General features: G+C 73.6%; 50 protein-coding genes (1 of these 50 only partly in view). 30 read left to right on the plus strand and 20 right to left on the minus strand.

Translation table 11 applies throughout. From position 1 onward, the window contains the following. Positions 1-50: 50 nt before the first annotated feature. Complete coding sequence (locus ACWDBB_RS23165; RefSeq protein ID WP_449791425.1) at positions 51-935, minus strand: MHYT domain-containing protein; 885 nt, start codon at positions 933-935, stop codon at positions 51-53. Between the two features lie 285 nt (positions 936-1,220). Then, the gene (locus tag ACWDBB_RS23170; protein WP_449791426.1) at positions 1,221-1,688 is read right to left on the minus strand and encodes a VOC family protein; all 468 of its coding nucleotides are present in this window, start codon (positions 1,686-1,688) and stop codon (positions 1,221-1,223) included. Between the two features lie 120 nt (positions 1,689-1,808). Between ACWDBB_RS23170 and ACWDBB_RS23175 the strand changes: the two genes are divergently transcribed. Then, positions 1,809-2,243 carry a MarR family winged helix-turn-helix transcriptional regulator gene (locus ACWDBB_RS23175; protein ID WP_030235202.1) on the plus strand — a complete coding sequence of 145 codons (435 nt, stop codon included), beginning with the start codon at positions 1,809-1,811 and terminating at the stop codon, positions 2,241-2,243. 92 nt (positions 2,244-2,335) lie between these two features. Continuing rightward, entirely contained in the window at positions 2,336-3,886 is a 1,551-nt protein-coding gene (locus tag ACWDBB_RS23180) for an MFS transporter (protein WP_449791427.1), read from the plus strand. A gap of 45 nt (positions 3,887-3,931) precedes the next feature. Here the strand turns inward: ACWDBB_RS23180 and ACWDBB_RS23185 are convergent, their stop codons facing one another. Beyond that, positions 3,932-4,450: a GNAT family N-acetyltransferase gene (locus tag ACWDBB_RS23185; RefSeq protein ID WP_449791428.1), complete on the minus strand. Its 519-nt coding sequence runs from the start codon at positions 4,448-4,450 to the stop codon at positions 3,932-3,934. 46 nt (positions 4,451-4,496) lie between these two features. On the opposite strand from ACWDBB_RS23185, the gene thpR reads away from it, so the two are divergent. Continuing rightward, positions 4,497-5,084, plus strand: coding sequence for an RNA 2',3'-cyclic phosphodiesterase (thpR, locus tag ACWDBB_RS23190; RefSeq protein ID WP_449791429.1), 588 nt, complete (start codon positions 4,497-4,499; stop codon positions 5,082-5,084). A 245-nt stretch (positions 5,085-5,329) separates the two neighbouring features. Here the strand turns inward: thpR and serC are convergent, their stop codons facing one another. Both serC and ACWDBB_RS23200 read right to left on the minus strand, forming a co-directional pair. Further along, a complete protein-coding gene (gene serC / locus ACWDBB_RS23195; protein WP_449791430.1) occupies positions 5,330-6,448 on the minus strand; it encodes a phosphoserine transaminase in 1,119 nt (372 codons plus the stop codon). 174 nt (positions 6,449-6,622) lie between these two features. Then, positions 6,623-7,723 carry a citrate synthase 2 gene (locus tag ACWDBB_RS23200; RefSeq protein ID WP_360348291.1) on the minus strand — a complete coding sequence of 367 codons (1,101 nt, stop codon included), beginning with the start codon at positions 7,721-7,723 and terminating at the stop codon, positions 6,623-6,625. A gap of 417 nt (positions 7,724-8,140) precedes the next feature. On the opposite strand from ACWDBB_RS23200, the gene pdxH reads away from it, so the two are divergent. The 9 genes from pdxH to ACWDBB_RS23245 all read left to right on the plus strand — a co-directional run bounded on the left by pdxH (position 8,141) and on the right by ACWDBB_RS23245 (position 21,389). Next, positions 8,141-8,773 (plus strand): pyridoxamine 5'-phosphate oxidase, encoded by a 633-nt coding sequence (pdxH, locus tag ACWDBB_RS23205; protein ID WP_449791486.1) that lies wholly within the window; start codon positions 8,141-8,143, stop codon positions 8,771-8,773. Positions 8,774-8,917: 144 nt separating this feature from the next. Beyond that, positions 8,918-9,109, plus strand: a complete 192-nt coding sequence (gene fxsA / locus ACWDBB_RS23210) for an FxSxx-COOH cyclophane-containing RiPP peptide (RefSeq protein ID WP_392882446.1) — start codon at positions 8,918-8,920, stop codon at positions 9,107-9,109. A 297-nt stretch (positions 9,110-9,406) separates the two neighbouring features. After that, positions 9,407-10,837: a TIR-like protein FxsC gene (locus tag ACWDBB_RS23215; RefSeq protein WP_449791431.1), complete on the plus strand. Its 1,431-nt coding sequence runs from the start codon at positions 9,407-9,409 to the stop codon at positions 10,835-10,837. Beyond that, on the plus strand, positions 10,827-14,840 hold the full coding sequence (gene fxsT / locus ACWDBB_RS23220; RefSeq protein WP_449791432.1) for an FxSxx-COOH system tetratricopeptide repeat protein: 4,014 nt from the start codon (positions 10,827-10,829) through the stop codon (positions 14,838-14,840). The genes ACWDBB_RS23215 and fxsT (ACWDBB_RS23220) overlap by 11 nt, the downstream gene beginning before the upstream one ends. A gap of 110 nt (positions 14,841-14,950) precedes the next feature. Beyond that, positions 14,951-16,174: an FxsB family cyclophane-forming radical SAM/SPASM peptide maturase gene (locus tag ACWDBB_RS23225; protein WP_449791433.1), complete on the plus strand. Its 1,224-nt coding sequence runs from the start codon at positions 14,951-14,953 to the stop codon at positions 16,172-16,174. 155 nt (positions 16,175-16,329) lie between these two features. Then, positions 16,330-17,487, plus strand: coding sequence for an aKG-HExxH-type peptide beta-hydroxylase (locus tag ACWDBB_RS23230; RefSeq protein WP_449791434.1), 1,158 nt, complete (start codon positions 16,330-16,332; stop codon positions 17,485-17,487). A 363-nt stretch (positions 17,488-17,850) separates the two neighbouring features. Then, positions 17,851-18,036, plus strand: a complete 186-nt coding sequence (locus ACWDBB_RS23235; protein WP_359913873.1) for a hypothetical protein — start codon at positions 17,851-17,853, stop codon at positions 18,034-18,036. Between the two features lie 58 nt (positions 18,037-18,094). Continuing rightward, positions 18,095-20,515 carry an FxsB family cyclophane-forming radical SAM/SPASM peptide maturase gene (locus ACWDBB_RS23240; RefSeq protein WP_449791435.1) on the plus strand — a complete coding sequence of 807 codons (2,421 nt, stop codon included), beginning with the start codon at positions 18,095-18,097 and terminating at the stop codon, positions 20,513-20,515. Between the two features lie 160 nt (positions 20,516-20,675). After that, a complete protein-coding gene (locus tag ACWDBB_RS23245; RefSeq protein WP_449791436.1) occupies positions 20,676-21,389 on the plus strand; it encodes an aminoglycoside N(3)-acetyltransferase in 714 nt (237 codons plus the stop codon). 175 nt (positions 21,390-21,564) lie between these two features. Here ACWDBB_RS23245 and ACWDBB_RS23250 read toward each other — a convergent pair whose 3' ends face one another. From ACWDBB_RS23250 to ACWDBB_RS23260, 3 genes are all read right to left on the minus strand, one after another. Further along, entirely contained in the window at positions 21,565-21,765 is a 201-nt protein-coding gene (locus ACWDBB_RS23250; protein ID WP_449791437.1) for a hypothetical protein, read from the minus strand. A gap of 202 nt (positions 21,766-21,967) precedes the next feature. Continuing rightward, positions 21,968-22,168, minus strand: coding sequence for a DUF397 domain-containing protein (locus ACWDBB_RS23255; RefSeq protein ID WP_449791438.1), 201 nt, complete (start codon positions 22,166-22,168; stop codon positions 21,968-21,970). A 2-nt stretch (positions 22,169-22,170) separates the two neighbouring features. Then, entirely contained in the window at positions 22,171-23,040 is an 870-nt protein-coding gene (locus tag ACWDBB_RS23260; RefSeq protein WP_449791439.1) for a helix-turn-helix domain-containing protein, read from the minus strand. A gap of 165 nt (positions 23,041-23,205) precedes the next feature. Here ACWDBB_RS23260 and ACWDBB_RS23265 point away from each other — a divergent pair, with 165 nt between their 5' ends. Continuing rightward, positions 23,206-23,574 (plus strand): ATP-binding protein, encoded by a 369-nt coding sequence (locus tag ACWDBB_RS23265; RefSeq protein WP_449791440.1) that lies wholly within the window; start codon positions 23,206-23,208, stop codon positions 23,572-23,574. After that, positions 23,571-23,816 carry a hypothetical protein gene (locus tag ACWDBB_RS23270; protein ID WP_392882391.1) on the plus strand — a complete coding sequence of 82 codons (246 nt, stop codon included), beginning with the start codon at positions 23,571-23,573 and terminating at the stop codon, positions 23,814-23,816. Before ACWDBB_RS23265 ends, ACWDBB_RS23270 begins: the two co-directional genes overlap by 4 nt. Positions 23,817-23,864: 48 nt before the next feature. Here the strand turns inward: ACWDBB_RS23270 and ACWDBB_RS23275 are convergent, their stop codons facing one another. Continuing rightward, positions 23,865-24,437 carry a TetR/AcrR family transcriptional regulator gene (locus ACWDBB_RS23275; RefSeq protein WP_449791441.1) on the minus strand — a complete coding sequence of 191 codons (573 nt, stop codon included), beginning with the start codon at positions 24,435-24,437 and terminating at the stop codon, positions 23,865-23,867. Positions 24,438-24,515: 78 nt separating this feature from the next. Here ACWDBB_RS23275 and ACWDBB_RS23280 point away from each other — a divergent pair, with 78 nt between their 5' ends. Next, the gene (locus ACWDBB_RS23280) at positions 24,516-26,006 is read left to right on the plus strand and encodes an MBL fold metallo-hydrolase (RefSeq protein WP_449791442.1); all 1,491 of its coding nucleotides are present in this window, start codon (positions 24,516-24,518) and stop codon (positions 26,004-26,006) included. Between the two features lie 79 nt (positions 26,007-26,085). Here ACWDBB_RS23280 and ACWDBB_RS23285 read toward each other — a convergent pair whose 3' ends face one another. Next, positions 26,086-26,637: an NIPSNAP family protein gene (locus tag ACWDBB_RS23285; RefSeq protein ID WP_449791443.1), complete on the minus strand. Its 552-nt coding sequence runs from the start codon at positions 26,635-26,637 to the stop codon at positions 26,086-26,088. Next, complete coding sequence (locus tag ACWDBB_RS23290; RefSeq protein ID WP_449791444.1) at positions 26,634-27,110, minus strand: hypothetical protein; 477 nt, start codon at positions 27,108-27,110, stop codon at positions 26,634-26,636. Before ACWDBB_RS23290 ends, ACWDBB_RS23285 begins: the two co-directional genes overlap by 4 nt. Before the next feature lie 72 nt (positions 27,111-27,182). On the opposite strand from ACWDBB_RS23290, the gene ACWDBB_RS23295 reads away from it, so the two are divergent. Then, entirely contained in the window at positions 27,183-28,112 is a 930-nt protein-coding gene (locus ACWDBB_RS23295) for a helix-turn-helix transcriptional regulator (RefSeq protein ID WP_449791445.1), read from the plus strand. A 3-nt stretch (positions 28,113-28,115) separates the two neighbouring features. Here ACWDBB_RS23295 and ACWDBB_RS23300 read toward each other — a convergent pair whose 3' ends face one another. Further along, the gene (locus ACWDBB_RS23300) at positions 28,116-28,310 is read right to left on the minus strand and encodes a DUF397 domain-containing protein (RefSeq protein ID WP_449791446.1); all 195 of its coding nucleotides are present in this window, start codon (positions 28,308-28,310) and stop codon (positions 28,116-28,118) included. 201 nt (positions 28,311-28,511) lie between these two features. On the opposite strand from ACWDBB_RS23300, the gene ACWDBB_RS23305 reads away from it, so the two are divergent. Genes ACWDBB_RS23305 through ACWDBB_RS23315 form a run of 3 tightly spaced genes read left to right on the plus strand, consistent with a single transcriptional unit; the run spans position 28,512 to position 35,005 of the window. After that, positions 28,512-29,996, plus strand: a complete 1,485-nt coding sequence (locus ACWDBB_RS23305; protein WP_449791447.1) for a TIR-like protein FxsC — start codon at positions 28,512-28,514, stop codon at positions 29,994-29,996. After that, entirely contained in the window at positions 29,993-34,003 is a 4,011-nt protein-coding gene (gene fxsT / locus ACWDBB_RS23310; RefSeq protein ID WP_449791448.1) for an FxSxx-COOH system tetratricopeptide repeat protein, read from the plus strand. Before ACWDBB_RS23305 ends, fxsT (ACWDBB_RS23310) begins: the two co-directional genes overlap by 4 nt. Before the next feature lie 39 nt (positions 34,004-34,042). Then, a complete protein-coding gene (locus ACWDBB_RS23315; protein ID WP_449791449.1) occupies positions 34,043-35,005 on the plus strand; it encodes a 2-hydroxyacid dehydrogenase in 963 nt (320 codons plus the stop codon). A 95-nt stretch (positions 35,006-35,100) separates the two neighbouring features. Here the strand turns inward: ACWDBB_RS23315 and ACWDBB_RS23320 are convergent, their stop codons facing one another. The 3 genes from ACWDBB_RS23320 to ACWDBB_RS23330 form a co-directional block, all read right to left on the minus strand. Then, positions 35,101-35,967, minus strand: coding sequence for an alpha/beta fold hydrolase (locus tag ACWDBB_RS23320; protein ID WP_402406367.1), 867 nt, complete (start codon positions 35,965-35,967; stop codon positions 35,101-35,103). Positions 35,968-35,978: 11 nt separating this feature from the next. After that, positions 35,979-36,896, minus strand: coding sequence for a DUF4231 domain-containing protein (locus ACWDBB_RS23325; RefSeq protein ID WP_449791450.1), 918 nt, complete (start codon positions 36,894-36,896; stop codon positions 35,979-35,981). 273 nt (positions 36,897-37,169) lie between these two features. After that, positions 37,170-37,934 carry a sugar isomerase domain-containing protein gene (locus ACWDBB_RS23330; RefSeq protein ID WP_392882367.1) on the minus strand — a complete coding sequence of 255 codons (765 nt, stop codon included), beginning with the start codon at positions 37,932-37,934 and terminating at the stop codon, positions 37,170-37,172. A 221-nt stretch (positions 37,935-38,155) separates the two neighbouring features. On the opposite strand from ACWDBB_RS23330, the gene ACWDBB_RS23335 reads away from it, so the two are divergent. Then, positions 38,156-38,848, plus strand: coding sequence for a metal-dependent transcriptional regulator (locus ACWDBB_RS23335; RefSeq protein ID WP_049649967.1), 693 nt, complete (start codon positions 38,156-38,158; stop codon positions 38,846-38,848). Positions 38,849-39,250: 402 nt separating this feature from the next. Here ACWDBB_RS23335 and ACWDBB_RS23340 read toward each other — a convergent pair whose 3' ends face one another. After that, complete coding sequence (locus ACWDBB_RS23340) at positions 39,251-39,967, minus strand: bifunctional DNA primase/polymerase (RefSeq protein WP_449791451.1); 717 nt, start codon at positions 39,965-39,967, stop codon at positions 39,251-39,253. Positions 39,968-40,273: 306 nt separating this feature from the next. On the opposite strand from ACWDBB_RS23340, the gene ACWDBB_RS23345 reads away from it, so the two are divergent. Together ACWDBB_RS23345 and ACWDBB_RS23350 are read left to right on the plus strand one after the other, a co-directional pair. Continuing rightward, positions 40,274-41,650 (plus strand): transcriptional regulator, encoded by a 1,377-nt coding sequence (locus ACWDBB_RS23345; protein ID WP_449791452.1) that lies wholly within the window; start codon positions 40,274-40,276, stop codon positions 41,648-41,650. Positions 41,651-41,879: 229 nt separating this feature from the next. Further along, positions 41,880-43,046, plus strand: a complete 1,167-nt coding sequence (locus ACWDBB_RS23350) for a hypothetical protein (RefSeq protein WP_449791453.1) — start codon at positions 41,880-41,882, stop codon at positions 43,044-43,046. Positions 43,047-43,139: 93 nt separating this feature from the next. Here ACWDBB_RS23350 and ACWDBB_RS23355 read toward each other — a convergent pair whose 3' ends face one another. After that, positions 43,140-44,441: an ABC transporter substrate-binding protein gene (locus tag ACWDBB_RS23355; RefSeq protein ID WP_449791454.1), complete on the minus strand. Its 1,302-nt coding sequence runs from the start codon at positions 44,439-44,441 to the stop codon at positions 43,140-43,142. Between the two features lie 254 nt (positions 44,442-44,695). Here ACWDBB_RS23355 and ACWDBB_RS23360 point away from each other — a divergent pair, with 254 nt between their 5' ends. Next, positions 44,696-45,130 carry an SCO4402 family protein gene (locus ACWDBB_RS23360; RefSeq protein WP_449791455.1) on the plus strand — a complete coding sequence of 145 codons (435 nt, stop codon included), beginning with the start codon at positions 44,696-44,698 and terminating at the stop codon, positions 45,128-45,130. A gap of 109 nt (positions 45,131-45,239) precedes the next feature. After that, a complete protein-coding gene (purU, locus tag ACWDBB_RS23365; RefSeq protein ID WP_449791456.1) occupies positions 45,240-46,106 on the plus strand; it encodes a formyltetrahydrofolate deformylase in 867 nt (288 codons plus the stop codon). Between the two features lie 10 nt (positions 46,107-46,116). Here purU and ACWDBB_RS23370 read toward each other — a convergent pair whose 3' ends face one another. Continuing rightward, a complete protein-coding gene (locus ACWDBB_RS23370; protein ID WP_449791457.1) occupies positions 46,117-47,310 on the minus strand; it encodes a zf-HC2 domain-containing protein in 1,194 nt (397 codons plus the stop codon). Next, a complete protein-coding gene (locus ACWDBB_RS23375; RefSeq protein ID WP_449791458.1) occupies positions 47,307-47,873 on the minus strand; it encodes a sigma-70 family RNA polymerase sigma factor in 567 nt (188 codons plus the stop codon). Before ACWDBB_RS23375 ends, ACWDBB_RS23370 begins: the two co-directional genes overlap by 4 nt. A gap of 636 nt (positions 47,874-48,509) precedes the next feature. Here ACWDBB_RS23375 and ACWDBB_RS23380 point away from each other — a divergent pair. After that, the gene (locus ACWDBB_RS23380) at positions 48,510-48,983 is read left to right on the plus strand and encodes an ATP-binding protein (protein WP_449791459.1); all 474 of its coding nucleotides are present in this window, start codon (positions 48,510-48,512) and stop codon (positions 48,981-48,983) included. 404 nt (positions 48,984-49,387) lie between these two features. Here ACWDBB_RS23380 and ACWDBB_RS23385 read toward each other — a convergent pair whose 3' ends face one another. Further along, positions 49,388-50,398, minus strand: coding sequence for a GlxA family transcriptional regulator (locus tag ACWDBB_RS23385; RefSeq protein WP_449791460.1), 1,011 nt, complete (start codon positions 50,396-50,398; stop codon positions 49,388-49,390). Positions 50,399-50,518: 120 nt separating this feature from the next. Here ACWDBB_RS23385 and ACWDBB_RS23390 point away from each other — a divergent pair, with 120 nt between their 5' ends. The 5 genes from ACWDBB_RS23390 to ACWDBB_RS23410 all read left to right on the plus strand — a co-directional run. After that, positions 50,519-51,841: an MFS transporter gene (locus ACWDBB_RS23390; RefSeq protein WP_449791461.1), complete on the plus strand. Its 1,323-nt coding sequence runs from the start codon at positions 50,519-50,521 to the stop codon at positions 51,839-51,841. Positions 51,842-51,973: 132 nt separating this feature from the next. Then, positions 51,974-52,501 (plus strand): N-acetyltransferase family protein, encoded by a 528-nt coding sequence (locus ACWDBB_RS23395; RefSeq protein WP_449791462.1) that lies wholly within the window; start codon positions 51,974-51,976, stop codon positions 52,499-52,501. Between the two features lie 122 nt (positions 52,502-52,623). Further along, positions 52,624-52,968 carry a DUF4229 domain-containing protein gene (locus ACWDBB_RS23400; protein WP_449791463.1) on the plus strand — a complete coding sequence of 115 codons (345 nt, stop codon included), beginning with the start codon at positions 52,624-52,626 and terminating at the stop codon, positions 52,966-52,968. Positions 52,969-53,003: 35 nt separating this feature from the next. Beyond that, positions 53,004-54,143 carry a LacI family DNA-binding transcriptional regulator gene (locus tag ACWDBB_RS23405; RefSeq protein WP_449791464.1) on the plus strand — a complete coding sequence of 380 codons (1,140 nt, stop codon included), beginning with the start codon at positions 53,004-53,006 and terminating at the stop codon, positions 54,141-54,143. A 191-nt stretch (positions 54,144-54,334) separates the two neighbouring features. Then, positions 54,335-56,607, plus strand: the 5' portion of a protein-coding gene (locus ACWDBB_RS23410; RefSeq protein ID WP_449791465.1) for an SdrD B-like domain-containing protein. The gene runs 1,072 nt beyond the window's last position; 2,273 of the gene's 3,345 nt are visible here — the first part of the coding sequence; the start codon lies at positions 54,335-54,337; its stop codon lies beyond the right edge, outside the window.

A 56,607-nucleotide genomic window follows, 5' to 3' on the forward strand; every position in this document is an offset into this window, starting at 1 on the left:
GTGGCGGGCCCTGCCCCACGCCCGCACGGCCTCCTCTCCCGCGCCCGGCCTCAGCGCCGGGCCGCCCCGCCCAGTGGCCGCTGACGCCGCGGGTGGGGGGCCCGCGGCGGGTCGTCCGGGCCGCCCGGGGTGCGCGCGGCCCACCCGGCCCGCTCGGTGGCGGGAGCACGCGGGGGCAGCGGGGCGGCCGGACCGGCCAGCAGGGGCCGGGAGTCGGGTCGGCTCGGTGAGACGGCGAAGGCCAGCGAGCCGAAGAACACGTAGCAGCCGAGCCCGACCCCGAGCGGGAAGACGAACTGGAGCGCCATCACGCCGTCCGCGGTGGAGCGCGAGAAGTCCAGCCGGACGGAGAGCGCCGCCATGCCGGTGTAGTGCATCGCGCAGACCGCCACGCCCATCACCGGGGCCGCCGCCAGTACGGCGAGCGTGCCCCGGATGTTCAGCGCGGCCCAGAGCGCGGCCGTGGCCGCGACCACGGCGATCGCCACCGAGGCCGCCACGGTGGGCCGGTCGTAGTCGAGCCGGCCGGGCAGGACCATCGCGGCCATGCCCAGGTAGTGCATCGCGGCGACCCCGAGGCCGGTGGTCAGCCCGCCGACCAGCAGGGCCGGGCCGCGGTGCCGCCAGTACCCGACGGTGAAGAGCCCGACGCCGACCACGGCGACGGCGACCAGCAGGCTGAGGACGGTGAGCCCGGGCCGGTAGCTGATCTCGACGCCGGTCACGGAGAAGCCGAGCATCGCGATGAAGTGCATGGACCAGATCCCGGCCCCGAGCGAGGTCGAGGCGAACAGCAGCCAGACGGCCCGGGTGCGGCCCCGGGAGACGAGTGCCCAGCGGGTGCTGCGCAGCGCGACGAAGGCGCCGAGGCAGGCGACGAAGTACGAGACCGCCGGTGTCACCCAGCCGTGGTCGGCATGGTGGATCTCACCCAACAGAGCTCCCTGGACGAGGGTTGCGGGCACCGGGACACGGGCGGACGCGACTGGCCGGGGAAGGCGCGCGGCAACGGGCACCGGGGCGGGAACGCGGTCCCGCGGGGAGGAGCCTGGCATGTGGTGCCCCTGACAAACCGGCAGAGTAGTCAGCGTTCGGCGGATCGCACAATGTTCGCGTTTTTCGTGAAGTCCCAGGTCAGGGCGGACCTTTACGCGGCCTGCATGATCCCGGCACCAATCCCTGACACCGCCTGCGCACCGCCCCCGGGCCGCGGTCGGCGCTCACTCCAGGGGTGCTAGCCCGAACGGGTGGCCGGCCGGGTCGATCAGCACCCGCAGCGTGCGGCCGTGCTGGTAGGCGGGCTCGGTGGCGCCGAGCGCGAGGGCCCTCTCGGTGGCCTCGTCCAGGTCGTCGACGTAGAAGTCGAGGTGGAAGTGCTTGCTGCCGTCCGGCTCCTTCCACGGCTCCGGGCGGTACCCGGTCACCCGCCCGAAGCCGATCGGGCTGCCGCCCTCGGGGTTGTCCAGGATCGCGAAGTGCTCGTCCGCGTGCCTGGTCTCCCACCCCAGCAGCTCGCCGTAGAACGAGGCCAGCGCGACCGGGTCGGCGCAGTCGATGGTGACCATGGCGAGCCGGGCGAAGCCGGTGTCGTCGGGCTCGGTCCGGGTGGACGGCACGGACGGCTGCGACTGCTCGGACGGCTGCGGCCGTTCGGACCGCCCGGACGGCTCGGTGGCGAGGTCGGACATGGCAGGTCGGCCCTTCTGGGAGTCGAGAGCTGGGGCCCATGACCAATATCGCACTGGGGTGACCCTCCGGCGCGGCGGATCTCATTTTCCTTAGCGAGAGTAATGACGTAGTCTAAAGAGATGCCCGAGATGTCCGAGCAGGACCTCGCAGCGATCAGTCAGCTGCGATCGTCCACGATGCGCCTCTCCCGACGACTCAAACACCAACGGGTGGAGGAGTCGCTGAGTCCCACCGAGATGGGAGTGCTGGGCACCCTCGCCCGGTGCGGGAAGGCGACGCCGGGTGAGCTCGCCCGGAAGGAGCACGTGCAGCCTCCCTCGATGACCAGGATCGTCGCGATGCTGGAGGAGAAGGGGCTGGTGCGGCGCGAGCCGCACCCCGAGGACCGCCGCCAGGTGGTCGTCAGCAGCACCGAGCAGGCCGAGACGATCCTCGCGGAGAGTCGTCGACGCCGGAACGTCTGGCTCGCCGAGCTCGCCCAGGGGCTCGACGAGGAGGAGTGGGCCGTCCTCAGGGAGGCCGCGCCCGTGCTCTACAAGCTCGCACACCTCTAGGCACACCGAATCCGGCCAGCCGCCGGAAGAACGAGGAGCACTGCATCACCGCAGGACCGACCACTGACACCAGGAGCGCGACGGCCACCGCCATGGCCGTCGCGCCGCGAGGGGAGACCACCGTGACACCGCCGGCCGCAGCCAGCGCCGCCGCCATCCGTACCGACGATCCGACCACCGACCCCGCCGCGGCGAGCGCCGCGGCCGCCGACGCCCAGGCACCCGCCCCCACGGGGCTGCCCGGCAACGGCGACGACGACCCCGACGAACGCACCGCGGCGGACCCCGCCGCTCAGGGCCGCACCCACTCGGCCTCGTCTCCCACAGGTGCCGAATTCACCCGGCCCGGGGGGATGTTCTCCTCACTGCGCGTTCGCAACTACCGCTACTACTTCGCCGGCCAGGTGGTGTCCAACACCGGCACCTGGATGCAGCGGATCGCCCAGGACTGGCTGGTGCTGAGCCTCACCGGCAGTCCGCTCGCGGTCGGCATCACCACCGCCATGCAGTTCCTGCCGATGCTGCTGCTCGGCCTGTTCGGCGGCGTGCTCGCGGACCGGATGCCCAAGCGCCGGCTGCTGATCTACACCCAGGGCGCGATGGGCCTGCTGGCCGCCGGCCTCGCGGCGCTGACCGTCGGCGGCGTGGTGACGCCGTACTACGTGTACTTCTTCGCGCTGCTGCTCGGCCTGGTCACCGTGGTGGACAACCCGACCCGGCAGGCCTTCGTCTCCGAGATGGTCGGGCCCAAGGACCTCGCCAACGCCGTCAGCCTGAACGCCGCCAACTTCCAGACCGCCCGGCTGGTCGGCCCCGCCGTCGCGGGCCTGCTGATCGCCGCGGTCGGCAGCGGCTGGGCGTTCGCCGTCAACGCGCTGTCCTTCGCCGCCGTGATCGGCGGGCTGCTCGCGATGCGGGAGAGCGAACTGCGCCCGACCGAGCCGATCGCCCGCGAGAAGGGGCAGTTGCGCGAGGGCCTGCGGTACGTGAGGGAGCGGCCCGAGCTGCTCTGGCCGATGGTGCTGGCCGGGTTCATCGGCACCTTCGGCTTCAACTTCCCGACGCTGCTCTCCGGTTTCGCGTACGACACCTTCGAGGTGGGCGCCGGCCAGTACGGCCTGCTGAACACCGCGATGGCGATCGGTTCGCTGACCGGCGCGCTGCTCGCCGCCCGCAGGGGCGTGCCGCGGCTGCGCCGGCTGGTCGGTGCGGCGCTGGCCTTCGGCGCGCTGGAGGTGGTCGCCGCGTTCGCGCCCGACTACTGGACCTTCGCGCTGCTGCTGATGCTGATCGGGGTGTTCGGGCTGAGCTTCAACACCTCGGTCAACTCCACGCTGCAGCTGGCCACCGACCCCGAGATGCGCGGTCGGGTGATGGGCCTGCTGGTGCTGGTCTTCACCGGCGGCACGCCGATCGGCGCCCCGGTCGTCGGCTGGGTGACCGCCTCGTACGGGCCCCGGCTCGGCCTGCTGGCCTGCGGACTGGTGTCCGCGGCGGCGGCCGGCGTGGTGGGCCTGGTGCTGGCCCGCAGCGCGGACCTGCGGGTGCGCTTCGACCTGCACCCGGGCCGCGGCGGCCGGGTGGTGGCCTTCGTGCCGCGGACCGGCGCGGCGAGCAAGTCGGAGCTGGCCCCGGCCTGCTGACGGAACGTCGGGCCCCCGGACGTGTGTCCGGGGGCCCGCGGTGGTTCAGAGGCGGATCTCCAGCACCTGGCCGGGCCAGACGCCGTTCGGCTGGTCGACCTCGAACGCCACGGTCTCGGTGAAGCCGAGCGCCCGGTACCGGCCGACCAGCTTGCGGTCGGCGCCGCCGTAGCAGTCCACCCGCAGCAGGCCGATGCCGCGTCGGCGGGCCTCCTCGACCGCGTCGGCGATCAGCGCGGCGCCGATGCCGGAGCCCTTGCGGTCGCGGTCGGTGACCAGGTTGCGGACGTACAGCTCGCGCTCGTCCACGGCGGGGATCCACCGGCCGCGGTCCTCGGAGAGCACGCAGCAGCCGACCGTACGGCCGTCCTCGTCCACGGCGAGGCGGATCAGGAACGGCTCCTCGGCGTACGAGGAGACCTGGTCGATCCGGGCCTGGATGGTGCTGAACGGCTGGTCGCCCCACTGGCCGGTGCGGCCCTGGGCGGTCAGCCAGGAGACGGCGCCGTCGAGCAGCGACAGGATGTCGGGGACGTCCGCGGACCCCCCGTTGCGGATCTTCATGGGAGAACGTTCTACCCCAGCCGGCCGGGCGCGGGAAGATGGGCCCATGAGGTTGTTCGTGGCGGTGCTGCCGTCGGTCGAGGCGTTGCAGGGGCTCGCCGACGCGGTCGCGCCGGTGCGGGAGCTGCCCGGGGCGGAGCGGCTGCGCTGGACCGGCGTCGAGGGCTGGCACCTGACCCTGGCCTTCCTGGGCGAGGTGCCGGCCGGGAGCCTGCCGGAGCTGGAGGCCGGCCTGGCCGCCGTCGCCGAGGTCCACCCGGTGCACCGGCTGCGGATCGCGGGCGCGGGCCGGTTCGGCGACCGGGTGCTCTGGGCCGGGGTCGAGGGCCAGGCCTGGGCGCTGCGGCGGCTGGCCGACGCCGTCACGGGGGCCACCGCCGAGGTCACCGGGGCGACCGACGACTTCGCCTTCCACCCGCACCTCACCCTCGCCCGGGCCGGCTCCTCGCGCGGTCACCGGCGGGCCGTGCAGCGGGTCGCGGCGGCCGAGCTGGACGGCCTGGTGGCGGCGCTGGCCGACTACCGGGGGCCGGAGTGGGACGCGGCCGAGCTGCACCTGGTGCGCAGCGACCTGGGCGGCGGCTTCGCGCACTACGAGACGCTCCGCTCCTGGGCGCTGGCGGACTGGAGCTGAGCTCCCCGGAAGGGGCCCGGCGAGGGGCCCGGGCGGAGTACGGGATGAGCCGGAGGTACGCTCGTTGACCGTGGATCCCAAGACTCGTATGCGCATCGTCTCCGGCACCCTGGTGCTGATGCTGGTCGTCGTGCTGATCAGCTCGCTGGTCGGCCGCTAGGCACCTCCGGCCTCCCGGCCCCGGAACGGCGAGAGGGCCACCGCCCGCCGGCGGTGGCCCTCGGTCGTGTCCTCGGGGGACGGGGTCAGAGCTGCTCGACCACGTAGTCGATGCAGTGGGTGAGCGCCTCGACGTCCGCCGGGTCGATCGCCGGGAACATCGCGATGCGCAGCTGGTTGCGGCCCAGCTTGCGGTACGGCTCGGTGTCCACGATGCCGTTGGCACGCAGTGCCTTGGCGACCGCGGCGGCGTCCACCGACTCGTCGAAGTCGATGGTGCCGACCACCTGGGAGCGCTCGGCCGGGTTCGCCACGAAGGGGGTGGCGTAGGAGGACTTCTCGGCCCAGGAGTACAGCCGGGACGAGGAGTCGGCGGTGCGGGCGACCGCCCAGTCCAGCCCGCCGTTGCCGTTCATCCACTCCAGCTGGTCGGCCAGCAGGAAGAGGGTGGAGAGCGACGGGGTGTTGTACGTCTGGTCCTTCGACGAGTTGTCGATGGCCGTCGGCAGCGAGAAGAACGGCGGGATGTAGCGGCCGGAGGCGGCGATCTCGGCGGCGCGCTCCAGGGCGGCCGGGGAGAAGGTGGCCAGCCAGAGGCCGCCCTCGGAGGCGAAGGACTTCTGCGGGGCGAAGTAGTAGACGTCCGTCTCGGTGATGTCCACCGGCAGGCCGCCGGCGCCCGAGGTGGCGTCCACCAGCACCAGCGAGCCCTCGTCCGTGCCGGCCGGGCGCCGGATCGGCATCGCGACGCCGGTCGAGGTCTCGTTGTGGGTGAGCGCGTAGACGTCCACGCCGGCCTCGGCGACCGGCAGCGGGTGGGTGCCCGGGGCGGTCTTGATCACGCTCGGCTCGCCGAGCCAGGGCGCGGCCGCGACCGAGGAGGCGAACTTCGAGGAGAACTCGCCGAAGTCGAGGTGCTGGGACTTCGCCCGGACCAGGCCGAAGGCGGCGATGTCCCAGAAGGCGGTGGAGCCGCCGTTGCCGAGGACGACCTGGTAGCCGTCCGGCAGCGAGAAGAGGCTGCTCACGCCCTCGCGCACGCGCTTGACCACGTTCTTGACCGGGGCCTGGCGGTGTGAGGTGCCGAGCAGAGAGGCCTGGGTGGCGGCGAGGGCACTCAGGGCCTCGGGGCGCACCTTGGACGGTCCGCAGCCGAAACGGCCGTCTGCGGGCTTGATGTCAGCGGGGATCTGGATCTGAGCCACGGGCGCAGCCTACCGGCCGGGGGCCCGGCGGAGGTACGGCCGTCCGCCCGCTGAGACTGGGGTCCCGGCCGTCCCGGAACCACCCGGGGACGCGCGGCAGCGGGCCCGGCCGGAGCCGGACCCGCTGCTCAGGGGCACTGACCGGACGCTCGTCCGGTATCGCGCCGCGGGGGATCAGTGGGCGATGGCGTCCCAGCCCTCGATCTCCTCGGGGCGGCGCGGGCCGGGGCCGACGTAGCGCGCGGAGGGGCGCACGAGCCGGCCCGTGCGCTTCTGCTCCAGGATGTGCGCCGACCAACCCGCCGTGCGCGCGCAGGTGAACATCGAGGTGAACATGTGCGCCGGGACCTCGGCGAAGTCCAGCATGATGGCGGCCCAGAACTCGACGTTGGTGGCCAGCACGCGGTCGGGGCGGCGGTTGTGCAGCTCCTCCAACGCGGCCTTCTCCAGGGCCTCGGCGACCTCGAAGCGCGGCGCGCCGAGCTCCTTGGCGGTGCGGCGCAGCACCCGGGCGCGCGGGTCCTCGGCGCGGTAGACGCGGTGGCCGAAGCCCATCAGGCGCTCGCCCTTGTCCAGCGCGTTCTTGACCCAGGCGGTCGCGTCGCCGGTGCGCTCGATCTCCTCGATCATGCCGAGCACGCGGGACGGGGCGCCGCCGTGCAGCGGGCCGGACATCGCGCCGACCGCGCCGGAGAGGGCGGCCGCGACGTCGGCGCCGGTGGAGGCGATGACCCGGGCGGTGAAGGTGGAGGCGTTCATGCCGTGCTCGGCGGCCGAGGTCCAGTAGGCGTCGACGGCCTTGACGTGCTTCGGGTCCGGCTCGCCGCGCCAGCGGATCATGAACCGCTCGACGACCGTCTCGGCCTTGTCGATCTCGCTCTGCGGGACCATCGGCAGGCCCTGGCCGCGGGCCGACTGGGCGACGTAGGACAGGGCCATCACGGCGGCCCGGGCGAGGTCGTCGCGGGCCTGCTCGGCGTCGATGTCCAGCAGCGGCTTGAGGCCCCAGACCGGGGCGAGCATGGCGAGGGCGGACTGCACGTCGACGCGGATGTCGCCGGAGTGCACCGGGATCGGGAACGGCTCCGCGGCCGGCAGGCCGGGGTTGAACTTGCCGTCCACCAGCAGGCCCCAGACATGGCCGAAGGAGACGTTGCCCACCAGGTCGTCGATGTCGACACCGCGGTACCGCAGGGCGCCGCCCTCGCGGTCGGGTTCGGCGATCTCGCTCTCGAACGCGACGACTCCCTCAAGCCCGGGTACGAAGTCGGACATGCGACGGCTCCTTGAGTTCTGCGATCGGCGCTCCGCCGTGGTGGGGCGGCGCGCCAGTGACCGAATGGTGTTTGGCACTCGGTGCCAGAGTGACAGGCACGGGGTGCATTGCGCCATACACCACCGTGGTGATGTTTCCCGTCGTCCCGCTTGACCTTCCCGCGGGCGGGCCGGCCCGCCCGGGGAGGCCGCGGAACGAAACGCCCGGTTCCGGACAATTCCCCGCAGGGCGGGCGGCCGACCGGTGGCGGGCCACCTCATCTCCCACCGAGGTTTGTCCGGAGGTAGCGGTGCCCGTTGCTTGTCGTACGGGATGATGTTGGCGTGCAGACCCCGGATCGCGCCCAGTCGACGCCCCTGAGCCCCGCCAACCGGATCCTGGCCGACGAGGCCCGCCCAGGCCCGGACCTCACCGTGATGCGCAAGCACTACAGTCACGAGGGCCTGGTCGAGGAGCAGCTCGCGCCCGAGCCGATCGGCCAGTTCACCCGATGGTTCCACGAGGCGGACGACGCCGGCGTGGTGGAGCCCAACGCGATGGTGCTCTCCACCGCCGACGCCCAGGGGCGGCCCAGCTCCCGCACCGTCCTGCTCAAGGGCTACGACCTGCGGGGCTTCGTGTTCTTCACCAACTACGGCTCCCGCAAGGGCTCCGAGCTGGCCGCCAACCCGTACGCGGGGCTGCTGTTCCCGTGGATCGCGCTGGCCCGCCAGGTGATCGTCCAGGGCCGGGTGGAGAAGGTCGGCCGGGACGAGACCGCCGCCTACTTCCGCACCCGCCCGCACGGCTCCCAGCTGGGCGCCTGGGCCAGCGAGCAGTCCAGCCCGGTCGACAGCCGGGAGGTGCTCGAACGGCGCTACGCCGAGCTGGAGCGCCGCTACCCGGAGGGCGAGGGCGTGCCCGTCCCGCCGTTCTGGGGCGGGTACCGGGTGGTCCCGCAGAGCGTCGAGTTCTGGCAGGGCCGGGAGAACCGGCTGCACGACCGGCTCCGCTACGTCGCCGACCCCGCCGCCCCGACGGGCTGGCGGGTGGAGCGGCTCTGCCCGTGATCCGTTCGGCCCATCAGCTCCGCGCGGCGCCCGCGCTGAGCTGATGGGGCGTCACTCCCCGGGTGTAGGATGCCCGTCGCGGACCTGGGTCGATGCACCTTCGGCCAACAGCCCGCTGTGCCGACACGATCGAGTGAGGGACTGATGGGCGTCACCGGTGCGGAAACCGCCGCTGGACTCGGCTCTGACCTGGTCGACGTCGCCGCCCTGTCGCTCGACGAACTCGAAGCCCTGCCCGACACCGTCCTCGGCGACCTGCTGCGCCGGGTGGTCGCGGACGCCCTGACCCCCGGCGCCGAGCCGCTCGCCGCCTTCCAGTCGGCGCTCGACCGGTAGGTCGCCCCGCGGCCGGCATTCCGCCCGCGGCATTCCGCCCGCGGCACCCCGCCGGAGGGCCCCGCCGGCAGCGCTCGACCGGTGGCACCCGTTGATTCCGTCGGTGCGCCCCGCGATCCCGTCCGCGCGCCCCCGGGCGCCGGAGCACCGCGGGCCGTCCGTGTGCGCCTGACCACCGGCTAAACCACCCGCGGTACCGAATCCTCCAACTTGCCAGCGGCGCCGGGGGAGTTCGCGACATGCTGGGGTATGAAACCAGCGCCGTCGCGGACCGTCGGGGCACGGGGGGAACAGGTGATGGGGCAGGAACAGCAAAGGCCGTACTTCTTCTTCAGCTACGCGCGTCGGGACTTCGAGGCCGAGGACGCCTTCGTCAACCAGTTCTTCAACGACCTGCGGGACGAACTCGGCCGACTGCTCGGGGTGGCCGTCCGGGCCGAGGAGCTCGCCTTCCGTGACACCGAGCAGCTGCGCCTCGGCGACGACTGGGCCGAGCGGCTGGCGACGATGCTGGGCCGCAGCCGGACCATGATCGCGCTCTACTCCCCGGCCTACTTCGCCAGCCTCTACTGCGGCAAGGAGTGGACCGCCTTCCGCGGCCGGGTGCGGCGCCACCACGAGGACACCGGGGAGCTCGTCCCGGCGCTGATCCCGGTGCTCTGGGAGCCCGTCGGCTCGGGCGAACTGGCCGCCGAGGTGACCAAGGTCCAGTGGGTCCAGCCGGACATGGGCGAGGCCTACGCCCGGCACGGCCTGCGGGCCCTGCTGCGCACCGCGCAGAGCGGGGCGTACGAGCAGGTCGTCCGGGTGGTCGCGGAGCGGGTGCGGGACGCGGCCGCGCGGCGGCTCGGCGAACTGCCCGAGTTCGACCTGGGTGCGGTGCGCGGCTACTTCCCGCCCCCGGCCGCGCCGGAGCCGGCGCCCAGCCCCGGGATGGTGCGGCTGTTCATCGCCGCAGGGAGCGCCCCGGAGGCCGCCGCGCAGGGCGGCTCGTACACGGGTGGCTGGTACGGGGCCAAGCCCTGGCACTGGGCGCCCTACTACCCGCCCGCCCGGCCGTCCCTGGCGGCCCGCGCCCAGCAGGTGATCACCGCGGCCGGGCACACCACCACGCTGGAGGAGATCGGCCCGGGCCTCGGCAGGAAGCTCGACCAGGCCCGGGAGGACAGCCAGGTCAGCGTGCTGCTGGTCGACCCGTGGGTGGCCGGCAGCGGCCGCTACCGGGCCGCGCTGAGCGAGTACGACGACCAGAACCACCCGGTCACCGGCGTGGTGGTGCCGATCGGCAGCAACGACCCGGACGGGGAGCGCGAAGCGCCGTGGACCGGCGTGCGCGGCGTGTTCCGCCGCAACTGGTTGCGCCGGAGCGACCTGGAGCACTTGTTCCGGGTGCGCGTGAACCAGGAGAGCTTCGACAACGACCTCACCATCATGGTGACGGTCGCCCAGAACAAGCTCATGGACGACAACCTCGATTGGGGAGACGATGGCGGGGACGCCTTCGGCCTCGGCCCGGAAGGCGACGCCTTCGGCTTCGGCGACGGCCCGAACATGCCCGGGCTGACCATCCCGGCCGGTCCGTCCGGGCGGTCCGGGCCCTCGGGTCCGCGCCAGGGCCGACCGCCCGCGCAGCACCACCCCGACCCCGATCCACCGGAACTGCCCGGCCAGCGCCGGGGCCAGGACGATGCCGTCCCGCTGAGGGGAGACCAGGACGATGACCACTGAGCCCGGCGCAGAGCTGGAGCGCGGCGGACCGGGATCGGTCGTCACGTTCTACTCCTTCAAGGGCGGCACCGGCCGCACCATGGCGCTCGCCAACGTCGGCTGGATCCTCGCCAGCCGCGGCCTGCGCGTCCTGGTCGTCGACTGGGACCTGGAGGCGCCCGGCCTCCACCGCTACTACCACCCGCTGCTGGTCGACCCGGAACTCCACTCCACCGAAGGCCTGATCGACCTGCTGCGCTCCTACGTCAAGCAGGCGCTGCCCTCCGCCAGCGGGCCGGTCGGGCAGTCCCCGGCCGACTGGCTGGACGAGCCCGGTCGCCTGGAGGGCTACGTCTGCGGCCTCGCCCTCGACCTGCCGCCCGGCGGCCGGCTCGACTTCCTGCCCGCCGGCCGGCAGAACGCCGCCTACGCCGCCGCCGTCACCACCTTCAACTGGCGCAGCTTCTACCACGGCCGGGACATCCGCGGCGGCGAGTTCCTGCGCGAGCTGCGCGAACGCTGGGCCCGCGAGTACGACTACGTGCTCATCGACAGCCGCACCGGCGTCAGCGACACCTCCGGCATCTGCACCGTCCTGATGCCCGACACCGTGGTGGACTGCTTCACCTTCAGCGCCCAGAACATCCGCGGCGGCGTCGACGCCGCCCGCGCCATCGCCGAGGCCGAGGAGCGGGCGATCCGGGTCCTGCCGGTGCCGATGCGGGTGGAGGACGCCGAGCAGGAGCGCCTGGAGGCCGGCCGGGACTTCGCCCGCGAGGCCTTCGCCCCCTACCTCGGCCGCTGGCTGGCCGGTGACCGCCGCGCCGGCTACTGGGCCGACGTCGAGGTGCCGTACAAGCCCTTCTACGCGTACGAGGAGGTGCCCGCCACCGTCGCCGACCGGCCGCAGGAGGCCCGCAGCCTGCTCAACGCCTTCGAACGGCTGGCCGGTTGGATCACCGACGGCCGGGTCCGCACCCTGCGCCCGCTCACCGCCGAGACCCGCCGCCGGCTCTACGGCGCCTACCTGCGCTCCGCCCGCGCGGTACCGCGCCAGGTGTTCGTCAGCTACGCGCCGGAGGACCGGATGTGGGCCGAGTGGGCAGCCGGGACGCTCACCCGCTTCGGCTACCAGGCCTCCCTGCACAGCGCCGCCGAACCGTACACGGGCCCCCGGCCGCCCGAGGTCGCCGGGCCGGTCGACGGCCAGGGCCGGCTGCTCGCGCTGCTCTCGCCCGAGTACACCGCGCTGCCCCGGGCCGCCGAGGTCTGGCAGCTCCTCCAGGGGCGCGAACTGACCTCCGGATCACCGGCGTTGGTCTCCTTCCGACTCCAGGACTCGGACGAGCCGGTGCCCCGCCCGTTCGCCGGGCAGCCGGTGCCCGACCTGGTCCGCTCCTCCGCGGTCGGCGCCGAGTCCCAGCTCTACGCCGAACTCGGCCCGCCTCCCGGCAGCAACCGGCAACTCGACACCGACAGCGGTGAGTTCGCCGCCCCCGCGCGGTTTCCGGGCACCGCCCCGCAGGTCCAGGACGCGCCCTCGCGCAACGCCGCCTTCATCGGCCGCGGCAAGCTCCTGGAACTGCTCCGCAACCGCTTCACCGGCGGCCCCGCCGCCGTGCTCAGCCAGGTGCTCTACGGCTTCGGCGGCGCCGGCAAGTCCCAGATCGCCGCCGAGTACGCGCACCGCTTCAAGGCCGCCTACGACGTGATCTGGTGGGTGCCCGCCGAGGAGCCCGCCAACATCCCGCAGAAGCTCGCCGAGCTCGCGCCCCGGCTCGGCGTGCCCACCAGCGACGACGTCGCCCACACCGCCGCCGCCGTGCTCGACGCGCTGCGCCGCGGTCAGCCGTACCGCCGCTGGCTGCTCGTCTTCGACAACGCCGGCACCCCCGAGGAACTCGCCCCCTGGCAGCCGGCCGGCTCCTCCGGCGGGCACGTGCTGATCACCTCCCGCAACCAGGGCTGGGCCCGGCACGCCGGCCTGGTGGAGGTCGACGTCTTCCTCCGCGAGGAGAGCGTGCGGCTGCTGCGCCGCTTCAACGGCGGCCTCTCCGCGGAGGACGCCGACCAGGTCGCGCACCGCCTCGGCGACCTGCCGCTCGCCGTCGGCCAGGCCGCCGTCTGGCTCCAGGAGACGTCGATGCCGATCGCCACCTACCTCGAACTGCTCGACGAAGAGCTCACCGAGATGCTGGAACGCACCCGGCTGCGGGCCGCCGACTACCCGCACTCGGCCGCCGCGACCTGGCGCATCTCGGTCGAGGAACTGCGCCGGATGAACGCCCCGGCCGCCCAGATCCTGGAGATCTGCGCCTTCTTCGGCCCGGACGCCATCCCGATGCGGCTGCTCTACAGCCGGGCCGTCACCCGCGCCCTGCGGCTGCCCCCGCGCGCGCCCCGCGACAAGCTCGCGATCGGCGAGTTCCTGCGCGCCATCAACCGGTTCGGGCTCGCCCGCACCGACCAGGGCAGCGAGACCATCACCGTGCACCGGCTGGTCCAGGCGGTGCTGCGGGACCAGGTCGAGGAGGAGCGGCGGGCCGAACTGAGCGGCGTCGTCCACGCCGCCCTCGCCACCGCCAACCCCGGCGACCCGGACGTGCCCGCGAACTGGGCCGAGTACGCCGAACTCCTGCCCCACCTCTGGCCGTCCGGGGCGCTCGACAGCGCCGACGAGGACGTCCGACAGTGGATCATCGACTCGGTGCGCTACCAGTGGAAGCGCAGCCTGCACGAGTCCGGCCGGGAGCTCGCCGAGCGGACCCTGGAGCACTGGCGCCAGGACGGCTACGGCGGGCCCGGCTTCGACGTCGACAACGACGCCCAGACGCTCATGCTGCGCACCCAGCTGAGCAACATCCGCCGCTCCCAGGGCGCCCTCCAGGAGGCGTACGAGACGGACCGGGACATCCTGGAGCGCTTCACCGCGACCCTGGGCCCGGAGCACTCGCACACCCTCGCCGTCGCCAACAGCCTCGGCGCCGACCTGCGCTTCCTCGGCCGCTACGACGAGGCCAGGGCGCTCGACCGCCGCACCCTGGACGCCGCCCGGCGCACCCTCGGCCCGGACCACCCGCGCACCCTGATGATCACCAACAACCTCGCCGTCTCCGACTACCTGGCCGGCGACCGCCGGGCCGCCCTGGAACGGCACCGCAGCAACTACCTCCAGCAGCGCGACGCGCTCGGCGCGCACAGCCTCTACGCGCTCTCCTCGGCCTCCAACTACGCCCGCGACCTGCGCGAGACCGGGCGGCTGCGGGAGGCCCTGGACCTGCTGGAGGAGACCGTCCGGATCTACCAGCAGACCATCGGGGACAGCCACACCGACACCCTGCGCGCCCGCAAGAACCTGGCCGTGGCGCTGCGCCGGGCCGGCCGGTACCACGAGGCCCTGGAGATCGACGAGGACATCTACCAGCGCTACCTGGACATCAACGGCCCCGAGCACCCCGACACCCTGGCGGCCGCCACCAACCTGGCCAGCGACCTCAACGCGCTCGGCGACACCGGGCGGGCGATCCCGCTGGCCGAGCGCGCGCTGGCGCGGTACCGCGACTACCTGGGCGAGAACCACCCGGTGACGCTGGCCGGCGCCAACAACCTCTCGGTGTACCTGCGGCTGGCGGGGCGCACGGCGGAGGCGCGCGAGCTGTCCGGCCGTACGCTGGCGCAGTTCCGCACCGTCCTCGGCGCGCACCACCTCTACATCCCGATCGCGATGATGAACCACGCCAACGACCTGGCGCTGGCCGGGGAACTCCGGGCCGCGCTCGAACTGGAGCTGGAGGCCGAGCCGTTGATGACCGACGCCCTCGGCCAGGACCACTACGACTCCATCGGCATCAACTCCAACCTCGCGCTGTCGCTGGCCGCCCTGGGGTACGCCGAGCGGGCCGCGGAGCTGCGGGCGGAGTGCATCCGGCGGGCGCGGTCGACCCTGGGGGAGGAGCACCCGACGACGATCGCGGTGCGGGCCGGGACACGGCTGGACTCGGACGTGGAGCCGCCGCACGTGTGACGGGTGATCAGCCGACTCGGTGGGCGGGCGGCGTGGCGGCCGGCGGTCGGCGGCGTGGCAGCCGGGCGGTCGGGCGGTCGGCGTGGCGGCCAGGCCGTAGGCTCACGGGCATGGTGCCGTTCCGGCAGTTCCTGCTGAAGATCCACAGTCGGTGCAACCTGGCGTGCGACTACTGCTACGTGTACGAGGGCGCGGACCAGAGCTGGCGCGGGCGGCCGCGGCGGATGGAGCTCGCGACCGTCCGTCGCACCGCCCGGCGGATCGACGAGCACGCGGCCGAGCACGGGCTGGACGAGGTGTCCGTGGTGCTGCACGGCGGCGAGCCGCTGCTCGTCGGCGCGGCCCATCTGGACGCACTGCTCGGCGAGTTGGCGGCCGTCCGGCCCCGGGTGCGGTTCACCGTGCAGACCAACGGGCTGCGGCTGCTGGACGAACCGGCGCTGCTCGGCGTGCTGCACCGCCACCGGGTCGCGGTCGGGGTCTCGCTGGACGGCACCCGGGCCGGCCACGACCGGCACCGGCGGCTGCCCTCCGGCGCGGGCAGCTGGGCGCGCACCGCCGAGGCGGTGCGGCTGCTCGGCTCGGAGCGGCACCGGGGGCTGTTCGCCGGGCTGCTGTGCGTCGTCGACCTGGCGTCGGACCCGGTGGCCACCTACGAGGCGCTGCTGGAGTTCGCGCCGCCCAGGGTCGACCTGCTGCTGCCACACGCCACCTGGTGCGAGCCCCCGCCGGGCGTCCCGCCCCGGCCGGTGCCGGACGCGCCGCCGCCGGGCGGGGGCCCCGCGCCGTACGGGGAGTGGCTGATCGCCGCCTTCGACCGCTGGTACGGCGCGCCGCGTCGGGAGACCGGGGTCCGGCTGTTCGAGGAGCTGGCGGTGCTGCTGCTCGGCGGGCGGGCGGCCAGTGAGGCGGTCGGGCTGGCGCCCGTCGACCTGGTGGTGGTCGAGACGGACGGGGCGATCGAGCAGGCGGACAGCCTCAAGGCGGCCTACGACGGCGCCCCCGGGACCGGCCTGGACGTGTGGCGGCACGGCTTCGGGGAGGCGGGCGCGCACCCGGCCTTCCGGGCCCGCCAGCGCGGCCTCGCGGGCCTCGGGGCGGTCTGCACCGGGTGCCCGCTGGCCAGGGTCTGCGGCGGGGGCCTGTACGCGCACCGGTACGCGGGAGACGGCTTCGGGCACCCGTCGGTGTACTGCGCGGACCTGGACCGGCTGATCCGGCACATCGCGGAGCGGCTGCGGGCGGGGGTGGCGGGACTGGCGGGTTCGGCGGAGGCGGCGGGCGCGGCGGGATCGGCGGGATCGGCATCGGAGGCGCGGGTGGGGCCGAGGTGACGGCGGGGGCGGGGCGTCGGTTCACCCGTCCGGGTCATGCCCGGCCGCCGTCCGGCTGATCCGCACCCGCACGGGGAGACCGCGGGCGGATCCGGCGGGTTGGGCGAGGGGCCGGTCGACCTGGCCGGCAGCCGCACACACGAGGAGGAAGACCGGTGACGGGTACGGGCGAGGTGGTGGCGGCCGGGGTGCCGGGCGCGCGCGGGGCGGACGGACTGCCCCGGCACGGGGTGGACCGGGCGACGTTCCGGGCGATCGCGGGCGCGCGCGGCGGACCGGAGGCCGTCCGGCTGCTGCGCGCGGGGCAGTTGAGCAAGCGGGTGCTGCTGCTGCTGGCGCTGCGCCGGTCGGCACCGGAGCACGACGGCTACCGGGAGGCGTACGCCCGGGTGCGGGCGCTGCAGCGGGACGACCGGGACGGCTGGGAAGAGGTGCTGCTGCGGCCGGAGTTGGACGCCTGGGCGGCCGACTGTCTGCGCGGCGCGGCGGCGGGGGAGGCCGTTGCGCTCGGCGGGCTGGGCGAGTTCCTCCGGTCGGGACCGGGGCCGGCCCTCGTGCTGGAGTGCGACGGGCTGCGCTGGACGCCGTCGGTCGACCACGCCGGTCCGCGCCGGGTGGACTACGGGCGCCCGCCGGCCGGGCCGCTCGCGGACGCCGAACTCGCTCGCTGGGAGCGGCGGTTGGCCGAGGCCTGGGAGATCCTCGTGCGCCGCCACCGCCGTCATGCGCGGGCCCTCGCGGCCTGCGTGACCACCGTCGTGCCGCTGCTGCCGGCCCCCGGTGGGGAGGTCGTCAGCGCCGCCGCCCGGCGGGCGTACGGTGCGGTGGCGGCCTCGCTGCCGGACGATCCGGTGTTGCTCGCGCTCGCCCTGGTGCACGAGTTCCTGCACGTCCAACTCGGCGCGCTGATGGACCTGGTGCCGCTGCACCGCCCCAACGGTCCGGCGGTCTACCACGCTCCCTGGCGGCCCGACCCGCGTCCGGCCGGGGCGTTGCTCCAGGGGGCGTACGCGCACCTGGGTGTGGCGGACTTCTGGCGGGCGGAGGCGGCGGCCGGGGTGGCGGCGGGCGCGGGCGCGGCGCTCGGCTCGGGCGCGGGCTCGGGCGCGGCGCTCGGCTCGGGCGCCGGTGATGCGGCGCGCGCGGCCCGTGCGCACGGGGAGTTCGCGCGCTGGCGGACGCACACCCTGGCGGCCGGGCAGACGCTCCTGAGCTGCGGCGAACTCACGCCGGACGGGCTGGAGTTCGCCAGGGAATTGGTGCGGGCCGTGGGGGAGCTCGGCGAGCCGGGGGGAGTGAATCCGGGGGAATGAATCCGGTGAGGCGCAGGCTTGACCGGATGGCGCGCTTGTGGGGGTTCTCTGCCGGGCACTCCCGGGGTGTGCCCAGGCGGCGGTCCACCTGTTCGTCCTGGCGGCGGGCCACAATTTCGCCCTGGCGGCGGTCCGTGTTTTCGCCCCGGCGACACGCTTCGGCGTGCGCCACGGCGAAGCGCGCGGCGGCTGAACAGGTGAATTCTGGTGGTACGGCGCGGGCTGTGGTGCGGCGTCGGCCGCCTGGGGAGCCCAAGGTGACTCCGAACGTGCCGCGCGGAGTCTTCGAGGGCACTACATTGGTCGCAACCGGGTGGGCTTACCCACCCTCGGCAGGTCCTAACCGCGCCTAAGGAAACGAACATGACTCCGGTAACCAGCATCAGGCCGGCCGGCAAGCTCACTGACCCTCAGGAGACGCCGGAACGCCCCTCGCTCGCCGATCTCGCCGCGCTCGGCGCGGAAGAGCTCGCCTCCCGGCTCCAGCGCGCGCTCCCCGGCGCGGAATCCGGCCTCGTGCCGGTCGCTGCCTTCAACTCCTCGATCTGACCCGGCCCGGAACACCGGGCGGAACCCAGACCGAGCCGAACCGAACAGTCCCAGCTCCATGACGACGTCGACTCCGCTGCCGCTGACGCAGTTCGTGGTCAAGATGCACAGCAGGTGCGATCTGGCCTGCGACCACTGCTACGTCTACGAGCACGCGGACAGCAGCTGGCGTTCCCGGCCGAAGGTCATCGCGGACGGGATCCTGGCCAAGGCCGCCGAGCGCATCGGCGAGCACGCGGCCGCCCACCGGTTGCCCGCCGTCCGGGTCGTCCTGCACGGGGGAGAACCCCTGCTCGCCGGCCCGGACCGCTTGCGCCGCGCCGCCGAGGCGCTCCGGGCGGCGCTCCCGCCCGGCTGCGCCCTCGACCTGCGCATCCACACCAACGGCGTGCTGCTGAGCCGGGACTTCTGCGCGCTGTTCGCGGAGCAGGAGATCAAGGTCGGCATCTCGCTGGACGGCGACAAGGCCGCCAACGACCGCCACCGCCGGTTCGCCGACGGACGCAGCAGCCACCCGCAGGTGCTGCGGGCCGTCGCCCTGCTGAACGAGCCCGAGTACCGGCACCTCTTCGTCGGGCTGCTGTGCACGATGGACGTCGAGAACGACCCGGCGGCCGTGTACCGGGCGCTGGCCGAACTCCGGCCGCCCGCCGTGGACTTCCTGCTCCCGCACGCCACCTGGGACGAACCGCCCAAGCGCCCCGCCGCGCTCGGCGCCACCCCGTACGCCGACTGGCTGCTGACCGTCCACAGGCTGTGGGAAACGGACGGGCGGCCGTTCGCCGTGCGGACCTTCGAGTCCGTGCACCGGACCCTGCGGGGGTTCTCCAGCCTCACCGAGTCGCTCGGTCTGGAGCCCTCCGACCTGGCGGTCCTGGAGACGGACGGGACCTTCGAGCAGGCCGACAGCCTGAAGACGGCGTACGACGGCGCGCCCGCCACCGGGCTGAACGTCTTCGCGCACAGCCTCGACGACCTCGCCCGCCACCCCGGCATCGCCGCCCGCCAGTCCGGCCTGGCCGGACTGAGCGAGGCCTGCCGCGCCTGCTCCGTGGTGCGCTCCTGCGGTGGCGGGCTGTACGCCCACCGCTATCGGAGCGACGATGGAGGAGGCAGCTTCGACCATCCCTCCGTCTACTGCGGTGATCTCATGACGTTCATCAACGGCATCGCGGGGAGCGGGAGTTCCGCCGGAGCTCCGGAGGCCGGTGTTCCGGTGCAGGCGGCCGGGTCGTCGCGGCCCGGTGCCGAGCGACTGCTGCCCGGCGCGCTCACCCCGCCCCAACTCGACGAGCTCGCCGCCGGATACGGGAGCGCGGACACCATCGCCGCGCTCGGCCGCTCCCAACTCGCCCTCACCCGGGCGATGCTGGCCGCCGCCTGGGACGCCTCCGGACAGGGGCGGGCCGAGGCGTGGGCCCTGCTGACCGAGCTCGACGCGGCGGCCCCCGCCGCCGTGGACGCCGTGCTCGCCCACCCGTACGCCCGCGCCTGGGCCGCCTGCCGGCTCGCCGGGGACCTCCCGGTCGGGCTCGGCCCGCTGGCCGCGCTCGCCGCGGCCGCCGCGGTGCGGGCCGGGCGGGGCGACACGGTCGCCGTGCCCGTCCGGGGCGGCCGGCTGCACCTGCCGACGCTCGGCGGCCTCGCCGTACCCGACGGCGAGGCCGTGGTCACCGGACGGGCGGACGGCTTCCAGGTGCGGGCGTCCGACGGATCCGTGCACACCGTGCTCGACGAGCCGCGGTGGCGGATCCGGCTGGCCGACGGCTGGACGGTCGTCCTGGAGGACACCGACCCGCTGCGGGACAGCCACGACCACCCCGTCGCCGACCGCCTCTCCGAGAGCGAACTGCTCGACTGGACGGGCGCGTTGCGCGAGGCCTGGGAGCTGCTCGGGCGGGACCTGCCCGGGTACGCGGAGGGCATCCGGGCCGGCCTGACGACGATCACCCCGTTGCGGCCCGGCCCGACCGGCCGGGACGTCAGCTCGGCGGCCCGGCAGGCGTACGGCGCCGTCGGCATCGCCCGGCCCGCCACCGCGCCGACCCTCGCCCTGCTGCTCGCCCACGAGTTCCAGCACGTCAAGCTCGGCGCGGTGCTGGACCTGACCGACCTGTACGACCGCGGCGACACCGCGTTGTACTTCGCCCCCTGGCGGCCCGACCCCCGGCCGCTCGAAGGGCTGCTCCAGGGCACGTACGCCCACCTGGCCGTCACCGAGTACTGGGGCACCCGCACCCTCGCGTACGACGGACTGCCGGGCTCGGCCGCCGACCGGGCGCGGGAACAGTTCGCGCTCTGGCGGCGGTACACCGCCGACGCCGTGGAGCGGCTGGCGTCGTCCGGATCCCTGACCGGGACCGGCCTGCGCTTCGCCGACGGCATGCGTGCCACCGTGGCACCCTGGCTCGCCCTGCCGCTGCCCGCAGCCGCCGAGCAGGCGGCCGACCGGGTACGGCGGGAACGGGCCGGGGTCTGACACCTCCCACCCGCGCCGCCCCGGGACCTCCCTCGCCCGGGGCCCTCAACCCCGGGGAAACGCCATCCTCACCGAACCCCGCGCCGGCGGCGTCGCCGTCGCCACCTCCGTCCACCCCCTCGTCCGCGACCTCCTCGAGCTCGGGGTCCGTCCGGGCACGGTGCTGCACGTCCAGGCGTCCCTGCGCGCCCTCGGACCGGTACCGGGCGGGGCGGCCGGTGTGGTCGAGGCCCTGCTCGAAGTCCTGGGCCCCGACGGCACCCTGGTCGCCTACACCGCCACGCCCGAGAACTCCGCCACCTCCCGCATCCACCAGTCCGCCACCGCCGGTCTCTCCCCGGCGGAGGTGGCCGACTACCAGGACCGGATGCCCCGCTTCGATCCGGCCACCACCCCGGCCTCGCCCTCCATGGGGGCGCTGTCGGAAGCGATCCGCTCGTGGCCGGGCGCGCTGCGCAGCCGCCACCCGCAGACCTCCTGGGCGGCCGTCGGCCGGCTCGCCCGGGAGATCACCGCCCACCATCCGCTGACCTCCCACCTCGGCCCGGAGTCGCCGCTCGGGCGGCTCTACGAACTGGACGCCCGGGTGCTGATGCTCGGCGTCCCGATGGACCGCTTCACCGCGTTCCACCTCGCCGACCTCCGCATGCCCGACGTGCCGGTGCGCGAGTACCGCTGCGTCGGGGAGGACGGCTGGACGGCCTTCCGGACCGCCGACCTGGACGACCTCCACTTCGGCCGCCTCGGCGAGGAGGTCCTCCGGACCGCCCGCGGCATCACCACCGCCCGCATCGGCACCGCCGACTGCCGGCTCGTGCCGGTCCGGGAGGCCGTCGACCTCGCCGAGGCCGTCCTGCGGCGCGGCCGTCCCTGAAACCCGCTCCTTGTTCCCGCCGCCCGACAAGTGATCCCGCCGTTTCCCACCCCCCGCCCCCACACCCACCCCGCCTCCCCGCCCCCGCCCGCCCCCGTCGGCGCTTCGGCTCCGCCGAAGCGCCGACGGGGCCCCAGCCCCATCGCGTGCGTGAGAAGTCGGCCCGGCCGACTTCTCACGCACGAAGGGCGGCGGAAGGCCGGTCGGGGAACTCGACGGCGGACTCCCCGGCGGGCACCTTCAGGGCCGTGAAGTGGTCGCCTTGGAACACGAAGGTCTCTCGATCGGTGGCGTAGACGTTGGGGCAGTCGTCGTCGACACAGGTCGGCCCGTTGAACATGCCGGTGAGGCGCGTCAGTTGCGGGTTATCAGCCATGGTGACCCATCTGGGGCGAGTCCCCCCGACCCATCAGCGACGCTAGGGCTGCCGATGGCGCCTGTCCACGCGGCACCGGGCAGATTCCTGATCCGGAATAAGGATCTCGCTCCAGCAGCGTCCAGCTGTTGGACGGCGCCGAGGAGCCATGGTCTTCGGCGGCCGCTTGCGGGGAGCAAGAGGCCGCCGGGAAGGATCCGCTTCAGGGGTTGGCGGTGAAGTGGTCGAATTCGCCGGCCTTGGCGCCGTGGATCCAGGCGTGGAGCTTGGTGGGGGTGGTGGTAAGGATGGTGGTGGGGTCGTCGGACTCGCGGATGTAGATCAGCTCGTCGGCGGAAGCGATCTCGACACAGTTGGCCTGGTCGCTGCTGAAGCTGGACTTCTGCCAGTTGAGCTGGTGCATGGCTATCTTCCCTGGACCTTGTAGCGGATGTGCTGGATCAAACCCAACGAGTCCCGATCGGCGGGTGATGACGCGGATGTGGCGGCAGACAGGGGCGGAAGAGCCAAGCCCCTGAGTCGGTCGAACTTCCGGTCAAATGTTGTCACGACCTCAGGGTCGCCGATGAAGTTGGATCCATGGGGATGTTCGAGCAGCACCGTGCCGAGCCGGGCGTGAGCGCCACGGATGAGGAGGAAGGGTGTGTCGTTCGACGCGAACGTGGTGCAGTCGAACGGGAGGATCTGGATCGTCACGTTGGGCAGCCTGCTCATCTCGATCAGATGATTCAACTGGTCCCACATGACCGTTGCTCCTCCGTACATCATGTGCAAGGCCGCCTCGTGGATCACGGCACGGTACGGAGGGGCGTTCTTGCCCGTCAGAACCTTGTGACGTTCATGGCGGAACTCGACCTTCTTCTCGGTGTACCCCTGGATGACCTCGCTGTAGGCCTTGGTCTGCAAGAGGCCAGGGATCAGCAGGGATTCATAGTTGTCCAAGCCCGTGGCGCGAGCCTCCGCCTCGGCCAGGTCGAGGGAGCTTCGCGTGACGTGGGTCTTGAACTCGGTCCACCAACCCTTGCCCGAGCTCTCGCACATGGCGGCGAGGCCGGCCCGGTAGTCGGGGTCCGTGACGTCGCACAGGTCGAGCCAGATGTGCAGTCGCGGAAGGTTTAGGCCCATCCTGCCGGACTCGATATGGCTGACGGCGGGGCCCTTGACGCCGATCGCCTGCCCGATCTCCAGAGCTGAGCGTCCCGCTGCATCGCGCGCCCTGCGAAGCTCTTCGCCCAGCCTGCGCTGACGTTCGCTGATCCCGTTCCCGAATGCCATGGGCATACCTTCCTCGCAGGTATCGACCTACGGAAAGTGTATGGCCGTACGCGGAGCGTGTTGCCAGCTTTGCTGAGAATCACCTAAAGTTTCACTGCACTGCTCGCCGGATGAGGCGTCACGTCTCTCTGTGCGTAGCTCATTTGAGCTGATGGGAGATTCCCCATGTGTGACCCCAACCTCAACTCCCCCTCCCTCACCGTGTCCCGCGAGGTGTTGCGCGACGCGATGTTGCGCGCCGGGTACCCCGACTCCTCCATCGGGGACGCCGAACTCGCCCTCATGGAACTGGTGGTGAACGCGTGGCGGCACGGGATGACGCGCTCGCCCGTCGTCACGGTCGTCTACTCCGGCAACATCCTCCGTGTCTCCGTCGCGGACCGCAGCAGCGAGTTGCCGAAGTGTCAGAAGTTCGACCCGCAGGCCGAGTCGGGTCGCGGACTGCAGCTGGTGGAGGGGCTCACCAACCGCTGGGGCGCCGAATCGCAGGCGCTCGGGAAGCGGGTCTGGTTCGAGCTGGACTGCGTCGCGTGAGCGCCCTCCACCCCCTCGACCCGCGTGATCCCTCTCTCCATCGCCTCACCCGTCGGGATCTCACCGACCTGATCGTGGAGCTCCGCACCGAGGGTCGTGAGTTGGGTCTGCTCTGGCCCTCGGCCAAGCCCGGCGAGACCGTCTTGAACGGCCAGGTCCTCGTCTCGCTCGGTAGTGTTCCGGCCAGCACCCTGGTCAACCTTCTCTCGCTCGTCCGCGAGTTCAGGCGCCGCCAGGGGTAGGCGCAAAATGCGGGCCCCGTCCACTTGGCGGGGCCCGCGCCCGTGTGGTCAGGCCCTGAAGCCGGCCGCGAGGAGGTCGAGGCGGGCGAGTAGGGCATCGGCGAGCGAGTGAGACGCGTCGGCGGCGAGCCAGCGGCCCAGGGTCGTGATGTAGGTGTCGAACAGCAGGTCGGCGACGGCGGTCGGGTCCAACTCGGCGCGGATCTCGCCCTGTTCGCGCCCCCGGGAGGCGGCCGCGACGAATGCCCGGGGGGTCGTGGCGCCGAGGCCGAAGGCGGCGTGGAGCACTCCGCTGTCGTGGAGCTCCTTCGCCAGCGCGTACTCCCGCTCGTTGAGCTCGGCGAGGGCGCGCAGTGCGCCCGCGAGCGCCTCGGTGGCGGAGGCATGAGCCTCGTCCTGCCGGTCCAGTGCCTCGTGCCGCTGCTGGACCCAGGCGGTGACGAAGTCCTCCTTGCGGCGGAAGTGGTTGAAGGCCGTCTGGCGTCCCACGTCCGCGCGTTCGGCGATGTGGTCGTAGGTGGTGGCCGCGTACCCCTGGGTGGCGAACAGCTCCAGCGCTGCCGCCAGCAGTCGCTCCCGGGTGGCGGTGCGGCGCTGGTCGCGTCGGTTGGGTGAGGACACGGGGAAAGTGTACTTGAATCTATTAGTGGACTGGAGTACATGTTGAGACTCCAGTCCACCTAACGAGGAGGCCCAGTCATGGCCGTCCCGTACACCCTCGGCCTGCACGAGATCGCCCCGGACACCTACGCCTACCTACAGCCGAACGGCTCCTGGGGCCTGAGCAACGCCGGGCTGATCGTCTCCGGCGCCGAGGCCCTGCTCGTCGACACCCTGTTCACCGTCCCGCAGACCCGGGACCTGCTCGGCGCCGTCGCCCGGGCGCTGCCCGGGGCCGAGATCGGCACCCTGGTCAACAGCCACAGCGACGGCGACCACTGGTGGGGCAACCAGCTGCTCCCGCACGCCACGGTCATCGCCTCCGAGGCCGCCGCGGCCGACATGGGCCGCGACCACCTCCACGAACTGCTCGCCGCGCCGGGCGACCTGCCGCTCCCGCGCGTCGTCCAGGACATGCGGAAGGCCTTCGACTTCACCGGCATCGCCCCGACCCTGCCGAACCGGACCTTCAGCGGCGAGCTGGAGGTCGCCGTCGGGCGGCGCACCGTCCGGCTGATCGAGGTCGGCCCCGCCCACACCCGGGGCGATGTCCTGGTCCACGTACCCGACGCCGGTGTGCTGTTCGCCGGGGACATCCTGTTCATCGGCGGCCACCCGGTGATCCACAGCGGCCCGGTGGAGCGTTGGATCGCCGCCTGCGACCTGATCCTCGGCCTGGACGTCGAGACGATCGCGCCCGGGCACGGCCCGGTCGTCGGCAAGTCCGAGGTCCGCACCTTCCGCAGCTACCTGGAGCGGGTCCGCGACCACGCGGGGCGTGCCCATGCGGCGGGCGTCCCGGTGCTCCAGGCCGCGCGGGAGATGGACCTGGACGGCTTCGCGGACTGGGACGACCGGGAGCGGCTGCTGCTGAACATCGGTGCCGTGTACCGGGAACTGAACGGCGACGGCACCCCGGTCGAGGAGGAACTGCTGGTCGGACTGGACGAGTTCGCCGAGGGCCCCCGGCTGGCCCCGCGGCCCGCCGCCGAGATCGCCGCCCTCGCCGGACGCCTGGAGGGCCCCGCGGCCGCCCTCTTCGCCGACGGCACCGGGCCGCTGGCGGGCCGACCGGTGCTCAACGTCCTGGCCACCATCGGGCACCACCCCGAGCTGCTGATCGCCCTCGCGCCCCTGCTCGCCCAGCTCAACCAGGGCCTGCTGCCGTTCCGCGAGCGGGAACTGGCCGTTCTTCGCACCGCGCACCGCACCGGTTCGACGTACGAGTGGGAGCACCACGTCCGCCTGGGCGCGGCGGCCGGGCTGACCGGGGCCGAGATCGCCCGGGTCCCGGACGGCCCGGAGCATCCGGACTGGTCGGAGGCGGACCGCACGCTGCTGCGGGCCGTGGACGAGCTGCACGACGGGCACGCGCTCGCTCCGGACACCTGGCGGGCACTGGTCGAACGGCACTCCGAGGCGCGCGTGCTGGAACTCCTGGCGCTGGTCGGGACGTACGCGACGATCGCGGGCATCCTCAACAGCTGCCGCGTTCCGCTGGACGGCTGGCTGACGGGCGGGAACGCGTGAAGCCGCTGCGCGGGAACGCGTGAAGCCGCTGCGCGGGAAGTCGGCCGTCGCCCGTCCGACTTCCCGCGCAGGGCCCTGGCTACGGCGTCACCGGTTCCAGCCGCAGCGGCCGGCACGGCCAGGGCGCGGGCTCGGCGGCGCCGAACCAGACCCGGACGTCCTCGCCGGTGCGGACGGGCAACGTGGGGAAGTCGTTCTCGGCGTGCTCGGTGCGGTGCACCGCGTGCCCCGGGCCGAGGTGTCCGGCCGCGTAGGCGTCGAAGGCGGCAGCCTCGATGGGGTGGCAGATGGTGGCGAGCACCTCGCGGGCTCCCGCGCGCGGCGTGAAGCCGGGGCCGCGCAGCAGCAGGACGTCGTCGCTGTCGACCATGGTGGCGTTGGCCGCGTCGCGGTGCGCCAGCCAGACGGGGCCGCCGTAGAAGGCTTCCAGGGCGCGGCGGCGTTCGGGCATCGAGGGGAAGGACCGCATCCAGACGAAGCGGTCCGGGTCGTCCAGGTCGCGGAAGCGCCCGCCGAGGGTGATGCCGACCGCCTCCTGGCCGGTCACGAACTCGCGCTCGAACAGCTCGATCAGGGTCTCCCGGGTGCCGGGGTGCAGGGTGTACTGGCGGAGTTCGACGATGGGGTTCATGCGCCGAGCCCGTCGAAGGCCGCGCCGGTGCGGGTGAGGTCCATGGTCCAGTTGAGTTCCCAGCTGCGGCCCTCGTCGGCCGAGAACTCCTGCTCCCAGCGGGCGGTGTCCGGGCCGAGGCGGTGCCAGGTGAAGTGCACCCGGATCGGGCGGCCGCCGTAGCCGTCCTCGCCGTGGAAGTCGCCCCGGTCGCCGGTGAAGCCGCCGGTCACCGGCGGGTCCAGCCGGCCGGTGCGGCTGTCGGACCAGAAGATCGACCAGCGCCGTTTCTCGTGGTCGAACAGCCGCAGGGTGACGCCCCGGCGGCCGAGGGTGGGGAAGACGATCTCGTCGATGTTGCCCGCGCCGCCGAACAGCGGCCGGACCACGCAGTGTCCGGGGAACTCCTCCCAGGTGCCGCCGCCGGTGAGCGGGGCGGTGAGGCGGCGGTTGGCCACGTCCCAGGAGCCGTGCAGGAAGTCGAAGTCGTTCATGCGGGGAGGCTAGGGGCGCTCCACTGACATCTTCTGTCAGTGGAGACGGTGGAGATCGGGATACTGGCCGACATGCGCGCGAGTCGGCTGGTCACTCTGCTCCTGCTGCTCCAGAACCGGGGCCGGCTGACCGCCCGGCAGCTGGCCGAGGAGCTGGAGGTGTCCGTCCGCACGGTCTACCGGGACGTCGAGGCGCTCGCCGCCTCCGGCGTCCCGCTGTACGGGGACGCCGGGCACGCCGGGGGCTACCGGTTGGTCGACGGCTACCGGACCCGCCTCACCGGGCTGACCGCCGACGAGGCCCAGGCCGCCTTCCTGGCGGCGCTCCCGGGCGCCGCCGCCGAGTTGGGCCTCGGTGAGGCGCTGGCCGCCGCCCGGCTCAAGCTGCGGGCGGCCCTGCCGGCGGAGCTGCGGGAGGACGCCGGGCGGATCCAGGAGCGGTTCCTGCTGGACGCTCCCGGCTGGTACGGCGAGCCGGACCGCACCCCGCACCTGGCGGCCGTCGCCGCCGCGGTGTGGGAGCGGCGGTCGCTGCTCCTGCGGTACCGGCGCTGGCGGGCGCCGGAGGAGATCGAGCGGAGGGTGGAGCCGTACGGGCTGGTGCTCAAGGCCGGGCGCTGGTATCTGGTCGCCGCCGGGCCGACCGGGATGCGCACGTACCGCGTCGATCAGATCGTCGGACTGTGCGACCTGGCCGAGGAGTTCACGGTGCCGGCCGACTTCGACCTGGCCGCCCACTGGACCGGCTACCTCGCCGACTTCCGGGCCCGGCTGCACACCGGCGAGGCGCTGGTCCGGCTCACCCCGGAGGGCGCGCGCCGCCTCGGGGTGCCGGCCGGGGGCGACGGCTGGACGGAGGCCAGGGTGCCCATCGAGTCGGTCGACCACGCCCACGGGGAGTTCCTGCGGCTGGGCGCCGACGTCGAGGTGCTGGAACCGGCCGAGCTCCGCGACCGCGTCGCCGCGACGGTACGGGCCCTGGCGGCCCGCTACCAGGGGTGATCCTCAGGCGACGAAGTGGTCGAATTCGCCGGCCTTGGCGCCGCGGACCCAGGCGTTGAACTTGGTGCGGGTGGTGGTGACGACGAGGGTGGGGTCGTCGGACTGCCGGATGTAGACGTGGTCGCCCTCGGAGGCGATCTCGATCCACTCGTCCTTGCCGATGCTGGTGCTGGCCCGCTGCCAGTCGAGGTGTTCCACGAGTTCCCCCCTGGTGGTGGTGCGCGACGGCCGGAACGAGGGTACTGCTCCCAGTGCACGGGTGGCGACCTCGTTTCGGTCATGTCAATTCGTGCGAGACGTTGTGCTATTCCATTGGGGTGTCAGTCGTTCCTACACTGAAGCCCCGCCGCACGGGGGCTGCGGGAGGCAGGTTTGCCGACGGGCCCGGGGGAGGCGCGTGTGACTGACCGGGGCTGGGACGAGGACGACGCCCGGCCGTACTTCTTCCTCTCCTACGCGCACACCCCCAAGGCCGGTGCGCGGGGCGCGAGCGATCCGAACCACTGGGTCAGGCAGTTGTACCGGGATCTCTGCGAGGCTGTGCTCCAGCTGACCACCGTCCCGGACGGGGTCGCGGTCGGTTTCATGGACGAGTCCATGCACCAGGGCGAGTTGTGGGCCGAACGGCTGTCCGACGAGTTGGCGACGTGCCGGGTGTTCGTGCCCCTCTACTCCCCGAGGTACTTCAACAGCGTTCCGTGCGGCCAGGAATGGCATGCCTTCACCCGCCGGCCGGTCTACCCGGCGAACCTCGACTCCGAGCGCACCAGCGGCATCGTGCCGGTGCTGTGGGCCCCGATGAGCCGCTACCGGCTGCCGGACGTGGCCAGTGAACTCCAGTTCAACCACGCGAGTTTCGGCCCCGAGTACGCCACCGAGGGCCTCTACGCGCTCATGAAGCTCAGCTACTTCCGCTCCGCCTACGAGCTCGCCGTGCACCGGCTGGCGGCCCGGATCGTCCAGGTCGCGGAGGAGACGGTGATCCCGGTCGGTCGGCGGCTGGAGTTCAACGGCCTCCCGAGCGCCTTCAACGTCACCGCCCCGACCAGGCAGCTGCGGATCTCCGTACTCGCCTACCATCAGAACGAGTTGCCCGCCGACCGCAACCCCGACTACTACGGCGAGCGGCGCACCGACTGGCACCCGTACCGGCCGGTCGGCTCGCCGATCGCCCAGCACGCGGCCAGGCTGGCACGGCAGTTGGGGTTCCAGCCGACCGTGCACGAGTTCGACGACGAGGTCGAGTCGATCATCGAGGGAAACGCCGAGGCGCCCGGCCTGCTGCTGCTCGACCGCTGGGCGCTGCGCGACCCGCGCCGGCGCGAGCTGGTCCGGCGCTTCGACCGCTCGGACGCCACCTGGGTGAGCATCCTGGAGCCGTTCAACGGCGACGACCCGGAGTGCGCCGAACGCTCGGACGAACTGAACGACTTGAGCGACGAGACGCTGCGCATCACCCGGCGCGCGAGCCGGCCGAGCTTCCTCGGCGCGACCGGCCCGACCGGGCTGCACACCCTGGAGGACTTCGACGACGCCCTGCCCCGGGCGGCGATGAAGGCCAAGTACGCGTTCGAGGGCCGCACCCGGGCCGAACCGGAGGAGCCGCCGCCGCCCCGGCCGAGCCTGCGGGACGCGTTCCGGCGCCCGGGAGGCGGGTACGGACCGGACGGATCCCCGGCGGACCCCTTCGAGGACGACCAGGGCCACGACGGCGGCACCGACGGCAACGACCGCACCAACGGCAACGACCGCGGCAACGGCCGCACCACCCGTCGAAGTCGGACCAACGGCAACGACCCGTACCGCGAGCACGACCCGTACCGCGACGACGGCGATGAACCCGATGACGGGATGGCGCCCTTGGGAGGACGAGGACCGCGATGAACGACGACAACCGCACCAGGAACCTCCGCCTCGGCGGGCTCACCGCCGCCGACCTGGCCGCCCAGCGGGAGGCCGAGCGGCAGGCGGCGGAACGGGACCGCAACGGCCGGATCATCACCTTCTACTCGTACAAGGGCGGCACCGGCCGCACCATGGCGCTCGCCAACACCGCCTGGATCCTGGCCGCCAACGGCTTCCGCGTCCTCACCGTGGACTGGGACCTGGAGGCGCCCGGCCTCGCCAAGTTCTTCCACCCGTTCCTCGACCAGGCCTCGCTGGCCGGCACCACGGGCATGATGGACCTGATCGCCGAGTACCGCGAGGAGGCGTTGCGCCCCGTCGAGCACGCCGAGGGCTGGCACCTGGACTTCGCCCGGGTGCACCCGCACGCGCTCTCGCTCACCTGGCCGCACTTCCCGGCCGGCGGCAGCCTGGACTTCCTCTCCGCGGGCCAGTTCAACCGCGACTACTCCGAGGCCGTCACCCACCTCGACTGGGACATCTTCTACGACCGTTTCGACGGCGGGCAGTTCTTCGACGCCCTCAAGGCCGACATGGCCAAGCGCTACGACTACGTGCTGATCGACTCCCGCACCGGCCTGTCCGACATCGCCGAGATCTGCACCGTCCAGATGCCCGACGACCTGGTGGTCTGCTTCACCCTCAGCGACCAGTCCATCGACGGCGCCTCCCGGATCGCCCAGCACATCCACGACCGCTACCGCGAGCGCGGCATCCGCATCCTGCCCGTCCCGATGCGCATCGACGAGGGCGAGAAGGAGAAGGCGGACGCCGGCCGCGCCCTCGCCCGGGTCCGCTTCGACGGGCTGCCGGCCGGCCTGGACGGCGAGGAACTCGCCCAGTACTGGGGCTCGGTGGAGATCCCGTACCGGCCGTTCTACGCCTACGAGGAGATCCTCGCCACCTTCGGCGACCAGACCGGCACGCCCACCTCGATGCTGGCCGCCTGCGAGCGGCTCACCTCCATGATCACCGAGGGCCGGGCGGCCGGCCTGCCGCCGATGGACGAGGAGGTGCGGCTGCGCTACGTGGACGCGTTCACCCGCCGCCGCCCGTCCGTGCCCGCCGACCTCTACCTCTCCTACGTCCCCGAGGACCGGATGTGGGCGGACTGGATCGAGTCCGTCCTGACCAGGGCCGGCTTCCGGGTGCTGCCGCGCGACCTCAGCGCCGGCACCGATCCGCGCGAGGAGACCGAGCGCGGCATCGACTCCGCGTACCGGACGGTCGCGGTGCTCTCGCCCGCCTACCAGCGCTCCCCGCAGGCGCGGGCGCTGTGGGAGTCGGTGGTCAGCTCCGACCCCTCCGGCACCCGGCGCCAGCTGCTGCCGGTCCGCGTCGGCGACGTCCGGCTCACCGCGCCGTTCAGCAACCGCAACCCGGTCGACCTGGTCGGCCGCGACGAGACGCAGTCGATCCAGAGCCTGCTGCGCGCGCTCGGCCGCGGCGACACCCCGCTCGGCGACGCGCCCAGCGGCGGGCCGCGCTTCCCCGGCAGCAAGCCCTCGGTGTGGGACGTCCCGCCGCGCAACCCGTCCTTCACCGGCCGCGCCGCCGTGCTGGAGCAGCTGCGCAACCAGCTGCGCGGCGGCATGGCGGCCGTGCTGCCCACCCCGCAGACGCTGTACGGGCTCGGCGGCGTCGGCAAGACCCAGGTGGCGCTGGAGTACGCCCACCGCTTCATGTCCGACTACGACCTGGTCTGGTGGATCGACGCCGAGCAGACCGAGCTGGTCGCCCCGGCGCTCGCCGAACTCGCCCGCCGACTGGGGCTACGGGTCGGCGACTCGGTGACCGAGGCCGCCGAGGCGGCCAGGGAGGCGCTGCGGCGCGGCGTGCCCACCTCGCGCTGGCTGCTGATCTTCGACAACGCCGACGAGCCCGCGGAGATCCGCCGGTTCTTCCCCGGCGGCTCCGGCCACATCCTGGTCACCTCCCGCAACCAGGCCTGGACCGGGCACGCCGAGGCGCTGGAGGTCGACGTCTTCACCCGCGGCGAGAGCGTCGAGCACCTGTGCCGGCGCGCCCGCAGCCTCTCCCGCCCGGACGCCGACCGGGTCGCCGAGGCGGTCGGCGACCTGCCGCTGGCCGTCGAGGTGGCCGCCGCCTGGCTGGACACCACCGGCACCCCGGTGGACACCTACGTCTCCCAGCTGCACGCCGAGGCCGCCCGCGCCCTGGCCGTCGGCCGCCCGGCCGACTACCCGACCCCGGTCGCCGCGACCTGGAACGTGTCGATCGGACGGCTGCGCCAGCAGTCCCCGGCGGCCGTCCGGCTGCTCCAGCTCTGCGCGTTCTTCGCGCCCGAGCCGATTTCGATGAACCTCTTCTACAGCGACCAGATGATCCGGGCGCTGGTGAAGTTCGACGCCGACCTCAGCGACAAGTTCATGCTGGGCAAGGTGATCCAGGCGATCGGCCGGTACGCGCTGGCCAAGGTCGACGCCGGCAGCAACAGCTTCCAGGTGCACCGGCTCGTCCAGGCGGTGATCCGGGCCGGGATGACCGCCGACGAGCAGGAGGTCGCCGTCCACGAGGTGCACCGCATCCTCACCGGCGCCCGGCCCGTCCTCGGCGACACCGACGACCCGGCCAACTGGCCCGCCTTCGACGAGATCTGGCCGCACCTGTCGCCGTCCAAGGCGCACAACTGCGACGAGGCGGACACCCGCCAGCTGCTCATCGACCGGGTCCGCTACCTGTGGAAGCGCGGCGAACTCGACCGTGCCCGCGACCTCGGCCACGCCCTGGACGTGGAGTGGACCGGCAAGCTCGGCGAGGACGACCGGCAGACCCTGCTGCTGCGCTTCCAGCTCGCCAACGTGCTGCGCTCCCAGGGCAACTACGGCGAGGCGCTGGCCCTGGACGAGGACACCCTGGAGCGCCAGCGGGCCCTGCTCGGCGAGCACCACCCGTACACCCTGATGACGGCCGGCTCGCTCGGCGCCGACCGCAGGGCGCTCGGCCGGTTCCAGGCCGCTCTCGACCTCGACCGCGAGATCCTCGACCAGTTCCGCGAGTTGTTCGGCGACGACAACCCGCGCACGCTCTCCATGGCGAACAACCTGGCGATCGACTACCGGCTGGTCGGCGACAGCGAGGCGGCCCGCGAACTCGACCAGGAGACCCTCGACCGGCGCACCGCCGTCCTCGGCCCCAAGCACCCCTACACCCTGTCCACCAAGTCCAACCTGGCCCGCGACCTGCGCGAACTCGGCGACTACCGCGGCTCGGTGGACCTGCTCCAGGAGGTCACCTCCGACCTCGGCGACGTGCTCGACCCGGACCTGCCGGAGAACCTGCGCAACGCCAAGTCGCTGGCCGTCTCGCTGCGCCGGATCGGCCAGCTCGCCGAGGCCCGCCGGATCACCAAGGAGACCTACGAGCGCTACCTGGAGCGCTACGGCGCCGACGCCCCCGACGCGCTCGCCTGCGCGCTCAACCTGGCCGCCGACCACAGCGCCTCCGGTGACAAGGAGGCCGCCCGCGACCTCTGCTCCACCGTCTTCGAGGGCCACCGGCGACTGTTCGGCGACGAGCACCCGTTCACCCTGGCCTGCGCCAACAACCTCGGCATCTACCTGCGGGGCAGCGGCGACGTCCAGGGCGCCATCGAGCGCGGCCGGCTCACCGTCGAGGGGCTGACCCGCTCGGTCGGGCCGGAGCACCCGTACACCCTCAACGCGATGATCAACCTGGCCAACGCCTACGGCGACGACGGGCAGCTGGATCGCGCCGAGCGGCTCGGCCGGGCCGCCTACCAGGGGCTGTGCGACCGCTACAGCGCCCAGCACCCGGACGCGGTGGCCTGCGAGGCCAACCTGGCGATCACCCTGCGGGCGGCTGGCCGGCACACCCAGGCGGCCGAGCTGCGGGCGCGGGCGATCTCCGAGCTGATCCGGCAGGTCGGCGAGGAGCACCCCAACACGGTCTCCGCGCGCGGCTGGAAGCGGATCAACCGGGACCTGGAGCCGCAGCCGGTCTGATCGGGAGGACCAGGAGAGGGGCGGGTACGCTGCGAGACCATGAGCATCCCGCCCCCGGTCCTGGTCACCCGGCGCCTCGCCCCCGGCGTCATCGAGCGGCTCACCGCGCACCACGCCGTCACCTGCCACGACTCCGACCTGGCGATGGACCGGGCCGCACTGCTGGCCGCCGTCCGCGGGCGCCGGGCCGTGATCACCACCCTGGACGACCGGGTGGACGCCGAGTTCCTCGACGCGGCCGGCCCGCGGCTGGCCGTCGTCGCCAACCACGCCGTCGGCTACCACAACGTGGACGTGGCCGCCTGCGCCGAACGCGGCGTGCTGGTCACCAACACCCCCGGCGTGCTCACCACCGCCACCGCCGACATGGCCTGGGCGCTGCTGCTGGCCGCCACCCGCCGCCTCGGCGAGGGCGAGCGGCTGCTGCGCTCCGGCGCGCCCTGGACCTGGGCGCCGAACTTCCTGCTCGGCCTGGAGCTGGCCGGCACCCCGCTGGGCGTGCTCGGCATGGGCCGGATCGGGCAGGCGGTGGCCCGCCGGGCCCGCGCCTTCGACATGCCCGTCAGTTACCACAACCGCAGCGAACTGCCGCCCGAGCAGGCCGAGGGCGCCGACTGGAAGCCGCTGGAGGATCTGCTCGCCACCTCCACCGTGCTGGTCGTCACCTGCCCGTTCACCACCGCGACCCGGCACCTGCTGGACGCCCGCCGGCTCGCCCTGCTGCCGCGCGGCGCGGTGGTGGTCAGCATGACCGCCGGGGTGGTGGACGAGGAGGCGCTGGCCGCCGCGCTGGAGTCCGGCGCGCTGTTCGCCGCCGCCGTGGACAACTTCGAGCGCGAGCCGGCCGTCCCGTCCGCGCTGCTCGCCCAGGAGCGCGCGGTGCTCGCCCCGCACCTGGGCAGCGCCACCGTCCGTACCCGCCAGGCTATGGGCGGCCTGGCGGTGGACAACGTGCTGGCGGTGCTCGGCGGTTCGGCGCCCCTGACGCCGGTGCGGGCCTGACGCCGGTGCGGGCCTGACTCCGGTGCGGGCCTGACGGCGGTGCGCCCCTGACTCCGGTGCGGGCCTGACGCCGGTGCGCGCCTGAGCCCTGGTGCCTAGCCCGCCGCCCAGGCCAGGGCGGTGGTCATCACCCGGAACGCCCCGAAGTGGGCGGCGCCGGGCTCCAGGAACAGTTGGGCGTCCGGGATGTGGTCGGCCAGCCAGCGGGAGTGTTCGACCGGCGAGAACTGGTCGTCCGCGCCGTGCCAGAGCCAGGTCGGCACCCGGATCGAGCCGACCTCGAACCCCCAGTCGGCGGTGAAGGCCAGCACGTCGTCGATCCAGCCGTCCGCGCCGTGCCGGAACGCCTCCCGGTAGTTGCTCTGGAGCATCCGGCGCAGCCCGCTGTCGGCCACCACCTCCCGGTCGGCGGCGGAGAGCTCGGTGCGCAGGCCGTTCAGCAGCCGGACCGGGTCGTCCTTGATCTGCCGGGAGCGGAACTCCATCGCGTCGGCGATCCGGCCGTGCCCGCGCTCGGCCTCCTTGTAGGCGCGGACGTTGGACGGGGTCATCCCCGCGTACCAGTCCAGGCCGGCCGCGTTGCGCGGGGCCAGCCCGACCAGCACCGCGACCCGGCTGACCCGGTCCGGCAGCAGCGCCGCGCAGGCCAGCGCGTGCGGGCCGCCGCCGGAGCGGCCGAGCACCGCGAAGCGGTCCAGCCCGAACTCGTCCGCGATGGTGCGCACGTCGGTGGCCGCCGCGCTCACCCGGCGGCCGAACAGCCGGGTCGAGTCGCCGTAGCCGGGCCGGTCGAACGAGATCAGCCGGACGCCCAGCCGGTACAGCACGGTGCTGCGCGGGTGCGGGCCGACCCGGCTGCCGGGCATGCCGTGCAGCAGGAACACCGGACGGCCGCGCGGGTCGCCGAGGGACTCGACGGCGAGGGCGCGGTCGTCCGCCGTTTTGACCGTCCGTAACGACACCTGCGGCCTCCTCAGTGCTCCGGGTCGGTTGCGTGCTCCCGGTCGGTGGTGGTGCGCACCTCCCGGCGGGCCTGCCAGGTGGTGTGCTCGCGGGAGATCGCGTCCTCGGCGTCCCGGGCCAGGCGGGCCCAGACCTCCTCGGCCTCCATCGACTCCAGGTCCAGCTGGGCGAGTTGGCGCTGGATCTGCGCCAGCTCCTCGGCGGCCAGGGCGTACGCGGCCGCGAGCGGCCGGTACTGGCGCAGCTGCGCCCAGGCGGCGACCGACGCGGCCACCGCCGAGACCGTGCCCAGCGCGTCGTAGCTGAAGGCGCCGAGCGCCCGCAGCAGGGCGAGCACCAGGCCGAGCGCGGGCAGCAGCACGCCCAGCACTCCGGCCCAGTGCCCGGCGCGGGCGCAGTAGCGGGCCTTGGCGCGGTACCAGTCGTGCTGCAGCTGGATCCGCTCGGCCAGGTACACCTCGCGGCGCACCGCCAGCGGCTGTCCGCGCAGGTCGTGCATCGCCGGGGTGATCTCCACCCCGCCGTCCGGGACGGCGACCGGGCTGTTCCGGAACGCGCCGAGCACCCGGGCGAGTTGGAAGCGGTACAGGCCCTCGGCGTCCGGCAGGGCGCGCGGCGGGGGCTGGTAGGCGTCGGCCCGGACGGCGTACTTCCAGGCCAGCGTCTTCACCGACTCGGCGGCCGCCCGGCCCTCGTACCAGAGGCCCTGGGGGTTCTGCCGGCTGACCACCACCGCCAGCGCGATCGCGCCGAGGTAGGCCGCCGCCGCCGGCCACGCCCAGGGCTCGCCGTCGGCCGAGCCGGTCGCCGCGGCGGCCACCAGCAGGACCAGCTCCCAGGCGCAGAGCAGCACCGAACGCCGCTGCCCGCGCAGCGAGGCCGCGTCGGCGGCCCAGAAGAACTCGGGTAGCAGGTCCCGCTCGCGCACCCACCCGGTCCGTCCCGCAACAGACGCCATGTTCGGCCCCCACCAGTCGCTCCGGTCGCACCGCTCTCCTGCCCAAGGGGGCCGACCGGTACGCCTGGTGACGGCCGGTGCGGCCGGATGTGGCCGGGAAGGCCCGCTGCTTTGTCCGGTACTCCTCGTGTTCGCTCCTGCACCCAGCGTGCGGGGAGGCGGTGGGGGCGCGCGGCGGTCGGCGGGCGTGCGCGGGCGACCGGCCGGGGGTGGGCGGGGCGGCCCGACGGGTGCGGGAGGGGCTCAGTAGGTGTAGAAGACCCGGTCGGCGTTCTCGGCCATCTGCTTGGCGTTCCACTCGGTGCCGCCGGGGACGTTGCCGGAGCGGAACAGCGGCGGCGCGGGGCACTCCCCGGCGGCCGCCCGGTCGGCCAGCCGGCCGACCGCCGAGGCGACCACGGCCTGCATCAGCGCGCTGGTCACGATGGTGGACACCGGGCCGAAGGTGGTCTCGGCGCCGGGGTGGGTCAGCTCGCCGTCGCCGACCGCGATCTTGCTGTCCAGCACCACGTCGCAGTGGTCCTTCAGGTAGGTGCCGGTCGGGTGCGCCGAGGACACCTCCGCCGGGTACGCCAGCGAGGTCACGCCGACCACCTTGAGGCCGCGGTCCCGGGCGTACCGGGCCAGCTCGACCGGCATCACCTGACGGCCGGAGAGCGAGATCACGAACAGCAGGTCCCCGGTGGTGGCCGGGGTGAGGTCCAGGGTGGCGGTGGCCAGCCCGGAGACCCGCTCCAGCGCGCTGGACAGCGGTGCGGGCATCACCGTCACCCCGGCCATCCCGGGCACGTTCAGCAGGTTCATCGGGACCAGCCCGCCGGCCCGGTAGACCACGTCCTGGGCCGCCAGCGCGGAGTGCCCGGCACCGAAGGTGAAGACCCGGCGACCCTCGGTCATCGCCTCCGCCAGCAGCGCGGCGGCGGCCTCGATGGTGTCGGCCTCCTCCACGCGGACCCGCTGGAGGTGGGCGATCGCGGCGTCGAAGTACCGGTCGACCAGGTCGTTCATCTGGTGCCTTCGCTCTCTGCCGGGTGGGGGATCCGGCCGGGTGGGGTGGTCCAGGTGGTCCAGACCGCCGGTGGAGAAAGCTTCGGCGAGCACGGTCGCGCCCCGGCGGCACCGTTGTCAACAGGAACGAAACGGGCCTCCGGAGCCCCGGGGCGGGCCCGGTTGTCGGTCCCGTACGTCAGAATTGGCGGTGAGGACACCGAAGAACGGAGCCAGCGGCGATGTCTGGGCTGATCGACACCACTGAGATGTACCTTCGCACCATCCTGGAGCTGGAGGAGGAAGGCATCGTCCCGATGCGCGCCCGGATCGCGGAGCGCCTGGAACAGAGCGGCCCCACGGTCAGCCAGACGGTCGGCCGGATGGAGCGCGACGGGCTGCTCCAGGTCGCCGGGGACCGCCACCTCGAACTGACCGAGGAGGGGCGCCGGCTCGCGGTGCGCGTCATGCGCAAGCACCGCATCGCCGAGTGCCTGCTCGTCGACGTGATCGGCCTGGAGTGGGAGCAGGTGCACGAGGAGGCCTGCCGCTGGGAGCACGTGATGAGCGAGACGGTCGAGCGCAAGGTGCTCGCCATGCTCGGCCACCCCACCCAGTCCCCGTACGGCAACCCGATCCCGGGCCTGGACGAGCTGGGCGACACCAAGGCCGAGGGCGAGGGCTTCGACGCCGGGCTCGTCCCGCTGGACACCGTCAAGCCGGGCGAGGCCGGGGCCGACGTGGTGGTCCGTCGGATCGGCGAGCCGATCCAGACCGACAGCGCCCTGATGAGCACCCTGCGCCGGGCCGGCGTGCGGCCGGGTTCCACGGTCAAGGTGAGCGCCGGCGTCGGCGGCGTGCTGGTCGGCACCGGGGACAACGCGGCGGAGCTGGGCAAGGACATCGCCCAGCACGTCTTCGTCGCCCAGGCCTGAGCCACGTCCGTCGTACCGAGAAGGGGCCCGCTGCTCTCCACGCAGCGGGCCCCTTCGCCCTCCCCGTTCCCTCCCCGCTCCCTCCCTTTCCCCTCCGCCCCTCCCGCTCCCCTCCACCGCCGCCGCCCGGCTTCCCCGTCCGAGCGCCCCTGCCGGCGTCCCCACACATCGCAATTCCTCCCCTCGGCCGATCATGGCAATCCTTGAGTGCTGTCACTCGTACGAGGGGCTTTGTCGGTTGACCAGCGGGTACACGGAAGCCTTATCCGGACATGCGTATGACGGGCCCCGCCCCCGGTGGGAGACAAGGCCCGTCACGTGCGCGCGTTGTGTCGCGCGGTGCACGCCCTCACCCGATCGGCAGAGGGCGGCCGTTCCGGGGCCCGCAGGAGCGGGCGGAACTCAGCCCACCGGCGCCGGTTGGGCGGTCCGGGCGGTCCGGGCCGAGGGCGTCTCGCGGCCGCAGGCGTACGCCAGCGGGCTGATCAGTTCGGCGGCGTCCGGCAGCCAGCGGTTGAGCGCGGAGGGGGAGCGGGCCCACTGGGCGTACCCCAGGGAGCCGATCCTGGACGGCGGGGCGACCGTCCAGTCCCCCTCGCCGCGGGCGACCAGGTCCAGCCGGCCGGGCGGCCAGCCGAGCCGGCGGAGCATCTCCGGGAGCCTGGCCGCGCCTCCGGGCAGCACCAGGAAGTGCAGCCGCCGCCCGATCCGCCCGGGCGCGGCGGGCTGGACCACCACCGGGCCGAGCTGGAGGTCCATCCGCTCCATCCGGGCGAGCGCCAGGCAGCCGGCCGTCTCCGGGACGTCCAGGACGTCGAAGGAGCGCCCGGTGGGCAGCAGGACCGACGCGTCGGGCCGCTCGGTCCACCAGCTCCGCACCGCACCGGGGCCGGAGCTCGCCTGCCTCGCCCAGTCCGGGTCCAGCGGGTGGGCGCCCGGCAGGGTGCAGCGCCGGTCGCCGCAGGAGCAGCGGACTCCGCCGTCGCCGTCGTCGTCGACCAGCCAGGCGCCCGGGGCCACCTCCCAGTGGCGGGTCTCGGCGTAGCCGACGGCTTCCACGAGTAAGAGGGGCGGGTCGGCCCTCTCGTTCCGGTCCTGGGCGTCGGGGATGTCTTCCACGGGGTGCTCAACTACCGTGTGTGAGGCTGGTTACGGCCCGATGGCGCCCGGTTGGGCGTATCCCGGCAACGTCACCCGTTCCGGTTAGTCGGCCGAGTTGAAGGGGCTGAGGGCAGGCGCAGCGGGGGCGCACAGGAGCATTTCCCGGGGCGCAAGGGGGGTGCGGTTCGTCACCGTGGGTATCCCGCTGGCGTTGCTGATCGCTAACCTTGTGTCAGATTCCTTGGATGGTCGGACAGTCGGCAACAGATCAGCAGAAGCGTCGCCCGCCGGCCGGGACCGGAGGGTGTGGGGAGGCGAAGCCCAATGGCCGCGAGACCACTCGTCGCACGACAGCCCAACGAGCGTCTGCAGCAACTGATCCAGGAGGCCAGCTGTTCCAACGCCGGCCTGGCCCGGAGGGTCAACCTCTGCGGCGCCGAACACGGGCTGGACCTTCGGTACGACAAGACCTCCGTGGCCCGTTGGCTGCGCGGCCAGCAGCCGCGCGGGCAGGCGCCGGCCGTGATCGCCGAGGCCCTGGGCCGCAAGCTCGGCCGCAGCGTGTCGGTCGAGGAGATCGGCATGGCGGACGGCAAGAACCTGAGCTCCGGCATCGGGCTCCAGTTCGCGCCGACCATCGGTGCCGCCCTGGAGCAGGTCTGCGAGCTGTGGCGCAGCGACGTCGGCCGGCGGGACTTCCTGACCGGTGCGACGGTCGCCGCCTCCGCGCTGGTGGAGCCCAGCCGGGACTGGCTGATCACCCCGCCGGACCCGGTGGTGGCGCGGACCGGCGGCCCCCGGGTCGGCCCGACGGACGTGGCCGCGGTCAAGGCGACCACCGCGATGCTGGTCGACCTCGACCATCGCTTCGGCAGCGGCCATGTGCGCCCGGTGGTGGTGCACTACCTCAACTCGGTGGTCTCCGGCCTGCTCGGCGGCGCCTACCGGGAGGAGACCGGACGCCAACTCTTCGCCGCAGTGGCCCGGTTGACCGAACTGGCCGGCTACATGGCGGTGGACACCGGGCAGCCCGGGCTCGCCCAGCGCTACTACATCCAGGCGCTGCGGCTGGCCCAGGCCGCCGACGACCGCGGCTACGGCGGCTACGTGCTGGCGGCCTCGATGAGCCACCTGGCGGCGACCCTCGGCAACCCGCGGGAGATCGCCCAACTCGCCCGCGCCGCACAGGAGGGCGCCCGCTCGGTGGCCACCCCGACGGCGATGGCGATGTTCTACGCCGCCGAGGCCCGCGGCCACGCCCTGCTCGGCGACGCCCGCTCCTGCGAGGCGGTGTCGGCCAGGGCGCTGGAGATGATGGAGAAGCGCCGCCCGGAGGACGACCCGGACTGGATCGCCCACTTCGACGACGCCTACCTCGCGGATGAACTGGCCCACTGCCACCGGGACCTGGAGCAGGCGGGCCAGGCCGAGCACTACGCCCGCCGGGCGCTCGACCTGCACCCGCCGACCAGGGTCCGGCGCCGCGCGGTGGACCTCGTCCTGCTGGCCACCGCCCAGCTCCAGCAGCGGGACCTGGAACGCGCCTGCGAGACGGGTGCCCAGGCCGTCCGGCTGCTCAGCGGGCTGCGCTCCAACCGGGGCGTGGAGTACCTGGACGAGTTCCGGCGCCGGCTGGAGCCGTACCGGGAGCAGCGGGTGGTCCGCGAGTTCCACGCCCGGGCGGACGCCGAGGCGGCGTAGCGTCGGTCTCCGCGGCTCCTCCCCGTCCTCGGGGCCCGGGCGGCGGCCCGAGCCCGGGGCGGCCGCGGATCGTCTGTGCAGGGAGCGTGATGGATGTCCCGCCCACGTGGTCACCCGGTGAGGCGAACCGGTAGCGTGGGCGCGACGTCCAAGGAACTGTGATGCTCCCAAGAACCGACGAGATGTGGTCCGCCATCAGTGCGCGGTCCTGCACAGGTGAGGAATCGCGTTGAGTCAGCGCCGCTCGTACCCGAACTCCGGTGACTTCAACCTGGACGACCTGTTCCGCCCCGAGCCCGGCCAGCCCGGCCAGCCCGGCCAGCCGCAGGCCCACTCGGCCGTGCCGCCGGTGGGGCAGCCTTCCGGGCAGCCGGAGTACCTCGGCGAGGGTGCGCACGCGCTGCCGACCCAGGCCATGCCCGCGCAGCCGGCGCCCGGGCCGGGTGCCTCGTGGGGTGGGCAGCAGCCCGGTTACGCTGCCCCGCAGCCCGATCCGGTCCCGGAGACCCAGTACCTGCCGCCGTACCCGGCCGGCGACCCGCAGGCCGGCTACCCGGCGGCGCAGGCCCAGCCCGGCTACCCGCAGCCGCAGCCCGCGCCCGGCTACCAGGCCTACCCGCCGGCCGCGCAGCCGCAGCCGGGCTACCCGGCCCAGGACTACCGCCAGGGCTACGCCCCCGAGCAGGGGCAGAGCTACGGCCAGGGCTTCGAGCAGGGCTTCGGCGCCACCCAGGCGGGTGCTCGGGGGCGCGGCGGCCGCCCGTCCAACAAGCTGATCGTCGGTGGTGTGGTGGCGGGCTGCGCGGTGGCCGGCATCCTGGTCGCGGTGCTGATGGGCGGCGACGACGCCAAGGACGACAAGAAGTCCACCCCGGTGGCCGCCACCGCCAGTACCGCCCCCACCGCCGGGACACCGAGCACGAGCGGCTCCGGCGCGGCCGTCGACCCGGACGTCAAGGCCCAGGCGCAGCCGCTGTCGGACCTGCTGGGCACCGCGAGCGACAGCCGCAGCGCGGTGGTCTCCGCGGTCGCCTCGGTGCAGAAGTGCGACAAGCTGCCCGAGTCCCAGCAGGCGCTGTCCGGCGCGGCCGGCAAGCGGCGCGAACTGCAGAGCAAGCTCGGCCAGCTGAAGACCGACAAGCTGCCCGGCGGCCAGCAGCTGGTCGACCAGCTCAACGCGGCCTGGACGGCCTCGGCCCAGGCCGACGACGAGTACGCGGCCTGGGCGCAGGACGCCCAGGGCTCCTGCGACGCGAAGAAGCAGGACAACCAGCACTACAAGAACGCCGTCCAGGCCAGCGGCATCGCGACCACCGCGAAGAAGCAGGCCGCCACGCTCTGGAACGCGATCGCCGCCCAGACCGGACTGCCCAACCGGAGCGACGGGGACCTGTGAGCGACCGGGGCCTGTGAGCGACCGGGCCGTGTGAACGACGAGGGGGACGGGCCCGAAGGCCCGCCCCCCTCCCGCCCCGGCGCGCGGTCCGCGTCAGGCCGGCGGGCGGCCCCCGGTGAGTGCCCAGCGGATGTCCACGAAGCCCGGCTGCTGCAGGGTCATCCGGCCGTTCTTGACCACCTGGTAGGTGACCCAGGTGTTCACCAGCCGCGGCGACCCGCTGCTGGGCAGCATGTTGGTGGTGCCCCAGTTCAGCGGCGGGGTGATCCCGACATCGATGCCCTCGCCGCTGTCCAGCAGCGAGGAGACGGCCTTCGGGGTGACCGGCTTCCCGGCCTCCGCCAGCTTCTGCGTCGCCGTCCGGAACACCTCGTACGCGACCCAGGTGGTCTGCACGCCGGGGTCGGAGACGTCGATGGAGTGCCCGCCGGTGGTGTCGGTGCGCACCACCGCGCGCAGCCCGTCCCAGATCTTCGCGGACTCCGGCGGGTACCAGCTGGTGACGTAGGCGCCGCCGAGCGGGCCGGTGTCGCCGCCGGTGGAGTCCACCACCGACTGCTGGACGCTGCCGATCACCGAGGCGATCCGGGTGTTCTTCACGCTGACCCGCCGGTAGGCGTCCAGCAGGTTGCCGGTCGGCTCGGCGGCCAGGGCGCTGGTGATGCAGTTGCCCTGCTCGTCCTTGCCGATCGCCTTGCGGATCACCGGGGTGTAGTCGGAGGACTGCTCGGGCGCCTTGACGTCCGTCAGCTTGATCCCGGCCGGCCGCAGCGCGGTGCCCAGGTAGCCGAGCAGGTTGTCGCCGGCCGGGGTGTCAGGGCGGATCAGGGAGACGGCCTTGCAGCCGGCGTCGACCAGCTGGCGGCCGTTGCCCGCGATCAGCGCCGGCATGCCGCCGTCCACCGGGTAGGACAGCGGGCTGGAGAACTCCGGCTGGGAGAGCCCGTAGCCGCCGATCAGCGGGATGCCGGCGCGCTCCAGCACCGGCATGAACGCCTCGCCCCACTGGCTGTAGGAGCCGATCACGGCGACCGCCTTGGCGTCCACCGCCTGCTGGGCACAGGCGCGGGCACCGTCCGCGGTGTTGTGCTCGTTGCAGGTGATCACGCGCAGCCGGTGGCCGTTCAGTCCGCCCTTGGTGTTGACGTCCTGGCCGATGGCGGAGGCGAGCGCCGTCATGCCGGGGCGGTCGGCGGAGCCCGTGCCGGCCGGGGCCCAGGTCATCACGGTCAGGTCGTTGCCGCTGGTGGAAGCATCGGCCGAGCCGCCGCACGCGGAGGCCGAGAAGAGGGTGGGGAGCAGGGCCGCGGTGGTCGCGGCGGCTGCGATCGGGCGTCGGCGGCGGCGTCGCACGACCTGGGGACGGGCCTGGAAGGAGTCCCTTCGGCTGGTCATCGGTATTCCCTCTCTGGGCGCCCTCCGGCGCGCCGGAGCAAGCCAAGCCCCGGTGCCACAAGTCGAGAGGGCCGAAGTGCGAACGGATGGCGAACGGCCGCCGAACTCCGAGGAGGTACGCGTGTAGATCGCGAGTGGAGCGCGAACAGACGGGGAACGTACGATCGTTCACCATGTCCGCCAGCACAGAATCTTCGTATCGGTCTGCCCGAAACACTTCTCGTCCGAGCCACCGCTCAAGCACGATGGGCGGCATGCCGCTCAACGACCTGCCCTGGTGGCGCTGGCGAGCCCGACTGCGCTCGGCGCTGCACATGCTGTCCGACCCCGGTTTCCAGCAGGACACCTGGCTGACCGGCCGGGAGGGCTACGGCGACGTGACCGACGCCGTCTACCGGCTGGTCGAGGACACCTGGCTGGACCGCTGGTCGGCCGAGAAGTACGTCGGGACGATCTTCCGCGACCCGGCCGAGGCCGCGCTGGTGGACGTCGCGGTGCTGCGGGCCGTGCAGATGCTGCACGAGGTCGGGGCGGACGCGCCGGCCTCCGCCTACCTCGGCCACCCCGGCTGGCCGGAGACCGTCCGGGCCGCCCGCGAGGCGCACGTCGCGCTGGCCACGGGCGACGGGGACGACCCGGACGCGCCGCCGAAGTCGCTGGACGTGCTGCGCATCCTCACCCAGGTCTGACCTCCGGACGCCCGCCGTCCCGCAGTACGGGCAGCGGGGCGGCAGGTGTCCGGGATGTGACACGCTGGACCATCCACGCACGTCACGACCTCAGAACGGGATACCCCCAGTGGAACAGCAGCCGGCCGGCGCCCAGTACGTCCTCACGCTGTCCTGCCCCGACAAGCAGGGCATCGTCCACGCGGTCTCCAGCTACCTCTTCATGACCGGCTGCAACATCATCGACAGCCAGCAGTTCGGGGACGGCGACAGCGGGCTCTTCTTCATGCGGGTGCACTTCTCCGCCCCCGAGCCGGTCACCGTGGACAAGCTGCGGGCCAGCTTCGCCGCGATCGGCGCCTCCTTCGGGATGGACTGGCAGATCCACCCGAGCGAGCAGCGGATGCGGATCGTGCTCATGGTCAGCAAGTTCGGGCACTGCCTGAACGACCTGCTCTACCGCACCCGGATCGGCGCCCTGCCGGTGGAGATCGCCGCGGTGGTCTCCAACCACACCGACCTGCGGGACCTGACCGAGAGCTACGGCATCCCCTTCCACCACATCCCGGTCACCAAGGACACCAAGGCCCAGGCCGAGCGGCAGCTGCTCGACCTGATCGCGGCGGAGGACGTCGAGCTGGTCGTGCTGGCCCGCTACATGCAGGTGCTCTCCGACCAGCTGTGCACCGAGCTGTCCGGCCGCGTGATCAACATCCACCACTCCTTCCTGCCGAGCTTCAAGGGCGCCAAGCCGTACCACCAGGCACACGCGCGCGGCGTGAAGCTGATCGGCGCCACCGCGCACTACGTCACCGCCGACCTGGACGAGGGCCCGATCATCGAGCAGGAGGTCGCGCGGGTCACCCACGACGTCAGCCCCGACCAGCTGGTCGCGCTCGGCCGGGACGTCGAGTGCCAGGCGCTGGCCCGCGCGGTGAAGTGGCACAGCGAGCACCGGGTGCTGCTGAACGGGACCCGTACGGTCGTCTTCGCGTAGGCCTTCGAACCTAGGGCCGGGAGAGCAGCGGGAGCGCGTGCAGCACTTCGCGCACCGCGGCCCGGTCGCCGTGCTCGCCGACCGGCAGCCGGTCCGGGTCCCGGTGCGCCGCGGCGAGCTGGCACAGCTCCAGGCCGTCCAGCACCATCGAGGCCACCGGCTCCCCGCCCGCGCCGCCGGTGCGTTCGTCGCCGTCGAGGGCGATCAGCCACTCGCCGCCCGCCGGGCCGTCGACCATCAGCCGCACCCGCCGGGCCGGGCGGACCCCGCCCTCCGGCAGGCCGGGCGCCCCGGCGTGCTCGGGCCGGGCCGCGCGCAGCCCGGCCAGTGCCCGGGGGAGCAGCCGGACCACCAGCTCCACCATCTGCCGCAGGTGCTGCGGCGCCGGCGGGTCGTACGGGTAGGCGACCGCCCTGGCCACGTCCTCGCCGTGCACGAAGCACTCGAAGGCGCGGTCCACGAAGGCGTCCCGCAGCGGCAGCACCGCGAAGCCGTAGTCGACGGGGGTGTTGCCCTGGGGCGCGAGCGCGGCGCTGCGCACCAGGTCGTGGGCCTGCCGCCGCCAGCGGGAGCGCACCGACTGCGGCGCCAGGCCGCCCTGGTCGGCGATCAGCCGGGCGGTGCGCGCGGTGATGGTGTCGTACGGGCCGCGCTGCGGCGGGACGCGCGGCACGGCCGACCCGGCGGCCGGCTCCTGCGGCGGCACCCGCCGTCCGGCCGGCGCGGCGGGCAGGCCGGGGAGGGCCGGCACCGGGTCGGGCAGGCCGAGCGCCAGCGCCAGGAAGCCGTCCACCGCGGTCAGGTGGCCCAGCACCTCGGCCGGGCGCAGCCGCTCGGTGCCGCCGTGCCACGGCAGTTCGGCCACCTCCAGCCACTCCTCCGGGCCGAGGTCGCGCAGCAGCGCGTCGAGCTTGGCGGTCTCCGCCGTGTACGGCATGCCCCAGGCGGGGACGGGCAGTTCGGCCGGCCGGCGGGCCAGGCACCAGTCGAGCACCTGCTGGCGCAGCGGGCCCGGCTGGTCCAGCGGCTCGTCCAGGGAGAGCCAGCCGGCCGCCTCGCGCAACCGGGCCGCCTCCTCGGCGCACTCCCGGCAGTCGCCCAGGTGCTGCTCCAACTCGGCGGCCTCGCGGGCCGGGCAGGCGCCGAGGGCCCACGCGCCGAGCAGCGAGCGCAGGGCGTCGTGCCGCTCCTCTGTGCTGCTCACGTCTCCCCGTTCCCGTCCCCGGCCGCGGCCTGGCGGGCGCGCTCGTCGGCCAGTTCGGTGGCCAGCAGCTCCAGACCGAGCCGCATCCGCTGCTTGGCGGCCTGCTCGCTGATGCCGAGCAGCCGGGCCGTCTCGCGGTAGGTGCGGCCGTCGTAGTACGTCACCGCGATGGTCTCACGCAGGGGTTGGGGCAGGGAGTCGACCACGTACTGGACCCGGGCGGCGGTGGCCACGGCGCGTATCTCGGCCTCCGCGCCCGGTGCCCGCTCGGCGGCCCGCCGCGCCCGCAGCCGTTCGACCGCGCGGTGGTGGGTCAGCGCGCCGAGCCAGGAGCGCAGGGTGCCCCGGGCGGGGTCGTAGTCCTCGGGGTGCTCCCAGACGTGGGCGAAGATCTCCCGGGTGAGCTGGGTGGCGGCGGCCTGGTCGGCCAGTACCCGCCCGGCCAGGCCGTGCACCATCGGTGCGAGCTGGTCGTAGAGTTCGCCGAGCGCCGTCTCCTCGCCGCGGGCGAGGCGGCGCTGCAACTGCTCGTCCCAGCGCGGGTTCCGTTCCGGGGTGGCCATCGGGAAACCACCCTCCTGACCGGGTTCGCTGGCGTACCCAACGGTATCTTGCGGCCGGGTGGCGCCGGGAGCGATTCCGGCAAGATCGGAACCGTTCCGAGCGTTTCGCCCTCCTCATGGGTGGGCCCTCCGGTAGGGAGGTGCCGCACGCCTTCCGGCTCCCGGCCCGGGGGAGTGGCCGGGGTGCGTCCCGGGGTCGCCCGGGGCCGTTCGGGGTGCCGCTGTTCGACAGCCGTCGGACACATGTCGCACGGGTGGTTCGCGAGTGGCGGGCGGGGCTCGCGCGACGCGCGGCGGTAGGTTCCCGACGGCGGGACCGGCAGGTCGGCCCGGGCCGGACGGTCACCGGTGCGAGGCTCGCGAGAGTGAGCGGGACAGTATGCACTCCCCTGTCGCCCGATCGCCGGAATATGCCCGAAGCGCTTGCTGCTGTCGGTCCCCCCGCCCATCCTGAGGCGTATTCGTGTCGCGGCCGGTACCCGACCGACGAGGCGGCGCGGACGAGTGGGCGCGGGCGGACGGATCGGGCGGGCGCCCGGGTGCGGCTCGGGTGGCACCGGGCGACGTGCGAGGGCCCGCCGGCCGATCCGGCCCGATCGGAACTAAGGCCGAACTGCGAGTGCGGGTGGTGGAGCGGTGCAGGTTCTTCAGGTACAGCTGGCGGTCCAGGCTGACCCCGCCGAGGTCGGCCGGGCCCGCCGGTGGGTGCGCTCGAGGCTGCTGAACCACGGGGTGGACCCGGACGCGCCGATGGCCGAGACGGTGGTGCTGGTGGTCTCGGAGCTGGTGACCAACGCCGTGGTGCACACCGGCTGTCCGGCCGTGCTGAGACTCTGTCTTCCGGTGGCGGACGGGAGCGGTGAGGGCGGGCCGGCCGCCCCGCTGCGGGTGGAGGTCGCCGACGCGAGCCAGGCCGCCCCCACCCCGCGGCACGCGGGCGCCGACCAGGACGCGACCAACGGCCGCGGCCTGGAACTGGTCGAGCTGCTCTGTGAGCGCTGGGGCTGGGACCCGGAGGGCTCGGGCAAGCGGGTCTGGTGCGAGATCGGCCGCGACGCCCGCCCGGCCGATCCGCTGGCCGACGTGGACTGGGCGGCATTGGCGCAATAGCGGCTTTCGCGGCGGCCGGCGGACGGTGCCCGACCCCGGTGCTGATCACCGGCCGAAAGGTGACGCAACCATTCCGAATTTCGGACTAGCCATTGACGTGACGTATCCGACTGATCACGCTTGGGTGCGGCGCTCCGTCGCGAGGGGACGCCGAGGGGACGTCCGTCCACCGCCGCGGTGCTGCTGTCCAGGGGATTCGTGCCAGCAGGGGGGACCGCGGACGGCCGGTCGCGGGCCGCTCCTCGGCGAGTGCGGAGGGTGCGGCGCGGGTTCAGGGCCCGCGCGCCGTGTTTGGATGGCGGCCTGCCGTGCAGTGCCGGAGGCGCGTGCGGCCTGCCGCCATCCAAGGCGCCGTCGGGGAACGACGAGATCCGGCCACCGGTGGCCCGGTTCCCCGGCCGCGCTCAGGAAGCCTGCCGGGCAGGGTCTTCGGGGAGGGCGAGGCCTTCGGGAACGGCGCGGAAGGTGCGCCGGTAGGCGCTCGGCGCGACGTCCAGCCGGCCGCGCAGCTGCAGCCGCAGCGAGGCGGCGGTGCCGAATCCGGACTCCCGGGCGACCTGGTCGATCGTCAGATCGGTCCGTTCCAGCAACTGCCGGGCCCGCTCGGTGCGCTGGGTGGTGATCCACTGGCCGGGGCTGGCGCCGGTCTCCTCGCGGAAGCGCCGGGTGAAGGTCCGGACGCTCATCCCCGCCCGGTCGGCGAGCCGGCGCAGCGCCAGCGGCTCGTCCAGGTGCTCCAGCGCCCAGGCGCGTACCGCGGAGGTGCCGCTGCCCTCGGCGTCCACCGGGCTCGGGGCCTCCACGTACTGCTTCTGGCCGCCCTCGCGCCACGGCGGCACCAGGCAGTTGCGGGCCACCGCGTTGGCGACCGCGCTGCCGTGGTCGCGGCGCACCACGTGCAGGCAGAGGTCCACCCCGGCGGCCACCCCGCCGGAGGTGAGGACGTCGCCGTCATCGGTGTAGAGCACGTCGGGGTCCAGCCGCACCCGGGGGAACAACCGGGCGAAGTGATCGGTGTAGCGCCAGTGGGTGGTGGCCGGGCGGCCGTCCAGCAGGCCGGCGGCGGCCAGGACGAAGGACCCGGTGCAGATCGACATCAGCCGGGTGCCGGGCCGGATCCGTGCCAGCGCGTCGGCCAGGGCCGGGGTGAAGCAGGCGTCGGCGACGTCCGGGGCGGAGTCGGCGGACGCCGGGATCAGCACCGTGTCGGCCCGCTCCAGGAGTTCGGGCCCGTGGTCGACCAGCACCCGGAAGTCGGCGCTGGTGGTGACCGGCCGTCCGTCCAGGGTGCAGGTGGCCACCTCGTACAGCGGCCGGCCGGCCGGGTCCCTGGCGCCGCCGAAGATGCGGGCGGGGATGCCGAGTTCGAAGGCGATCACGCCCTCCAGTGCGAGTACTGCGACCAGGTGTGCCATGCCGTCCCCTCGGGCGTCGGTGGGTCCGGGCCAGGCTACCGCGGCCATTGGCCCGATTCTTGCGAAAGCTGTCGTTCAGGCCACTCGTCCGGCTCCGGGCCGCCCGGAACACTCGTCCGGGTGACCGAACGCAGCGCCCCCGCCCCCACCGTCCCCCGCTCCGAACCGTCCGCCCCGGCCCCACGCCCCCGGGTGCACTACGCCTGGGTGGTGGCCGCCGTCTCCCTGCTCGTGCTGCTCGGCTCGGCCGGCTTCCGCTCCACGCCGAGCCTGATGATGGACGCCCTGCACAACGAGTTCGGCTGGTCGCTCGGGACGATCTCCAGCGCCACTTCCGTCAACCTGACGCTCTACGGCCTCACCGCCCCCTTCGCCGCCGCCCTGATGGACCGCTTCGGGGTGCGCCTGGTGGTGGTCTGCGCGCTGCTGACCATCTCCGTCGGCGCCGGGCTGACCATGCTGATGCGTCAGCCCTGGCAACTGGTGCTCTGCTGGGGCGTGCTGGTCGGCCTCGGCAGCGGCTCGATGGCCGGCGCCTTCGCCACCACCATCACCGGCCGCTGGTTCCGGGCCCGCCAGGGCCTGGTCACCGGGGTGCTGACCGCCGCCGGCGCGGCGGGGAACCTGGTCTTCCTGCCGGTCGGCGCCTGGCTGGTCGAGCAGCACGGCTGGCGCTCGGCCGTGGTCGTGGTCTCGCTCGCCGCCAGCGCCGTCGCCGTCCCGGTCCTGCTGCTGATGCGCGAGCGGCCCGCCGACCTCGGCCTGCTTCCGTACGGCGCCACCGAAGCCCCTCCCGCGCCGGTCGCCGACGGCCGGGCCCTCACCCGCTCGCTGCGGGTGCTGCGGGACGCCGCCCGGAGCCGGGCGTTCTGGCTGCTGGCCGGCTCCTTCGCGATCTGCGGCGCCACCACCGCCGGCCTGGTCGGCACCCACTTCATCCCGGCCGCGCACGACCACGGCATGCCCGTCACCACCGCCGCGAGCCTGCTCGCCCTGATCGGCGTGTTCGACGTGCTCGGCACCGTCTTCAGCGGCTGGCTCACCGACCGGGTCGACTCCCGGCTGCTGCTGACCGTCTACTACGGGCTGCGCGGCCTGTCCCTGCTCCTGCTGCCGCAGCTGTTGGCCGGCTCGCTGCAGCCGCCGATCCTCGCCTTCGTGATCTTCTACGGCCTGGACTGGGTGGCCACCGTGCCGCCGACCGTCGCGCTGTGCCGCCGGCACTTCGGCGAGGACGCCCCGATCGTCTTCGGCTGGGTGCTCGCCGCCCACCAGATCGGCGCGGCCGTCGTCGCCGGGCTGGCCGGCCTGGCCCGGGACGCGCTCGGCAACTACGACCTCACCTGGTACGGCGCCGGCGCGCTGTGCGCGGTCGCGGTCGGGCTCTGCCTGGCGCTGCGCGGCACCGGGCGTGACGGTGGCGCGGTGCCGGTGCTCCCGTGACGGTGGGGCGGTGCCGGCGTTCCCGTGACGGTGGGGCGGTGCCGGCGTTCCCGTGACGTCGGGGCCCGGCGGGCGGGGGCGGTGCCGGACCTCCCGGTAGGACGGTCGTACCGGAGGTCTAGGCTCCGCCTCATGGCGCTCATCTTCACCCTGGACCCGAAGCTCGACCCCGACCTGCGCACGGACGTCGTCCGGCTGTGGGTCGACGTCACCAACGCGGGCGGGGCGGTCGGTTTCGTGGCGCCGGTCACCGAGGACGAGGTCTGGGACACCGCCGACCGCCAGTTCGCCGGGGTCGCGCCGGACGGCCCGGACCGGCTGCTGGTCGCGCACGAGAGCGGGACGGGCCGGCTGGTCGGCCTGCTGTTCTTCGAGTCGATGCGCTTCGGCCTGATGGACCACTGGCGGATGCTCAAGCGGGTCATGGTGCACCCGGACTTCCAGGGCCACGGTCACGGGGCCGGGCTGCTCGCCGAGGCCGAGCGGGTGGCCCGGGAGTGGGGCCTGGAGTCGCTGCGGCTCACCGCGCGCGGCGGCCTGGGGCTGGAGCGTTTCTACGCCCGCAGCGGCTACCGGGAGGTCGGCCGGGTGCCGGCCGCGATCCGGGTCGCCCCCGGAGACGACCGGGACGACATCACCATGTGGCTCGACCTGCGCTGACACCCGTCCCGGACGGACCGCGGCGGCCGGGCGGGTCGGATCGGTGCCCCGTGCCCCGCGCCGGCCGTCAGGCATGCTTGACTGGAGGACCCCGCCCCAGCGCAAGAAGAAGGATGTGTCGAGTGACCAGCAACGGCCCGGAGAAGTCGCACGCCACGCTCCGCTACACCTCCCTGCGGGTCAGCATCTTCCTCGGCTGCCTGCTGGTGGCCCTGCTGCTCGGGCACTTCCAGATCATCCCGGTCAGCGGTGAGGCCGGCATGATCTTCCTGTTCCTGCTGGCCGCGATCGCCTCCGCGCCGCTCAGCTACGCGCTGCTGAGCAAGCAGCGCGACGAGATGTCCGCGCAGATCAGCGGCAAGGTCTCCGGGATGCGCAGCCGTACCGCCGAGCGGATCGCCACGCAGAACGCCGAGGAGGACGCCGCCGACGACGCCGCCCGCGCGGCCACCGCCGGCCAGAGCTGACCCCGGCTCCGCCCCGCCCCACGAGCGCAGCCGCCGTGCCCGCCAACCGAGACTCCGAGCCTTCCGAGCCGTCGTCCGAGCAGACGCCCGCCGAGGAGCCGCCCGCTGAGGGGGTGCCCGTCGAGGGGCCGCCCGCCGAGGGGGCGCTCGGCACCTGGCCGGCCCCCGTCCGCCGGCCCACCGGACGGGACGTGGCCCGGCTCGCCGGGGTCTCCCAGGCGACCGTCTCCCTGGTCTTCTCCGGCGCCGAGGCCGGCCGACGGGTCTCCGAGGCCACCCGGGAGCGGGTCCGGGAGGCCGCCCGCAGCCTCGGCTACCGCCCCCAGGCGGCCGGCCGGCAGCTGCGGCTCGGCCGCAGCGGAATGATCCTGCTGGCCGTGCCGAACCTCCAGGGCCCGTTCTTCGGCCGGGTGCTGGAGGGCGTCCACGAGGAGGCCGGCCGCAACGGCCTGGCCGTCGTGGTCAGTTCCGGCTGGGGCCGCGACACCCTCGCCGAGGCCGCCACCGCCGGCCGCTTCGACGGCCTGCTGATCTGCTCCCCGGACGACAGCCAGCTCGGCGAGCTGCCCGCCGACACCCCCGCCGTCTTCCTGGACGCCGACCCCGGCACCGACCGGGCCCGCCCGACCGTCGAGCTCGACGTGGCCGGCGGGATGCGCGCCGCAGTCGAGCACCTGGCCGCGCTCGGCCACCGCCGGATCGGCCGGCTGCGCTCCAGCCACTCCGCGTACACCTTCCGGGTCCGGCAGGCCGCCTTCGAGCAGGCCGTGGGCGAACTCGACCTGGACGTCGTGGAGTTGGGCGTGAGCCTGAACGACGGCCACCGGGCCGCGCGGACCGTCGCGGGCCGGCTGCTGGAGCGGGCGGACCGGCCGCGCGCGGTGATCTGCGACGACGACGTGGTCGCCTCCGGGGTCTACCAGGCCGCCGCCGAGTTGGGGCTGCGGGTGCCCGAGGACCTGTCGGTGGTCGGCATGGACAACGTCGCGGTGGCCGCGCTGCTCGCCCCGCCGCTGACCACCGTCGACCTGCCCGGCGAGGAGCTGGGCCGGGCGGGCGCCGCCGCGCTGGCGGCCCTGCTGCGCGGCGAGCGAGTGGCGCCGGTCGCGCCGCTGGCCACCTCGCTGGTGTTGCGCTCCTCCACGGCGCCGGCCGCTACGGTTACGACGGTCTGATCACTTTCTGTAATCGTTGAGTGGCGCCAGCTCGTCCGGTTTGCCCATTAGTTACTCCAATTGGGTGAAAAGTAATCCTTCGCTCTCGCGTCGTACCTCCATTCGGATTAACAGAGGGTGAGATTTCCGGCATGCGGACGCTCCGATCAATACCCTCACCCTCGTCCAGGGCAGGCCGTACGGCCATGGCCATGGGCCTCTTCGCGGGCACGCTGCTCACCGGCACCCTCACCGCTCCGACCGCCGAAGCCGCCGTCAGCTTCACCAAGACGGTGGACAAGCCGACGGTGGCGCCCGGCGAGAACGTCACCTACACCCTGCGCTACACCTGCTCGGTCACCGACTGCGCCAACGGCCGGATCACCGACACCCTTCCCGCCGGGATGGAGTTCGTCGGCTGGACCCCGGACGCGAGCACCGTCGACGTCGCCGGTTCGACCGTCCCGGCGGCGGGCGCCACGGGCGGCACCCTCGACATCAGGCTCCTCACCCTCACCCCGGGGACCACCGCGACCGTCAAGGTCGTCCTCAGGTTCCCCAACTTCACCACCCCCAACGGCACCAAGGCCGTCAACTCGGCCACCCTGACCGCCGACGGCGAGCCCGAGCAGTCCGGCTCCGCCACCACCGGCGCCGTCGTCCAGCCCGACTACAAGGTCACCAAGGGCGTCCAGACCAGCAGTCAGGACGGCCGGTCGGTCACCTACCAGTTCAGCACCTGCTCCACCAGCGGCGTCCCCAACGTCGACCTGGACGCCGCCCGCCTGGTCGACACCCTGCCGCCCGGCGCCGTCGTCGACACCGGCCGCTCGCCGGGCTGGACCCGGGACCCGGCCGACCCCGACCGCTGGGTGTTCGACATCGGCGACTTCCGGGCCGGCAACGGCCAGGCGGGCTGCCGCATCCCCGGCGTCCTGGTCGTCAACTACCCCGACCCGACGTTCCCCAGCGGCACCACCTCCACCAACTCGGTCGTCCTGCAGGGCGATCCGCTGGGCCCCGAGGGCATGCGCGACCTCTCGAACGCCACCGCGGACTCCCCGACCTTCCAGCCGCCGACCACCGGCATCCAGGTCACCGCCTCCAAGATCTGGCAGGACGAGGTCGTCTCCGGCGACATCGCCTCCTTCAGCCTCCACCCCGGCAACATCGCCGGCCCCGCCACCCGCCTGGTGATGACCGACCCGGGCGGCGGCACCACCTCGAACCTCTACAACTGGCTGATCCCGCAGTCCATCCAGCTGGAGGCCTGGAACCCCACCAGCATCGGCCTCACCCTCCAGTACCGGCTGGACGGTGACCCGACCTGGCGGACCTTCACCCCCGGCAAGCCCTTCGACGGTTCGGGCAGCCGCCGGATCACCTTCGCCGCAGGCGCCGGCGACCCCGCGAACGACGAGCTCGGCATCCCCGGCGGGCGCCGACTGGACGGGCTGCGCTTCGAGTGGAACGGCCCCATCCCCACCGGCTGGAGCCCCGGCAACGCCGTCCAGGTGCTCGCCCAGGTGGTCACCCCCGGCCACGACGGCCGCACCGCGCCCGGCCCGCTGCACAACTGCGTGGACGTGACCGGCACCGACGCCGCCGGCGCGACCTCCTCGGCGAGCGCCTGCGCCGACACTGACGTCTCCGCCGCCACCAACCTGGGCGCGGCCAAGACCACCACCTCCGGGGAGGTGCTCGCCCCCGGCGGCATCGCGACCTTCCAGGTCACCCCGTACAACCGCACCGGCCGCACCCTGGGCACCCCGCTGGTGATGTACGACCTGCTGCCGGCCGGCCTCGTCTACCAGGACGGCAGCGCCCGCCGCGACCCCGGCTACCCGGAGTCCCTCGCCCCGCAGTCCGTCCAGGTGCTGCCGGGACCGGACGGCCGCCAGCTGCTCAAGCTGACCTGGCCGGCCGGCGCGCCCGACATGACCTACCTCGACGACCACCGGGCCCACCGCACCCTGATCGACGTCCAGGTGGCCGGCAGCGCCAGGCCCGGCACCCTCACCAACGACGTGTACGTCACCACCGAGGGCGCCAGGGAACCGGTCGCCTGCTCCTACTTCGGCACCGACAGCGGCACCCCGGACACCCTCGACCTCAACGGCGACGGCAACACCACCGAGACCATGTGCCACGCCTCCTCCAAGGTCGAGGTGCAGGTCCCGGCCGTACTGCGCTCCTTCAAGGAGGTCAGGGGCGACCTCGACCAGGACTACGCCACCACCGGCACCACCACGCCCGGCGGCGGCCTCTCCTACCGGCTGACCGTCCGCAACGACTCGCCCGACCCGGTCACCGACTTCGTCGCGTACGACAAGCTGCCCACCCCGGGCGACTCCTACCTGCTGCGCCCGGACGTCCCGCGCGGCTCCGCCTGGACGCCCTCGCTCACCCGGCCGCTGACCTCCAGCGATCCGACCGTGGTGATCGAGTACGCCACCTCGCCGAAGCCCTGCCCGACCGGCGCGAT

Source organism: Kitasatospora sp. NPDC001095 (assembly GCF_053598615.1).

What these genes read in the sequence shown, in the direction of transcription:
- ACWDBB_RS23280 (WP_449791442.1), top strand. Translation starts at nt 24,516, where the DNA reads ATGGCCGTCCCGTACACCCTCGGCCTGCACGAGATCGCCCCGGACACC.
- ACWDBB_RS23355 (WP_449791454.1), bottom strand. Translation starts at nt 44,441, where the DNA reads ATGACCAGCCGAAGGGACTCCTTCCAGGCCCGTCCCCAGGTCGTGCGA.
- ACWDBB_RS23200 (WP_360348291.1), bottom strand. Translation starts at nt 7,723, where the DNA reads ATGTCCGACTTCGTACCCGGGCTTGAGGGAGTCGTCGCGTTCGAGAGC.
- ACWDBB_RS23315 (WP_449791449.1), top strand. Translation starts at nt 34,043, where the DNA reads ATGAGCATCCCGCCCCCGGTCCTGGTCACCCGGCGCCTCGCCCCCGGC.
- ACWDBB_RS23175 (WP_030235202.1), top strand. Translation starts at nt 1,809, where the DNA reads ATGCCCGAGATGTCCGAGCAGGACCTCGCAGCGATCAGTCAGCTGCGA.
- ACWDBB_RS23170 (WP_449791426.1), bottom strand. Translation starts at nt 1,688, where the DNA reads ATGTCCGACCTCGCCACCGAGCCGTCCGGGCGGTCCGAACGGCCGCAG.
- ACWDBB_RS23285 (WP_449791443.1), bottom strand. Translation starts at nt 26,637, where the DNA reads ATGAACCCCATCGTCGAACTCCGCCAGTACACCCTGCACCCCGGCACC.
- ACWDBB_RS23235 (WP_359913873.1), top strand. Translation starts at nt 17,851, where the DNA reads ATGACTCCGGTAACCAGCATCAGGCCGGCCGGCAAGCTCACTGACCCT.
- ACWDBB_RS23240 (WP_449791435.1), top strand. Translation starts at nt 18,095, where the DNA reads ATGACGACGTCGACTCCGCTGCCGCTGACGCAGTTCGTGGTCAAGATG.
- thpR (WP_449791429.1), top strand. Translation starts at nt 4,497, where the DNA reads ATGAGGTTGTTCGTGGCGGTGCTGCCGTCGGTCGAGGCGTTGCAGGGG.
- ACWDBB_RS23255 (WP_449791438.1), bottom strand. Translation starts at nt 22,168, where the DNA reads ATGCACCAGCTCAACTGGCAGAAGTCCAGCTTCAGCAGCGACCAGGCC.
- ACWDBB_RS23385 (WP_449791460.1), bottom strand. Translation starts at nt 50,398, where the DNA reads ATGGCACACCTGGTCGCAGTACTCGCACTGGAGGGCGTGATCGCCTTC.
- ACWDBB_RS23360 (WP_449791455.1), top strand. Translation starts at nt 44,696, where the DNA reads ATGCCGCTCAACGACCTGCCCTGGTGGCGCTGGCGAGCCCGACTGCGC.
- ACWDBB_RS23225 (WP_449791433.1), top strand. Translation starts at nt 14,951, where the DNA reads ATGGTGCCGTTCCGGCAGTTCCTGCTGAAGATCCACAGTCGGTGCAAC.
- pdxH (WP_449791486.1), top strand. Translation starts at nt 8,141, where the DNA reads ATGCGCAAGCACTACAGTCACGAGGGCCTGGTCGAGGAGCAGCTCGCG.
- fxsT (WP_449791448.1), top strand. Translation starts at nt 29,993, where the DNA reads ATGAACGACGACAACCGCACCAGGAACCTCCGCCTCGGCGGGCTCACC.
- fxsT (WP_449791432.1), top strand. Translation starts at nt 10,827, where the DNA reads ATGACCACTGAGCCCGGCGCAGAGCTGGAGCGCGGCGGACCGGGATCG.
- ACWDBB_RS23335 (WP_049649967.1), top strand. Translation starts at nt 38,156, where the DNA reads ATGTCTGGGCTGATCGACACCACTGAGATGTACCTTCGCACCATCCTG.
- ACWDBB_RS23330 (WP_392882367.1), bottom strand. Translation starts at nt 37,934, where the DNA reads ATGAACGACCTGGTCGACCGGTACTTCGACGCCGCGATCGCCCACCTC.
- ACWDBB_RS23215 (WP_449791431.1), top strand. Translation starts at nt 9,407, where the DNA reads ATGGGGCAGGAACAGCAAAGGCCGTACTTCTTCTTCAGCTACGCGCGT.
- ACWDBB_RS23290 (WP_449791444.1), bottom strand. Translation starts at nt 27,110, where the DNA reads ATGAACGACTTCGACTTCCTGCACGGCTCCTGGGACGTGGCCAACCGC.
- ACWDBB_RS23375 (WP_449791458.1), bottom strand. Translation starts at nt 47,873, where the DNA reads ATGGCCACCCCGGAACGGAACCCGCGCTGGGACGAGCAGTTGCAGCGC.
- ACWDBB_RS23260 (WP_449791439.1), bottom strand. Translation starts at nt 23,040, where the DNA reads ATGGCATTCGGGAACGGGATCAGCGAACGTCAGCGCAGGCTGGGCGAA.
- ACWDBB_RS23185 (WP_449791428.1), bottom strand. Translation starts at nt 4,450, where the DNA reads ATGAAGATCCGCAACGGGGGGTCCGCGGACGTCCCCGACATCCTGTCG.
- ACWDBB_RS23345 (WP_449791452.1), top strand. Translation starts at nt 40,274, where the DNA reads ATGGCCGCGAGACCACTCGTCGCACGACAGCCCAACGAGCGTCTGCAG.
- ACWDBB_RS23180 (WP_449791427.1), top strand. Translation starts at nt 2,336, where the DNA reads ATGGCCGTCGCGCCGCGAGGGGAGACCACCGTGACACCGCCGGCCGCA.
- ACWDBB_RS23295 (WP_449791445.1), top strand. Translation starts at nt 27,183, where the DNA reads ATGCGCGCGAGTCGGCTGGTCACTCTGCTCCTGCTGCTCCAGAACCGG.
- ACWDBB_RS23265 (WP_449791440.1), top strand. Translation starts at nt 23,206, where the DNA reads ATGTGTGACCCCAACCTCAACTCCCCCTCCCTCACCGTGTCCCGCGAG.
- fxsA (WP_392882446.1), top strand. Translation starts at nt 8,918, where the DNA reads ATGGGCGTCACCGGTGCGGAAACCGCCGCTGGACTCGGCTCTGACCTG.
- ACWDBB_RS23395 (WP_449791462.1), top strand. Translation starts at nt 51,974, where the DNA reads ATGGCGCTCATCTTCACCCTGGACCCGAAGCTCGACCCCGACCTGCGC.
- ACWDBB_RS23250 (WP_449791437.1), bottom strand. Translation starts at nt 21,765, where the DNA reads ATGGCTGATAACCCGCAACTGACGCGCCTCACCGGCATGTTCAACGGG.